Below are 57,671 nucleotides of genomic sequence, written 5' to 3'. Positions count from 1 at the left end.
GCGTCCAACTACCGCAGTGGCGATATTTTCCTGCACCTTAAAGATGAAAAGGGACGTATGCAGGGGGAGTGTGAGGTGGGCATGGCCACGGCGGCAGTCATGTTCCGCATTGAGCCGCACAAACCCCGCAAGCTGGAAGTCTCTATTCCCCTGGCTACCGATACACACGAAGATAAATCTGCCACACCTTGGCAGGATAGCCTGGAGGGGCACTGCGCCCTTCAGGTGCCGGATAAGGACTTCCAATTCCTCTACGATGCTGCGATCCGCACCTTGATCCTGCACTCTCCCAAGGATGTGTATCCAGGCCCCTATACCTACAAGCGCTTCTGGTTCCGCGATGCCACGTTTATGATTCAGTCGCTGTTATTTACCGGGCTGACGAATCGGGCAGAGCGGGCACTGGACCAGTTTCCCCAACGACAAAAACGCGACGGTTTCTTTCACTCCCAGGACGGGGAATGGGATTCCAATGGGGAAGCTCTGTGGATTTTTGACTGCTACTGCCAAATGACCAACAAACCCCTAAAACAGGCCTGGTGCGAACCCGTACTCAAGGGTGCGAAATGGATTATCGGCAAACGGCTGCCGCAGGATGGCAGCCGCTGCGCCGGTCTGCTTCCCGCTGGTTTCAGCGCTGAACACCTGGGTCCCAACGACTGCTATTACTGGGATGACTTTTGGGCTGTGGCCGGCCTGCAAGCAGCCGCTGCCATCTGCACCCGGGAGGGGATCGACGAAAGCGCCCATCGTTTTAACGCTGCAGCCAGTGCATTTCAGCACACCATCAATGAGAGCCTGGCCGGTGCTGAGCGCAGATTGGGCCGCCCGGCGATGCCCGCCTCCCCCAACCGGCGACTGGACGCGGGTGCCATAGGCTCCATAGTCGCCGGATATCCGCTGCAGCTCTACCCCCCAGACGATCCCCGCCTTACCGACCTGGCCGACTACCTGATCGACAACTGCTTTGTCAGCGGTGGTTTTTTTCAGGATATGATCCACTCGGGGATCAACGCCTACCTGACCCTGCATATTGCTCAGGTCCTGTTGCGGGCCGGGGACCGGCGCTGTCATGAGCTAATGAAGAATGTAGCGCGTCTCGCCTCTCCCACAGGCCAGTGGCCGGAGGCGATTCACCCCCTCTCTCTCGGCGGCTGTATGGGAGATGGGCAGCACGCCTGGGCCGCAGCCGAATGGGTTGCCATGCAGCGCAATTGTTTTGTACGGGAAGAGCGGGACACCCTGGTCTTAATCGCGGGTCTGCCGCCGGAATGGATTGGCGACACCACTTCCGGGAAACCCATCCGTTTCGGCCCCGCACCCACCCGATTTGGGGCCATCACCCTGGAAATCATTCCCGGTATCAACCCGACAATATCCTGGAAAGCTGACTGGTATGGCAAGCCGCCAGTCATTTGCGTCAATCCTCCCGGCTACAAACCCACACGGGTTGCGGAAGGCTTGCAACACGTGGAGTTGAGCGCCCAGTGAATATTGTCATGCTCACCAATACCTATTTGCCCCACGTCGGTGGCGTTGCACATTCGATCGCTGCCTTCAGCGCCGAGTACCGCAATCGCGGCCACAAGGTATTGGTGGTTGCGCCGGAATTTCCGAAAAAAATACCCGATGAACAACATGTCCTGCGGATTCACGCCATCCAGAATTTCAACGGCAGTGACTTTTCTGTCGCCCTGCCCTTTTCACTGGACCTGAGTGAGCGGCTGGATAAGTTCCAGCCGGATATCGTGCATGCCCACCACCCCTTTCTGCTCGGCATGACCGCCCTGCGGGTGGCCCGGGAGCGGGAGCTGCCACTGGTATTTACCCACCACACCTTATATGAGCACTACACACACTATGTCCCGGCCGACTCCCAGGTCCTCAAGCGCTTTGTGATCGAGCTGGCTACCCGCTACGCCAACTTAGCGAATCTGGTGCTGGCACCCAGCTTAAGTATCGCCAAGCTGTTGCGGCACCGGGGTGTGCAAACGCCCATTGCCGAAGTGCCTACCGGTGTGCAACTGGAACAGTACGCCAATGGGGACGGCAGCAAAGTACGCCGCCAACTAGGTATTCCCAAGTCTGCATTTGTGGTGGGGCATCTCGGCCGCCTGGGGCGGGAAAAAAACCTGCGTTTTCTGTGTAACGCCGTGGCTGAATTCCTGCAGGCGGAGAAAAACGCTCATTTCCTTTTCGCCGGCAGCGGCCCGCTGCAAGAAGAGTTGCAGCAGATTTTTGTGCAGCGGGGCCTCGCTGAACGTTTGCACATGCCCGGCACCGTGCTGGGCAATTGGCACCGGGATAGTTACAACGCCATGGACACTTTTGTCTTTGCCTCCACCACGGAGACCCAGGGGCTCGTTCTTTCCGAAGCCATGGCCGCAGGCATCCCGGTAATCGCCCTAAACGCCACTGGTGCGCGGGAGGTGGTTCGCGATAGAGTCAATGGCCGCTTGGTCACAGAGGAGAAAACCCGCAGTTTTGTCCAGGCAATCCACTGGCTGCACCAGCTTCCCCAGGAGAGCCGCCACGCTCTGATACGCCAAGCCCGCAGTACCGCACAAGATTTCTCCATGAAAAGCTGTGCCCAGCGCGCCCTGGACCTCTATCAACCCCTGCTCAAGTCCGGTTGGCCCATGGATGACTCCCTGTATGCCCAATGGATGCGGTTGGGCAAGTTGATCGGTGCTCAGTGGGAGATTCTAGAGGGGCTGACCGGGGCCGCAGGCGCAGCCCTCAGCCAAACTCCGGAGCAGTAAGCGCACAAATGTTAAGCCGAATCGGTCTCTCCATCAGGCGCTGGCGCCGCCGTTTTAGCCGCAGTGAATGGATAGCGCACCTACTCGGCCTGCCCAGCAGCAGGCGGCAACCCCACGCTCCCGGGCTGATTCTTATTCAGATAGATGGTCTCGCCTATCCCGAGTTACGCAAGGCTTTGGCAGTGGGCCGCATGCCCTTTTTGAAACGGCTTATGCGCAGGGAACACTACCGTTTGCAACACCTGTATCCGGGCGTGCCCTCAACAACGCCCGCCGTGCAGGCCGAGCTCTTTTACGGCGTGCGCCAGGCCGTACCCGCGTTTGGTTTTCTGGTCCACGAAACCCAAAAGCTCGGGCGTATGTACGACCCCGAAGTGGCCGCACTGGTGGAAAGCAGAATCAACACCCAACAGCGGGACCCGCTGTTGCGCGGCGGCAGCTGTTACCTGAGTCTGTTCCGCGCGGGTACACAGACCGGTGAAGCCCATTTCTGTCCGGCGGACCAGGGCTGGGGGCCGGCATTGCGCAGTTCCAACCCGCTAACGGTGTGCATGCTGATATTAACCAATATCTGGAGTCTGTTTCGCACCGGCGCGCTGATTCTGCTCGAATTGTTACTCTCACTGGTGGACTTCGTACGCGGCATCATCCAGGGCCAGGACTTGCTGAGAGAGCTGATGTTTATCCCCACGCGGGTGGGCATCACGATCCTCACACGGGAACTCTGTACTATGGGTGTGAAGGTCGATATTGCCCGCGGCCTGCCCATTATCTACGTCAACCTGCTGGGCTACGACGAGCAGTCCCACCGTCGCGGCCCGCGCTCGGCCTTCGCCCATTGGGTGCTGAAAGGGATCGACGATGCCGTGGCGCGCATCTGGCGCGCTGCGCACGCAGCAGACCGACGTCATTACGATGTATGGATCTTTTCGGATCACGGCCAAGAGCAGACACAACCCTATGCAGAGCGTTACGGCCGCAGCCTCGGGGACGCCCTGTCGGAGGCCCTCTCGGGCCTGTGTGAAACACTGGAAATCCCGCCGGGGCATGGCTCATGCGGCGTTCAACTGGAACGAAAGCGCCTGTTTGGCAGCGAATGGATGGATAAAGCCTGGGAGCCGGAAGACGCCACCCGAAAGGAGGGCAACCGGCCACTGGCCCTGACGGCCCTCGGACCACTGGCGATGCTCTACAATGTGGAACTCACCGGCGTCAGCAGGTCGCAAGTAGCCAGAACCATCGTTGAGCAGGCGCATGTGCCGCTGGTACTCTATCGGGTCGACCCCAAGTCCCGTTCATCCCCAGTGCACGGCTGGTGGAAACACGGCCCCGTACGCCTGCCGGAGGATGGCCGCAAATTGATGGGGGATCAGCATCCCTATCCCCATCAGGCCATCGCCGATATGGCCAGCCTATGCGGCCACCCGGATGCCGGGGATTTCATGATGTACGGCTGGTGTGCCGGGGAGCGACAACCACTCACCTTCGCGATGGAAAACGGCAGCCATGGCGGTGCGGGGCCCAATGAAACTCAGGCCTTTGCCCTGATGCCGGAGGATATCCAGCCACCGGACCCCAGGCTGGGATACTGGCGCCCGCAGGACCTGCGCTCAGCCGCCAGGGCCTACCTGCGCGGCGCCCGCCCTATGAAGGTGCACAAACACAGGCGGCCACAGGAAATCCTCAGAGTGATGACATACAACGTGCATAGCTGCCGCGGCGTGGACGGTACCCTCTCTCCCCAGCGCATCGCCAGGGTGATCGCCCGCTACAGGCCCGATATTGTCGCCCTGCAGGAACTGGATGTTATGCGCAAACGCAGCGGAGGACTGGACCAGGCAGAACGGTTGGCGCGATTGCTAGCCATGGAAATGCACTTCCAGCCGGCCATCAACCTTGAGGAAGAGCGTTACGGTGACGCCATCCTCACCCATTTGCCTGTCCGGCTCGTAAAGAGAGGAATATTACCGGGTCCACCCAAGGATAAAGGCCGCCTTTTCAACCTGGCTCCCAATGAGCCCCGCGGCGCTGTCTGGGTGGAGGTTGAGCACAATGGCAACCGGTTACAAATCATCAACACACACCTGGGACTTTCCCGTGCCGAGCGCCTGCGGCAGGTGGATGCACTCCTGGGACCCGAATGGTTGAATAACCCTCGCTGCATAGGGGAGCGGATTTTACTTGGTGATTTCAACGCCCTGCCCAATTCCGCCGAATGCAGACGTTTGGGGGGGTATTTGCGCGACGCACAGGAACAGGCCCCTCAGCACACCCCCACGGGGACGTTTCTCAAGGTGCGTATTGACCATTTATTCCTTAGTGCCGGCCTCACGGTGAAGGAGGTGTGTATTCCCCGCACCGCACTCACCCGCAGGGCCTCTGACCATCTTCCATTGATCGCCGATATCGAAGTGCCATTCAGGGCGGGCTGAAGCTGGCGCCCTTGAAAAACGGCGGCCAACCCCCAACAATAAGCGGAGAGGTTTCGACTAAATCCCTACAGATATAAGGGGCTTGTCGAGCGAGAACAAACTTTTAGCCACGCGTATTTATCCGCAAAACCAGTAGAATTCAGTACGGGGAAAGGCCAGGTTGAACCACCTGCAAGCCCCTAAATACCGGTTACTTCGCCCAGGTATCCCGTAGTTTCGAGGCGCAAATCAAACCGGTGGTGGAATTTCTAGTTGGGTGCCGGGTCAATATAAGGGATTTCCCGACTTGATGGTCCCCACTGCGGGCTATATGATTCCGATATCAATTCATAGCAGGAGCCGCTTAATGCAACCGCAAACTTATTCACATACCCGCGCACAGGACCGCTCGGAATCGACGAAGGTGTTGCGCAATACCTATGCCCTGTTGGCTATGACCGTCCTTTTCAGTGCCGCTACCGCCGGAATTGCCATGGCTTTGGGCATGGGCCGCGGCGTGGGCCTTATCTGTTCCCTGACGGCACTGGCCCTGATCTGGTTTGTACTACCGCGCACTGCTAACTCCAGCGCCGGTATTGGCGTTGTCTTTGCATTTACCGGTTTGTTGGGCGCTTCTATCGGCCCACTGCTCAACCATTATCTGGGTCTTGCTGGCGGTGGCCAGATTGTTATGCAGGCTCTGGGAACCACTGCAGTGATCTTCTTTGCCCTGTCCACCTATGTACTGACCACCCGCAAGGATTTCAGTTTTATGGGCGGCTTCCTGTTTGTTGGCCTGATTGCCGTACTGGTTTGCGCCCTGGGTATGCTAATCGCCGGTTTCTTCGGTCTTTACCTGCCCCTGGCCAGTGTTGCCCTGAGCGGTGTTATCGCCCTGTTATTCTCGGGTTTTATCCTGTATGACACCAGCCGCATTATTCACGGGGGTGAGACAAATTACCTGATGGCGACTACAGCCCTGTACCTGGATATCCTGAACCTGTTCACTGCCCTGCTCCATATCTTCGGATTTGCCTCTTCCGACGACTGACAGGCAGCTGTTGTTGCGCTATTTTCAATGCCCCGCAGCGCGGGGCATTTTACTGTTCGGCCCCCTATGAAATTTTCCCTGGCAGTCTACTCTGCGCCCTACAGCGCCCAATCCGCATCCAGCGCCCTGCGGTTTGCCAGGGTGCTGTTGGCACAGGGGCACGAAATTTACCGGGTATTCTTCTATTGTGACGGTGTGCAAAACGGCAACAGCCTCACAGCCCCTCCCCAAGACGAGACAGACCTGATCGCCCAATGGCAGGAACTGCAGCGCCGGTATCACCTGGACCTGGTGATTTGTATCGCCGCAGCACAGAGGCGCGGGGTACTCAGTGAACGGGAGGCGAAGCGCCTGGAAAAACCTGCTGCAAACCTGGCCGATGGGTTTGAACTGGCTGGTCTCGGCCAATTGGTGGATGCCGTGGCGCATTCCGAGCGCCTGGTAACCTTCGGAGGGTGATCATGAGCCACAGCACAATCGCCCTCTGCCGCACTCCCCCCTATGGCAGTGCCATTGCCCGAGAGGGACTCGAAGCAGTGCTGACATCTGCAGCTATGGAGCAGGAGATCGACCTGCTTTTTCTTGGGGACGGCATTTTCCAGTTGCTTGATCACCAGTCGCCGGAAGAGATCGGACAAAAGAGCCTGCGCCGCAACCTGCTCGCATTGCCTATGTTCGGGATTGAGCAGGTGCTTGTTTGCCATAAGAGTCTCAGAGATCGAACAATCACCCTCGATCAGGTGCAAATTCCCGGTGTTGAAGTGAAGACAATCCGGGAGCCAGGTACCCTTATCGCCGCCTACCACTGTGTCTTGAGCTTTTAGGATGACCTTGCATATTGTTAACCAATCTCCGTTCAGCTCAAATGCTCTACAGGATTGCCTGGAGAACTTTGCCCAAGGAGATGTTTTGCTCCTGATTGAGGATGGCGTTTACGCCCTGCAGGGTGAATTTTTCCGGGCCATCCCTGGCGCGCGGATTTACTGTCTGGAAGTGGATACAGCCGCGCGCGCCCAGGAAGCCACAGCGTCGGCAAAACCCAATGTAGAGGTGATTAACGATATCCGCTGGGTGCAGCTCTGCACGCAACACAATCCCATCGTCAGCTGGTTTCGTTGACACTGACTATGCGTAATCTAGATGTGGAAGGCCGTAAAATCCCTCTGGACAAGGAGGGCTACCTGCGCGAACTGTGCGACTGGAGCCCCTCGGTAGCCGTGCAACTGGCACAGGCAGAGGGTATCGAACTGACGGAGGCCCATTGGGAAGTGATTAAACTGCTGCAGGAATTCTATCACCGGTTTGAGCTATCCCCAGCGATGCGCCCTCTGGTTCACTATATTCGCCAGCACCTGGGCGCAGACAAGGGCCGCAGTATCTATCTGATGCAGTTGTTTCCGCCCAGCCCGGCCAAGATCGCCAGTAAAATCGCCGGCCTCCCCAAACCCACCAACTGTCTGTAGCCACCGCTACAAGTGTAAAATAATTCGCCGCTGCCCGTGTTTATGGCGGTGCTCCCAAAGGTAGATACCCTGCCAGGTACCCAACATCAAACGGCCGCCCTGAACAGGAATAGACAGGCTCGCCGCAGTCAGTGCCGATTTGATATGGGCCGGCATATCGTCTGGACCTTCCTGGGTGTGGGTGTAGAGACCACCGCGCTCGGGCACTAGCCGATTGAGCCAAGCCTCCAAATCCTCGCGTGCACTGGGGTCGGCATTTTCCTGAATCAACAGGCTCGCCGATGTGTGCTGAATAAACAGCGTACAGAGTCCTTCGTCCACCTCCTGCAGGGCAAGCCAGCCCGCAACCTGCCGGGTAAACTCGTACAGCCCCTGCCCGTGCACCCTGACTGCAATCTTACCTATTGCCATACGGATTCCTTTATAATGCGCACCCGCCCTGTAATTGTGACTACTGTATTTTAATATGGCTCTACACCGCGCGAACACCGATGACTATCAAGACCAGTTGTACAACAAGGCCCAACGCCTGAGGGAAGCATATCGGGAATTTACCACATTGGAACCGGAACTATTCCCATCCCCACCCAGCCACTACCGTTTGCGGGCTGAATTCAAGATCTGGCATCAGAACAACACAGCGTACTACGCCATGTATCGTCAGGGTGAACATAAAAAACCCTTCATTATAGATACCTTCACTATTGGCTCCAAGCTGATGAATCAGCTGATGCCTGTCGTCCTTAAAGTCATCAATGGCTGTGAAATACTGCGCAAACGCCTCTTCTCCGCCGAGTTTCTCACGACCATGAGCGGCGATGCACTGATCACCCTAATTTACCACAAGAAACTGGACGAGACATGGAAGCAAGAGGCCCGCGCTCTGCAGGACAGGCTCGGCTTTCCGATCCTTGGCCGCTCGCGCAAGCAAAAGGTAGTACTGGCGCGGGACTATGTAACGGAACAATTGGAGATTGACGGCGAGCAATACCAGTACAAACAGGTGGAAGGCAGCTTTACCCAACCCAATGGCGAAATCTGCCGCTCTATGATCCATTGGGCCAAACGGGTTTGTGGAAACGATACCAGCGATCTGCTGGAACTGTACTGCGGCAATGGCAATTTCACTATTCCATTAAGTAAAAATTTCGAAAACGTGTTAGCCACTGAAATATCCAAAGTCTCGGTGAAGTCTGCCTGGGAAAATATCCGTGCAAATGGTGTCACCAACCTAAACATCGTACGCCTGTCCAGCGAAGAATTAACCCAGGCCATTGACAAGGTACGCCCCTTCCGACGTCTTTCAGACATTGATCTGGATTCCTACAATTTTGGTACTGTGCTGGTGGATCCACCACGCGCGGGCCTGGACAAAAACACCTGCGCAATGGTGGCCCGCCTCCCACGGATTCTCTATATTTCCTGTAACCCGACAACTCAACTGGAAAACCTGAAACTGCTGAGCAAGACACACAGCATCGAACAGTTTGCTTTGTTCGATCAGTTCCCCTATACAGAGCATACTGAAACCGGACTGTTATTAACTCGTCAATAAAGAAGGGGTTCATGAGCGACCTTCTAGCCACTTGCATCCTTTGACCCCAAAAAACAGATATAAAAACCACACAGGGCCATTTCAGAGGTGCGATTGACTATCATCTCACATACAATACTGCCCCGACTCAGTCAGTTAACATTTCCTCATTTTAAAATATACATACAACCAGATTAACGGAAAATCTTATTGAGGATAAAGTTTAACGTGAAGGACTCAAATCGCCCCCGGTAGGGACGACATCGGCACTCAAGATTTACAAATATATCCAATGCCTGGGGTTTCAAATGCGTTGGCATATCTGGTTGATTTACGAATACCAGCCTGCTCCCCTCCGAGATCCGGTCAGAATTAAAATAAGTGGCAGGTCAGTCACCTTACAATCAACTCAATCAGACGTCGGAGTGAACCTCACTCGCAGCAGTAAGCAGAAATAGTTAATTCTAGAACCTCTTACAGCGCTGGCTCCAGATACTACCCCGAGGAAATTAATTAGAACGTTCTTTGGCCATTATTTGAACATCATAAGAAATCACTACTTGCAAAGCCCTCATTATCGCATTGCATTCTTAAAATTCACGCTTTAGCAACCGAACTATCCACCAGCGCATATTGGGACAGCACACCCAATTGAGTAGACTTGTTGCCAAGTTGGGAGAAGGAGACATCATTATGCGTTATTTACTTTCTTTGGTACTGCTATTCTCTCTTGCCGGTTTCAGCTATGCGCAAGAGCGCTTAACACAGCTTCCGTCTAACGCTGCCACAGTGCAGATTCTTGGTAAGACCTATTATCAAAGTGGTAACACTTTCTATCGCTTTGATGAAAATAGTAGATACTTCTATCAAGTACAGCCCCCGACTGTACTGCCCAGATACCAGCAACCAACAGACATGTCGGTCCGTGGTAGATGGCATCATCCCGAGATGGGTCTGACTCGAGATCAGGTAGAAGGTTGTCGTAATGCCGCTGCTGATAAATCTAATGCCAATCCATCTATAGGAGGCAAGATTTATATCAGGGAATACCATAGGTGCATCGGCAACCTGCGTTAATAGGAATACACTGCAAATACCAGAATCATAAACTCAAAGGACCTGTTGCCAACCAGTTCAACCCACTGGTTGGCGTCTTTTTGATGTACTTTTAAAGAGCTATCCAGGCAACAAGTGTGCAATTCATTAGACTGCTCAATGTTCAGCTACATTTTGAACCCCTGAAACGCCAGCGCGCCTATAATTTACTGCTTTCCGGGTCAGGTTAATAACTGATCCCTCTCAGGCATGCACCATCCTTTTCATACTCTGCATCTGTTTCTGTACCAGCTCCACCAGCTTGGGGTCGTTCAATTGCCCCTGGTGATCAAAAGCTCTGGAAGCGTCACTGAGCATGATCTCAGGTTCATTGAGAACCCAAGCATTTAAAAATACCATGACCTGGCGCAAATGGTATTGGCATCGACAGGTGCCCATGCGGCCAGGACTGGCACCCATAATGGCGACCGGTTTATTGTAGAATCCTTGGGGTTGATATCGGGATAGCCAGTCAATGGCATTTTTTAATACTCCGGGAATAGAGTAATTATACTCTGGCGTGACTATTAGTATGGCATCTGCGCCAATGAGCAGTTGATTCAGTCGATCAACACTGTCAGGAAATCCAACATTTTTTATTTCCTCGTTGTACAACGGTAAATCGCTGAGGTTACCCAGAGAGAATTCCAGTTCCCTGGGTGCCAGTTGAATGGCTTGATGCAGCAGCTTTTTATTAAAGGATTCTTGCCTAAGGCTGCCGCACAGGGCCAACACAGTAATGGAACTCATATTATCGTTCTCGATAGAGGTATTGTATTGAGTTTAGCTAGGTTATTGATTTCATTAGATGTTTTATATGACATTCTGGACGGGTATTCTGGTTTCCGTTGCCAAAATCTGGCCGGCTACTCCCGCTGTACTCTCTTATTTTTAGCAGGCTCTATAAGTAAAAGCTGTATGGCAGCCAGCATTTGCCGAAGCACACCGCCATCAAAGGAACTGATGCAGGTCATACGTTTGCCTGTGGTAAAAAGACAGCATCTTTCGCATCGCGTCAAATACAACAAGCCCAAGGACCATACCACTGTACTGGATACGAACAACGAGAGCGGGGCCATAGCCACAAATTGGCCCTTTTACGCTGAACTACAATGGGCGTGACTGTAATAAGCCGCAGGTGGTGTTCTCCAGCGACAGAATCTGCATTCAAGGGTACCCATATGACCATGAACCTGGCACAGAAACTTATCCAAACTCATCTCGTCAGTGGCAATCTGGAGCCCGGCAGCCCAATAACGATCCAGATCGACCAAACCCTGACCCAGGATGCCACCGGCACCCTCGTGATGCTGGAATTTGAAGCGCTGGGATTGTCGCGGGTAAAGACCGAGATCTCCGCTCAGTATGTGGATCACAACCTGCTGCAGACCGATTTCAAGAATGCCGACGACCATCTGTTCCTACAGAGCGCCTGCCGTAAATTCGGGCTTTGGTTTTCGCGCCCCGGTAATGGCGTCAGCCACCCGGTGCATATGTCCTGCTTCGATATTCCCGGCAAAACATTACTCGGCTCCGACAGCCACACCTGCGCGGCCGGCTCCATGGGTATGCTGGCCATAGGCGCAGGTGGCCTGCAAGTGGCCATGGCTATGGCCGGCACGGCCTTCCCGCTGAAGATGCCAAAAGTGCTTGGCGTTAAGCTCGAAGGCGAGCTGCCCTCCTGGGTGAGCGCCAAAGACATCATCCTGGAAATGTTACGCCGGCAGACAGTCAAGGGCTGCGTGAACAAAATCGTTGAATACTATGGCCCCGGCCTTGTGAAATTGACGGCGATGGACCGTCACGTAATCGCTAATATGGGTCAGGAGATGGGGGCTACTGCCAGTGTATTTCCTGCCGATGAGGCGGTAAAATCCTTTCTGAAACAACAGCAGCGGGAAACTGATTTCGTCGAAATGAAAGCCGACGAGGGTGCGAACTACGATGAAAATGACACCATTGATTTATCCAAACTCGAGCCACTGATTGCCTGCCCCTCCAGTCCGGACAAGGTGGTCGCTGTTCGCGATGTGGCAGGTCGCCCTATCTACCAAAGCTATATTGGTTCTTCCGCCAACCCGGGCCTGCGGGATTTCGCGATACCTGCACACATGGTCACCGGTCGCCACATTGCCGATGATGTCTCTTTCGATATCAATCCAACCTCGCGCCAATTACTTGAGGAAATCAGCCGCACTGGGGATTTGACAAAACTGCTCGAAGCCGGCGCGCGGTTACACCAAACCGGCTGCGGCGGTTGTATTGGTATGGGACAAGCGCCAGCCAGTGGTCGCATCAGCTTGCGCACAGTACCACGGAATTTCCCCGGTCGTTCCGGCACTGCGGAGGACCAAGTCTATCTATGCAGCCCCGAAGTCGCCACCGCCAGCGCACTGAAAGGCGAGATTACCGATCCCCGCGACCTGGATATGGACTACCCGACTTTTCAGGAGCCGGAACAGCTGCCGGATATTCGTCCGCAACTGCAGCCTCCACCAGAAATCCCCGTAGCCGTTGAGCTGATCAAGGGTCCAAATATTAAACCTCTACCGGACTTTGATCAGTTACCGGGCAGTTTAACGGGCCCTCTGCTACTCAAAGCCGGCGACAATGTTTCCACCGATGAAATACTCCCCGCCGGCGCGGAGATACTGCCGCTGCGCTCCAATATCCCCGCTATCAGTCGCTATACCTTTTCCAGAATCGATGAAAACTTTTATCAACGCGCGAAGAACCTGAACGGGGATTGCTATGTGGTCGGCGGGGAAAACTACGGACAAGGCTCCAGTCGCGAACATGCTGCCATATCTTCGCGCTACTTGGGTGTTCGCTGCATAATCGCAAAAAGCATGGCGAGGATCCACCGACGCAATCTCGTAAACTTTGGCGTGCTGCCTTTGCTTTTTGATAATCCAGGTGATTACGATCGTCTCAAGCAGGATATTGTATTGGAAATTGACCAGCCAATCGACCAGCTAAAATCGGGCAAGCCGATAGAATTAAAAGTACCTTTACCTGGTGACAGTATTTATCTGCGGCACGATCTATCAGAAGATGAGATCCAAATATTGGAAGCTGGCGGTCTGATTAATGCGGTGCGAGAGCAGCGCTCAGAAATGCCCGACCAGACTGCGTGAGTATTCACTGGATAAATGCCATTAAACCATGTACAGCATCGCTCGCAAAACCGCCAAGCTGTGTAAGGTGCCCCCTACGGAAGACTTCTCAATGACGTTAGTGTACTTTGCTATCCAAGCCTACTCACAAATGAACAACCCGAGGATGTTCAAGCCGATGGCACTTTTCACACTCTTAATTTGTTCTCGAATCATCTGCTCATCCAGGCCAGTAGTGCAAACATAATAGCCCCTGACCCAGAAATATTGGCTCTGTCAATCTCTCTTGCTATGGACCCCTAAATGAACCTCCCGGTTCATGGGAGGCCATAGTTTTACACTGCACGACTGAACGGCAGAGCCTTGTCAAGTTTCACCGCCAAGGGCAGTGGTTTATCCGTATACTCATTATTCGTAGATATATTCCCCTTCTTATCCTTGGATGACGCGTGATTGGGCCTGCAAACCGACATTGTCGGAATACTATGAAGCAGGCCCTATTCACCATTTCTATCTCCTAGAACATGCAAAAACAGGCTTAGAAGGATAAGCGAGTACCCAAATAGAAGCGGCGAGGCGCGACCCATTCAACCTCCTGACCGAAGTCATATTCGCCGTCGCCTGATACCAGATCCTGCTCGCGGATACCGGCCTGGTCGTTTAGCACATTGAAAATATCCAAAAAAAACTCCGCCTCGTATCCTGCAATCTGAAAGCTGTATTTCATCCGGGCATCCAGGGTTCCATAGGAACTGGCAACTTGGCTGCCAACCGCATCGGAATCTACCCAATTCTCGATAATACCGCCACTTTCATAGGCATCTTCTACCTGCACAGGCAGGTGTCGACCGGAAATACTGAAGGTCTTGCTATACACCAATCCGGAATTCCAGCTGTATACCAATCCCAGTTCAATGCCGTTGTCAAAGAAATACGAGCCTGCAACCTTGAACAGGTGTTCGATATTGCCTGGCTGGTCGCTATATACTCCCGGTGCACGGGGATCCAGCCAGATCACGTCCCCCTGAAAGTCTGCGTCCCCATCGGAGTTGGAATTGCCTGAAGCCAGGTTATAAGTGTAGGAAGCCAGCATCTGCCAGGTATCACTGCGACGCTTACGGAAAGTGAATTCCACTCCGTCGTACTCGCGTTTACCGCCTTTCAGTGTGGCAATCGTATAGTTCGGAATATCCCCAAGTCCATCCAAACCGAAGTAGGACAGCGGCAGCGCGTACTGGCCCGACTGATCCGGGTCGGTGTACAGCGCCAAATCGTAGTCTTCCAGCAGGTCCTCGGTAACCCTGTTGGTATAGGTGACCTCGGCGCTCATATCATCGCCCAGGGACATCGAGTACCCGAGCATAAACTCGTCTGTGTACGGCGTTTTTGTCGTGGATGCAATGTTTGCATCGCCTGGGCCACGAGTACGAAAGGTCAACCAACGATCACCAATATAAACTTGTTCGTCCCTCACAAGGCCGGTAACCGTGCCTGCAAACGAAGTCATATCGGTACGAATAGGGTCGTAGTAGCGACCGTAGAAACCCCATAACTTGCGATCCCCATCACCATTGATGTCATAGGTCACACCGAGGCGCGGAGCGAACTCCCAGTCAAAAGTAAAAATGCTGGAACCATCACTGGCGAAATGCTCCCATTGCTCGGCACGCACCCCGGCATTGACGGTCCACTTACCGTAGCTCCATTTGTCCTGGACATAAAAAGCGTTACCTTGGGTTTTTACCGTGAAAGGTTCGTTAGATGTCTCTATAATCCGATAAGCATTGATCGTACCATCTGGATTACCGGCAGCACTGGAGAAACTCAGCGCTTTTAGCTCGCCTTCAGTGATCACATCGTCATTATCCGCGTCTAACAAATCGTAGTAAAAGTTGCTATCCGCACTGGCATTTATCGCGTTGATAATAAACCCGGCATCACCGCCTGAGAACGGAATTTCACCGCGCCAAGCTTCATCAAGCATATCTCCAAAAGTGGCACCGCTATTGATATTAGCGACGGAATTATACTGAGCACCTTCACCGCCGGTATATTGCAGATGGCGAGTGCGTTCATTTTCCGTATAGGAATAGCCCGTCGTGATGTCATGACTACCCCAATTGGTATCCAGAAAGTACGCGAAAGTGGCAGCCCATGTATCTTTATTGCGAAACTGGAGACTATCCGATCCACGCCCACCTAAGTTCAAATCTGACAGGGACGGGTTGCTGACATCGGCCAGGTAAGCGACATCATTCCGCGTGGACTTTTCTGCGGCGAAGGTACTGATTTCGGCCTCGTGCTTTGCAGCCTCCAGGATCAGGACCATATTGTCCCAGGAGTGAGAATACTCGAGCTTGTAGTTGTCGCCGCCCTGACGTTGCGTTCTATCGCGGTTATTCAACACACTGGAGTCCCGCGAACCGCTGATATCAACAGGGTCGTTAAAGAAAGTGGCGATGAGTTTGTCATTTTCTGTCATCTGCCAGGATAGCTTGGCGAAACCCAGGTCGTCCGATCTTTCCACTTTGCGCAGAAATTCACCACCTGCTGAGAAGACATCGTCCTCACGCTCCTTGATCTGGTAGGAGCTGAAGAACCAGAGCTTGTCCTGAATGATCGGGCCACCCAAGGTAAAGGCGCTGTCAAAGGTAGAGAACTTATTGCCTTCCAGATGTCGGTTGTCGGCAACCAGACCATCGTCCTGCATATAGTAGTTTACGGAGCCATGAAAATCGTTACCCCCGGACTTGGTAATAACGCGGGAAACCAGCCCGCTACCACCTTCATATTCGGCCGGCAGACCGCCGGTGAGAACGTGCTGCTCCTGAATAATCTCAGAGTTCACCGAACCACCAAAAGTGCCGGTTACATTATCGGTTACATTGACGTTGTCGATGTAATATAAATTGTCGGACGAAAAGCCTGAGGTCCGTCCTCTGGCATCCGGAACATCACTGTAGTTTACTCCAGACTTGGAGGATGGGTTGCCGCCGGCGGAGGGCTTTGTGCCCGGCGCCAGCTGCAGGTAAGCTTGATAGTTTCGCCCAGTTGGCAGCGATTCGGTCAGATCTAGGGTGATGTCCTGACCGACAACAGTAGAGGTGGTATCAACCAGCCGCACCCGCTGGCCAGTTACAATCACCTCCTCGATAACATCATCGGAAGCCTTCAGTTCGAAACTCAGCGCATAGCTTTGGCCGGATACTACCAACACGTTCTCGCTCTTTACGGGCTGATAACCGGCTCCGCTAACTTCAACTTCGTATTTTGCCGAGGGATCCAACCCCACCAGCCTGATTTCACCGTTTGTGTTAGTCACCCCTTGCTTTGTGGTCAAGCTCTCAGGGGTATGGACGCCAACCTCAGCCCCAGCGACAGGATTCCCCGCGTCATCCGTAACTGTGATGCGCAGAGAGCCGGTATCTGCCAATGCACTGCCACAATAGACTGTGAAGCTGATCGCTGCCCCAAGCAGACTCTTGGTAAATTTTCTATTCATTATAATTACTCTATCTTTCCTTAGGTTTGAATAATTACTGCTTTTGTTTTGCTAAAATAGAGAGCAATGAGAAGGCTCAATAGAGTTGATTAATGAGTGCTTGTAAAGCAGGTCCATAATGAAAATCCATGGCCTTCTCAATAAAGCGGCCCCTCCTTTACAGCTCCCCCAGGATACCATTTAGCGCAGGACATAGCCCAAAAAAAACGTTGTGCGGAAAAAACAGTAAAGGCAGGTATGGGGGCTCTGATCGCTTTATCCTTGGCAATCATGTCAGCATCTGGCTCACCTTGATTGCCTATTCTGGTTTATTTGATTATTTTTCAGAATTTGCAGAATCGGCAATCAAGTTTTTACAGATCTATTCGTAACGTATCGATTAATATAAGCCCGCCCAACAGGCTTGGATTAAGCTGGCCGCTGCCTGTCGATGTAGATGAGCACATCCGAGGCACCTGCAATTTCCCACTCACCCCCTCACAAAACACAGCAATGCTTTGCCAAGGCGAATTACCCCAGCGTTCACTAGGCACGCAAACACATGGCCTCGACGGCCATGGCCGTTTTAATCGGCACAGGCACGGATTCCGGATAGTTTGAAGCAGGTGGACAAGGTGGGCCACGGTTCGGCAGGACTGGGGCGCCAGTGGATATTTACGCCCTATGGGGCCACCAACTGGTCCAGAGCACTTGAGGCACTATTCAGCGTTGCCGCCTGGTAGTCGCATTTGAGATCGGTCAAAATGGCTTTCTGATTTTTTGAGGTCGCGGACTGAAGCGAATTGGTTATAACGCACAGCCGGTGATACGCGCCCCCCTGATCAGACAACTAAAACCCCAACAACGTGTTCTTACCCTCGATTTTCAAACCAAAATAGTGTAAACGGCCTTGCTGGAACAACTGTCATTCCCTTGATCTGGTAGTGGATAGTACCAAGCCAAAAGTCAGGGTAAACCGCCTCCAGATGCAGTAGGGATCAAAAACCCTCCATTAAGTGCCTTATGAACTTAAGGAGTCGACTCCTCTTTGCAATTGGCCTACCTCTCCAACACAGGTTTTTATAAACCTCTTCCCCGCAGGCATATTCACAAAATCAAGCTATTTTGCCCTTTTTCAACGCTTGGGGCCCGACCATCAGAGCATCCATGCCACAGAGGATCAGTTCACAGGGATATCGGAGGCACTCAATAGCACTTGTGTGAAAGCCTGCAGTCCCATCAAGTCCGCTTCAGTAAAGCGGGCAACCCTGGGACTGTCGATATCCAGCACACCCAGACAGCGTCCACTGACAGTGTAAAGCGGGATAACCACCTCGGAAGCGGAAACCGCATCGCAGGCGATATGGCCGGGAAACTGGTGTACATCATCAACCAGCTGGGGTTCTCCGCTAGAAACCGCTGTGCCGCAGACACCGGCGCCAACAGGAATACGAGTGCAGGCTGGCCTGCCCTGGAAGGGCCCCAGGCGCAACTCATCGCCGTGGAGGATGTAAAAGCCGGCCCAATTGATATTTTCCAGCGCCATAAACAGCAGCGCGCTGGCATTGGCGGTATTGGCCAGCCAGTCCCGCTCTGCCGAGAGCAGGCCTTCCAGTTGACTATTCAATGATGCGTAGAATTTGTTTAACGGCATTGCCGGGTCGCCCCCTCACAATCAGTGGCTACAAACAGTGTCCGCTACAAGCAACAGACCCACGAGATACCTGGCGCGGAGCGCACCAGAAGACAGGTATTTTGCGGCCTTTCAAGCTGAAATCAATAGATGGCGGACAATTACTGGTAGGGGTCCAGTACTTCCTGCTCCTCAGATTCTCCCTGGTATTGGTCTGCATCTACAGTGGGGTGTGACCAGTCACGGCCATCCTCCCTGCTGCCATCATTGGACCGGATCGCCGGCGGCGCCGTGGTAACATCAGAGGTAATCAAACCACTGGATGTACCTTCAAGCCCTGTTCCAACGACCGGTTGGGGTGCCCCAGAGCCGGGTACCTCCCGGCGGATCCGGCTGGCCATGGTGCTCAGGTTGGGCCGGCGACGCTCGGCAAGCTTCACAGCCTTCAGCTCGCTGTTAAGCCGATTGACCTCTGCCTGCAGATCGCCCATCTGTGCCTGCAATTGGGTAATCTGGGTCAGCACACCTTTCACCTTGCGACTTTCCTGCTCGTACAGAACAGCGGCGCCGCCAAAGGCCAAAACAAAAATAACCAAAATGGAAAATTGACGCATAAAATGTCCAGAAACGTTCCTTCTTATTTTTAAGAGGCATTTTTACCGTAAATTTACTGCATCTTCCGAGATATTGCGCATAAAAACAGATTGGAAAACTGACCAAAGGCTTTGATATAGCCATTTTTTAAGGGCTGGAATAATTTTATCGGATAGCGGCCCAGGCTATTTCCAAAAGATAAATCACAACAATCCAGCCGGCAACTCGCCAAATTCTGCAGTCTCTTGATCCACATGGCACTGGTATGTTGTCATAGCCGGTATCAGGGTACCATCTGCATATTCACAGCCGATTTTTTGGATCGGTTTTTGTCGCTCCTTATCCGCCTGTAGAGGGGCATGTCCTCTCCCCGCGCAGAGGGTATCCAGTAACAAGTCATAACCCGGACGCCAGCACCGCAATTCAGGAAAGCTCTTTTTCAATGCGGCGCCAATACGCATCCCTTCATAATCCAGGTCTCCCCAGAAGAAAACGGGTAGCGAAAGCGAGCTATTCCTATACCACCAATGGAGAAATTGTTGCCGAACATCTTCACTGGCTGTATTAAACGTACTAAATCGAGCGATCTCATGATTGCGAATACGCTCGGCCCCACCCCGATAACCCTCGCTATAAACCAGTGCGGTATGCATGGGCTGCTGTTCCGCCAGGCTAATAAAAGTATCCTGGTTTTCGATAAAAATGACCTGCTCATTTTGCGCGGGCAGGTAAATGTGGAGCAACAACTGTCGCTCCTGGATTTTCCGGCTCAGTCCTGGATACAAGTTGCGCACTAGGGACTGGCGGCTGTGCAATTCAAGGTGTTTGGAGTCCCCCTTAAAACAGCGCGCGGCCAATTGTCGCCAAGAAATTTTCTCGGCAAATACCAGCTCTTTTCTTACGGAGGCCCAGCAAGAAACCATCTCTTCAACAGATTCAAACCCCGACTGCAGCTCCAATCCATCCAAGGGGAAAGCGGCGGGATTTTCAAAGCAGTCAGCGTAAGGTTCAAGCAGCGTAGTCCAGACAGCTTTACGCAAATTGGGGGGTGGGCGATTGAGCCACAGGCGCAACTGTTCCTCACAGGCATCCCGAAAGATCAGCTGGGCACCCTGCCACTCCGCAACACCCGGGCGCCGTTTGGGGTTCGGCTTTACTGCAAAGCACTGATATTTACTGGCGAAGTGTTGGAGCTCATCCCACAACGCCTGTTCATCTTGGTTCGGGTCCCTGAGTGGCTCCAACACCGCTTGCCAGCGCTTACTGCCGGCGCGCAGATCCAGCCTGAAACTGATGCGCGCTTCCGTACCCCGTTCCAGCTGGCTATCCCGCCGATCCAAAATAAAATGCAGGATTCCGATCAACAGTGGGTTCTCTTCCACCCAATAGGGCAATGCCTTTTCCATCAGTTGCCTCCCTGCCAGTGGTGGGGTTCCCCCCAAGCTAAACACTCCCTGTCATGTCACTCTACTTCCACCAAGCCCATAAAATCCAGCGATGCCTGTTGGCGAATAGTGCGGCGGTGATTGGCCCAGAGCTCGGCGATACGCTCCTGGTTACACACCTTGCGATCCACATATACCCGGGTATTCAGTTGGCCGATAGGTTTGGCGCTGGGGCACTTACTGAATACAAACTGGTTCGAAATCAGGTCCATAAATGGCCCGGATTTGCTGCTGGGCATAATAAACAGCAGCTGCAATCCCAGTGTTTCGGTGAGGTAACGGATCACTTCCTTGGAGCGGGATTCATCCATCTTGGAGAAAGCCTCGTCCACCAGCACCATCTGCAAATGGCTGCCGCTTTCACCAAAGCGGAAGGCGGAAGTGACCGCAGCGGAACGGATAATATAAGCCGGGGTTTCCAACTGGCCGCCGGAGCCGGTACCGTACTGGCTGAGAGCGATAGGCAATTTGTCTTCCAGTTCCTTGTAAATCTCGTAGCTGCGGTAATTGCGGTAGTCGCTGATGCGGTCCAGCTCGCGCCGTGCCACCTGCTCATCCTCACTCAATAACATATCTAGCAGGCGATCGCGCACTTTGCGGTGCTTGGGCGCCAGATCCGTATCGAACAGGCTCTGCTCTTCGCCCAGATTCGGCAGTTCGATCACCGCTTTAAAGAAGTTCCAGTATTCCTTGAATTCCGCCACCCACTGGTAATCGAAACGAAAGCGCTCGCGGTCGGCGCCGAAGCGGTGATGCTCCAGCTCTTTGTTGAGGTCATCCAGCACACGCTTGCCGTCATTGATGGACTGGTAAATAGCGTGGCACAAGTGAGTTACAAACGTGGTATTGAAGGATTTTTTTAATCCCAATAATTGATCGTGACGCTCCACCAACAGGTTGTTTTTGAGACGGTTGCGCAGTGTCTCTACCTGATCACCAAGCCCGCTGATCAACTTGAACAACCCGTCTCTGTGGCCGCCAGTGAGGTCCGGTTCAAACATCAGGGTATCCACACTGGCACAAGTGGCATTGTACTCCATCACCGCGCGATCCAGCTGGCGGCGGTATTTTTCCAGTATTCCCTGCCAATTTTCGATATCCACAGAGAAATCAAAATTGTCCGCGGCGTGTTGCACCTGCTTGTCTGCAGTGATCAAGACCTGCTCGGCATCGAAGGTGGGATCAATAGCAGTAATACGCCTTACCATCCCCTCGCTTTCACTGGCGGCATCGTCCAGGGATTCCAGCTCGCCGGAGAGTGCGTATAACAGCTTTTCATTGCCCTTTAATTTGGTCTCCAGCGAGCCGGTGTTCCGCTGCAGATCAGACAACAGCTTCTGTTGGGCTTTCAGCTGGGTCTTGAGTTCATCCACCTGCTGTTCAAACTGCTCAAAGTCCTTCAAGTCCAGGTTTTCCAGGGCACGCTCAGCGTTGCGCCACTCCCGCTGGGCGGACAGCGCGGAATCCACAATCGAGAGTAACTGGATATTCGCCAGCCCGCGCACTGCAGTGATAACCCGGCAGTAGAGCTGGTGGCGCTCATTAACCTGTGCAGCTTCCTCAAGCAGCTGCTCCATAGTGCGCTGCTGGGCTGCCAATGCGCGGGCACGGGCGCCCTGGCCGAATACCAGTTCGGCATCGTCCATATCACAGCGCCACATGCTGTAGTTGCCACTCGCCATACCATCGACGGTCAGGCCCCGGCGAGTGCCGCGCAATTCGTGCTCATCCTCCACCTGGACCACGGCGCCGTAGGACGCGCGCAAATAGTGTTCGGCGGTTTTATGGGTAAATTCCATCAGCTCGATAACGGAATTGGCCGGGCTATCCAGGCGTTCGGCATCCCGGCGGGCTTTATCCCCCTGGATAACGCGGGCGCGGTTATTGCGCCCCGGCAGGCTGCGTACGATACGCATCGCTCGTGCTTCATGTTCCGGCTCAACAATAATCGAGAAGCGCGCGCCACCCAGGTAGCCCTCAATCGCCATCTGCCAGCGCTCATCCAGCACCTCCACATAGTCACAAAGGACGCGGGGCTCCGCTTCAGGGCACTGTTCGCGAATGGCAGCCAGAGCCCCTTCCACTGCCTGGGGGTAACGGACGCGGTTGGCCAGCAAGTGTTGAATGCGGCTTTCCTGGGTGCGCAACTGCTTTTGCAGTTGCTGTACTTTTTGCTCCCAGCGGGCGGCCTGCTGGGCAATCTGTTCTTTGGGGGAGGGCTCATCCCCGGTTGCACTTTTGTTACTGCTTTCCAGCAGTTCACAGAGACGATTCTGTAAAGCTTCACTGCTGGAAGCGCGTTCGCGCAAGGGTTCCAGTGCGGCCAGATTGATCCAGTCTTTGCCCAATAGCTTGTGCAGATCCGGCAGGTCTTCTTCGCAGGTCACCCGCTTGATCGCCCGCACCAGCGCCTTGTCGGAGAAGGCGTTGATTTCCAACTCGGCGGAAGTGCTGTTCAGCAGATTTAACAACTCTTCTGCAGCTTCTCGGTTCTCACGCCAGCGGACCTCTTCGGCGGACAGCGGTGTGTGCTGCTGGGACAGGAGGGTCAGAGCATTGTTAATGCGCTGCTCCAATTCGTCCTTGTTGCGCAGCGCATCGATTCCCAAGCGCTGGGCCTGCAGCTCTACCAGTTGGCCATTGAGCTGTTCGACACGCTCGGAAACGATACGCACTTCGCGCTCATTGTTTTCCAGGTCACCGCGTAATTTCTGCTGATCATTCTTACCGCTCAGGTAACTCTTCTGTACCCGTTGCTGGCGGTGGCGGGCACATAAATATTCCTGCACGCGCAATTGCAGCCACTGCTCCCGATAGAGTTCCACCGACTGGGCAATGGCCTCTAGGGAACTGACCCGCCCCACAATCTGGCGAGCTTCCTGCTCCATGCTGTGAATAGTTTTCATCAGCTCGGAAACCGAGCGGATGGCATCGCCCAAATCGCGTTTTTCCAGTACTTCCTGGGCGACAAAGTCGTTGATGCTTTTGACCGGCTTGTACGCCATAAAGTTGGCAAAGGTACGCGCGGCGTGCATGGCCTCGCGATCGGGTACCGCATCGCGGCGGCCACGCAAGGCGCCGTATAGACGGCGCAGGTAGACCTTTTTCTTGTCGTACTGCTCAACTTTTTCGAACTGCTTGCCCAGTACCTGATTGAATTTATCCAAAGGCAGCAGGTGCTTGCCGTCGGTGTAATCCCGGACAAAGTCCCCCATGACCAATTGCCCGTCGGGGAATACAAAAAAGCGTAAATCACTCTGGCGTGCCTGGGCGGGCTGGCTGCTGTTATCCAGGTGCGCGCGAATACCCATCACCGCAGTAAATGGCTCTGCATCTTCTTCACCATTGGTGGGATGGAAAACACCGGCGATATAACCATCGGTAGGCTCGAGGCGGGCGTAACTGCCGTCATCACAGCCAAGCACATAGGACGCCAGGGTGCGCACCTGCTTGCCGCCGCGTCCGCGCTGGGTCGTTTCGTCTTGCCCGGGGTTAAAAGTAAACAGGGTGTCGTGGGCAGCGGTCATCAGGGTCTGGATCGCGTCTGCCACGGTGGTTTTACCGGAACCGTTGCCGCCGGAAAACAGGTTGATTGGGCCGAATTCATATTCCAATTGCGGAATATTGCCCCAGTTGATCAGGATCAGTTTTTTCAGAAACATAGTCTTATCGCAGGCGGGAACCCGACTTTCCTCTCCAAGGCCCCTCGGTGCGACTAGCGCAGCCCCAGGCGGTCGAATATTATCGATGATTGATAGCCGGTACTTCCGGCCATTTTTTTCTCTCTAAGACGAAGCTTCTGTCTCAAACAGGCTGTGATCCTCGTTGTCTGGAGTGATACGCGCAGAGGATTTCTCTTGCTCAGATTCGCCTCCTTCACGGCCATCGGGGCAAGCAACCTCTGGAGCCTCACTCTCCACCAGCTGACGCAATACCGATTCACTAACAAAGTGGGCGATCGTCGGGCGCACCCGCAACCAGACTTCCGCGCTGGTCTCCGCCTCTTCACTGCTGAACTGCACCAGGCGCAGCTGACGCAATTTCTTCAAAAGATTTTTGCGTTCGGCGTGTTTATCCGGCAGGGACATTTTCAGCAGGTTGCGCATCCCCAGTTCCAGGGCCTCCAATGAGAGCGCGGCGCAGCCGTTCTCATCCACCTGCCCTTCCCGCAGTGCCTTGTCATACTCCACCCGCAGGGCGAGAATCGAGGCCACTTCCTGCTGGCTGAGGCGTGCGCGGAAGCCGCCGTGGTGAGGCTCTTCCTGATCCGGCAGGCCGGGCACTTCGGCACCGGGCGGATAGACACGGATATACTGGAAACGGCTGTCGTGTTGCAAACGCAGTCCCAGCGGCGCCAACCACTCGCGCACCAGCTGCTCGCAGCGCTGGAAACGATCGTAAAGCGTGGTCTCAATCACGCTTTCATCCCGACAAATCACGCCGTAATCCAACAGGCGCACCAACAGTTCGGAAAACTCACTGCGGTTCAGATGACACTGTGCCAGAGCCTCTTCCAAAGCCTGTTCAATCACAATTTTTTAGCTCCAGGATATATTCGTCAAATTCGGTGAAATAATCATTGCTGGCAATTTCGCCGGTAAATTTCACCTGCAAGTCGGCGGCACCACTCTGGCTCACCGCTGCCGCTTCGATCACATGGCTCATGGCGAGTAAATCCCGCGCATCCCGGAGTGGCAGGTTGCGGCTGTTGATCTGGCGGCCTTTGCCCAGGGCATTGTGTAAATATTCCCGCAGGTGGCTGTTGTTGAAGTTAAACGCCTGGTCGAGGAGCTGTTGCAGCTTGATCTCGCGGCGGTCCTCCTCACCGATTGGGGATTCTTCTTCGACCCGGGTATTCACTGGGTGGCGGCGGCTGCGCTGCCATAATTGGGTTTGCCTAGGGTCGAACAGGCGCAGCTGGAAGCCGCCCAACGCTTCACCCAGCTGTTCGAGGATTTGGGTTTTCTGCTGGCTGTCGCCGATGCGCTGGCACAGATCGGCAAACTCGCCCTCGGTCTGGCTGTGCAGGTAACTGAGCTGGCGAATAATAATATCCGCACGCTTGGTAAAGCCCTGCAGGGCGCGGCGCAATGCGGGCAACTTCACCTCACAGGCGCGGCGCATACGGTCCTCAATGGTATCGAGCATCAGCCACAGCAGGGACTGTCCCTGTTGTACCAGTTCCGGCAGCAGTTGACGCAGGCGCTTCTCCCACTCCGCTTTCTGCACCTCCTCTTTGCGGCGGATACGCTCAATTACCCGGTTGATGGCGTCGCGGTGCTTTTCCACGCTGTCCGCAGACAGGCGAATGGCCAGGTCGGGCTGAAAGCGACTCTCCATAAAGGAGAAAAACTGGTCGGTAGCCTGTTGTACCAGCAGCTGGGCCTCCACCTCGCGCACCATTTCCCGCTTGCGCTCTTCCAGCTCCGCAATCATATCGGTGAAATCCGCCACGATACGCTCGGAATACTCCCAGGCATCGATCAGGTCGTGGATTTCACCCCGGCTGGCAAAGGCCTCCAGGGCATTTAAAGTATTGCGGGTGTTGCGGTGGCGGGTGCGCACGCGAGTGCCGTTCACTTCCACCAATGGCTGAGTAAACAGGCGGCCCCGACGACTAAAAGGATAAGTGGCGGTGAGCGTAGCGCTGTCCACTTGCTTTTCCAGCCAACCGAACTCCACCAGGCTATTCAGTACCCAGACGGCCTGATCGCGCAGGTTGCGGAAACGGCCTTCCGGGTCCTGTACACCCTCTTCGCTGTCGAGTTGCGGCGCGCGGGTCAGGGCTTCGGCAAAAATTTCAAGAATTTGCTCGCGCAGCAAGGACTCACCGTAGTCAGCCTTGGCGGTGTACAAACGCTCATACAAAAGACGCAGGCACTCCACCACCTGCTCGCGGTATTTACCGGTCAGCGGGCGAAAGAAGTGCTGGTGGGAATCGGTGAAGAACAACGACACACTGCCTGCTTATTCTTCTTCCGGCTTTTGGTTCAAGACGCAGTACTTGGTGTAGTCACCCGCATCATTCATGCTCCATTGACCCTTGGGTACACTGTCCATTTTTTTACACCAGGCATCGGAGCCACGCTTTGGCGCACAGGCGCTGAGAGTTACCACGGCAACAAGAGAAGTGATCAGGACAAATACGTTTTTCATAGCTTGTTTCTACAAATGAAATTCGGGTTCTGCACCCCACCTCCAACCAATTTTTTACAACAAGGTTAGAGTGGGGCTTTAATTGTTCCTATTGAGTATGGGGCGCCCTACTCACGGCGCCACTTGGTACCTTCACGGCTATCCTCGAGTACCACCCCCCTGGATTTTAACGCCTCTCGAATCTCATCAGCGCGGGCAAAGTCACGGTTTTTCTTGCTCTGTACGCGCTCGTCAATCAGGGCTTCAATTTCCTCAGCGGAAATGGATTCCTCGCCTCCGCGTGCCTGTTGAAACCAGGCTTCCGGGTCCTGCTGCAGAATACCCAGCATATCGCCGGCAGCCAGTAATAAACCTTTCAGGTGCGCTTTATCGGCAACTTCGGCCTTGTTCAGATCCCGGGCAATCTGGTGCAATTCGCTGATGGCGATAGGCGTATTCAGGTCGTCTTCCAACGCCTTGAGGAAGGCGCTGTCGCTCAGGTCGGCTGTTTCCGTCACCACTGTTTCAATCTCACGCAAGGCACCGTAAAGCGTATCGAGGGTGCGCCAAGCCTGGTCGAGCAGGTCCGCACTGAAGTTCAGTTCGGAGCGATAGTGAGCGGACAGCAGCGCGAAACGCAGCACTTCACCGGGGTACAGCGCCAGCAGATCCTTGACCATACGGAAGTTGCCCAGGGATTTGGACATCTTCTCGCCGTCGATATTGACGTAGCCGTTGTGCATCCAGTAGCGCACAAAATCCACACCATTGGCGCAGCAGCTCTGGGCGCGTTCGTTTTCATGGTGCGGGAAGGTCAAGTCGCGACCGCCGCCATGAATATCGATGGTATCCCCCAGGTGCTTCTTGATCATTGCCGAGCACTCCAGGTGCCAACCGGGGCGGCCGCGGCCCCAGGGGCTGTCCCAGCCGGGCTCTTCTTCTGTGGAAGGTTTCCACAACACGAAGTCACCCGCGTATTTCTTGTAGGGTGCCACTTCCACCCGCGCACCGGCGAGCAAGTCGTCTAGAGAGCGCTTGGACAGCTGGCCGTAGTCAGGCATGGACTTCACTGCAAACAGTACGTGGCCCTCTGCGGCGTAAGCGTGCCCCTTTTCCAGCAGGCTTTCGATCATGGCGATCATTTCCGGCAGGTGCTGGGTGGCGTAGGGGACAATATCCGGCTCAAGGTTATTGAGCGCAGCCATATCCTCGTAGTAGGCCTGGGCATAGCGCGCCGACAACACACCGATTTCCTCGCCGTTTTCCCGCGCGGCCTTCATGATTTTGTCTTCAATATCGGTGATATTGCGCGCGTAAATCACATCGCTGAAATTTCTTTTCAGCACCCGGTAAAGGGTGTCGAACACCACTACAGGGCGGGCGTTGCCGATATGCACGCGGTTGTACACGGTCGGGCCACACACATACATGCGCACCTGATCTTCCACCTGTGGCACAAAGGGTTCTTTCTTCCCGGAAAAGGTGTTGTAGACCTGTAGAGACATCTCTTCTCTCAAATTCTATTAGCTGCCTGAAGTGGAGCCTGTCTGTAGCTCACTTTCCCAAACCACCCTGTGGGCGGTTACTTATTTTGTTCTTTGGCCCAGCTATCGCGCAGACCGATGGTGCGGTTAAACACCGGGGTTTCCACACTGCCGTATTTACTGTCACGGCAAAAATACCCGTTGCGCTCAAACTGGTAACCCTGCTCCGGCTCCGCATTGGCGAGACCAACTTCCGCCTTACAGCCCTTGAGGATCTGCAGGTTGTCCGGGTTTACACAATCGAGGAAGTTCTTACCACCGGCATCCGGAGCCGGGTCGTTGAACAGGCGGTCGTACAGGCGCACCTCGCAGTCCACATTCTTTTCCGCAGACACCCAATGGATCACGCCTTTCGGCTTAACGCCATCGGCCGGGTCTTTGCCCAGGCTGTCGAGATCTACCGAGCAAATCACCTCGACAATCTCACCGGCATCGTTCTTGACCACTGCTTCCGCAAAAATAACATACGCGTTGCGCAGGCGAACTTTCTTGCCCAGTACCAGACGTTTGTATTTCTTATTGGCCTCTTCGCGGAAATCCTCTTTCTCGATATAGAGAGTGCGGGTAAAGGGAAGTTCACGGGCAGGCAAGTCATCGCGTACCGGGTGGCCGGGCGCCGCCAGCATTTCTTGCTGCCTTTCGGGGTAATTCTTCAGAGTGACCTTCAAGGGCGCCAACACACACATGGCGCGCGGCGCATTTTTATCCAGGTCATCCCGGATGCTGTATTCCAGCATACCCACATCCACCACGGAGTCGGAGCGGGTTACACCGATCATCTCGCAGAAATTGCGGATCGCAGTGGGCGTAAATCCACGGCGGCGCAGTCCGGACAGGGTCGGCATACGGGGGTCATCCCAGCCATCCACATGCCCTTCGTCCACCAGTTGCTTCAGCTTGCGTTTGGACACCACGGTGTAGTTGAGGTGCAAGCGCGCAAACTCGTACTGGCGCGGGCGCGAAGGCACCGGCAGGTTCTCAATCAGCCAGTCATACAAGGGCCTGTGATCTTCAAACTCCAAAGTACAAATGGAGTGGCTGATCCCTTCGATGGCATCGCACTGGCCATGAGCAAAATCGTAGCTCGGATAAATGCACCACTTATCACCGGTCTGGTGATGAGCCATTTTCTTGATACGGTAAATAATCGGGTCGCGCAGATTGATATTGGGCGCAGCCATATCGATTTTGGCGCGCAGACTACACTGGCCCTCTGCCATTTCGCCATTGCGCATCCTTTCAAACAGCACGAGATTTTCCTCCACGGAGCGGTCGTGGTAGGGGCTGTTCTTACCCGGCTCTTTTAGCGTGCCGCGATATTGGCGGGCCTCCTCGGCAGACAGGTCGCAGACGTAAGCCTTACCCTCTTTAATCAGGTACAGGGCCCATTCATACAGTTGATCAAAATTATCCGAGGAGTATCTGGCCTCGCCGTTCCACTCAAAACCCAGCCAGGAGAGATCGCGCTTGATGGCGTCGACAAACTCTTCCTCTTCCCTGGCCGGGTTGGTGTCGTCAAAGCGTAAATTACAGGTGCCGCCAAATTCCCTCGCGAGACCAAAGTTCAGGCAGACGGATTTGGCATGGCCAATGTGCAGGTAGCCGTTCGGTTCTGGCGGAAAGCGGGTTGCCACCTGGGTTACTCTGCCCTCTGCCAGGTCTTCGCGGATAAGGATCTGTAAAAAGTGAGCAGGCTTGCGCTCGGATATCATAGGTTTCCCGTTACAGCTGTGCGAATGTCAGCGGCGGATTATAGCCTAGTTGTGGCACAGAATATCGGATTTGAAAGGGCGAGTACCGATGAACCGCACCGATAGCGCACACTTTTTAAGCAACTAATACAGATATCCCGGCTCGACGTTTTACAGCCCCAGACTACAGGGTATCATGCCGCCCCAAACCAACCGTTATAGGACATTTTATGATCACCCTGCACACCACTCATGGGGACATCACCATCGAACTGGATTTTGACAAAGCCCCAAAGACGGCGGCCAATTTCCTGCAGTACTGCCGTGACGATTTTTATACGGGAACCATTTTCCACCGGGTGATCGACAACTTTATGATCCAGGGCGGCGGCATGACCCCCGATATGGAGCAGAAGAAAACCCGCGAAACCATCGAAAACGAAGCCCACAACGGCCTGAAGAACGACGCGGGTACCCTGGCCATGGCGCGCACCATGGACCCCCATTCCGCCAGCTCCCAGTTTTTTATCAACGTCAAGGACAACGACTTCCTGAACTTCCGCAGCAAAGACGCCCAGGGCTGGGGCTATTGTGTTTTCGGTAAAGTTGCCGATGGCATGGACGTGGTCAACAAAATCAAGAGTGTGAAAACCGGCAGCAAGGACTTCCATCAGGATGTACCTCTGGAAACCATCGAAATCACCGGTGTCAGCCTCTCCGATGACTATACCGACAAGTAATTCTACGGGTTGCCAGGGACTCTAAGGCGGAAAACATTGTCCACTTATTTGATTTCTGATCTGCATCTTGATGAGGGCCGGCCCAAGATCACTAGGGCCTTCTTTGATTTTCTGCGCGGTCCAGCCGCCGGCGCCGAGGCCCTGTATATCCTCGGCGACTTCTTCGAGGCCTGGATCGGCGATGACGACGATGCCCCCTTGGTCGATGAGGTTGTGCGGGAACTCAGCCGCTACAGTAGCAACGGTGTTGAAGTGTATCTGATGCACGGCAACCGCGACTTCCTCCTCGGCGTCGATTTCGCCCAGCGCGCCGGTGCAATACTACTGCAAGATCCCACGACCCTCTCCCTCGCCGGTCACCGGGCCCTATTGATGCACGGCGACAGCCTGTGCACCCGTGACGAGGAATATATGACGTTTCGCCGCCAGGCTCGCGACCCCAACTGGCAACAGGCGCTGCTGGCCAGGTCGCTGGAAGAGCGCCGCACCATCGCGGCACAAATCCGCGCGGTTTCGAAGACCATGAACAGCCGCAAGGCGGTGGACATCATGGACGTCACCCCTGAAGAAGTGGAAAGAGTGATGCGCAAGTACCGTGTGGACATACTGATCCACGGCCACACTCACAGGCCCGGACGCCATGTCCACATCCTTGGCAGCAAAGCGGTAGAGCGCATTGTGTTGGGGGATTGGGATAAGTCTGGCTGGTGCCTGAAGGCGGGCAAAGATGCCCTTGCGTTAGTGCACTGGCCTATCGCCTGAACCAACACCGCAACCCGCGCAAAAAGTACCGGGTCTCATGCACGGATCTCACCTGCCGAAGGGAAAGATCGGCTAAAAACGACGGTGATGTTCGAGGCAATAACGGATTTGCTTGATTTTTCCCATTGGACCATTGCATGATCGGCGCATACCTCGGGGGAGAGGAGTGCGACCCAGGTGATCAATAATCTGAACAAGCGTGTATTGATACTCGGCGGCTACGGCAAGTTTGGCGCGCGCATTGCGCAGATGCTGAGCTCGGAGCCAGACTTACAACTGATTATCTCCGGTCGTAACAAAGCGCTTGCCGATCGGTACGCGAAAAAACTGAGGGGCTTCACCGAGGGGCTGCGTCTGGAAAGGGACGCCATCAATCTCGCTGCACAGCTCAAAGCGCTGCATCTGGACCTGCTGATCCACTGCGCCGGCCCCTTTCAAAATGACACCGACAACCGGGTTGCCAAAGCCTGTATCGAATCCCGCACACCTTATATTGATATTTCCAATGCGCGCCGTTCTGTCTGTGATTTTCACCGTCTATCTCCTGCCGCCAAGACTGCGGGCATTGCCATGGTGTCCGGGGCCAGCACCCTGCCGGCATTGAGTTCCGCAGCTCTTGCCGAGATACAGAGGGAATTGCCGGTTATCCACTCGGTGGAGATTGCCGTCGCACCGGCCCGCCGCACAAACTGCGACCTGGCCGCAGCAGGAACGGGTTTTGAATCCCTGGAACACAGCTTTCCACAGCTGCAAAAAGACCGCTGGCACGAGTCCTTTACCGGCAGGCACCTGCGCCCTGTGACCCTGGCGCACCCTGTGGGCAAACGCTGGCTCAGCGACTTTGATGCGCCTGACCTCGAACTCTGTCCCCGGCACTTCCCGCAACTACACAGTGCGCGTTTCGCTGCCGGCCTGGAACCGCGCACTGTGCAGGTCTGCCTGTCTGCCTGTGCCTACCTGGCCCGCAAGCAGCTGCCGTTACCTACTACTCGATTAGCGACACTCGGGTGCAAACTCGGCGCGCACTGGCCAGGCGGCAGCCCCCACAGCGGTATGATCGTGCGTGCCGAGGGGAAAAACAGGCAGGGCGAAACCGCCACCTGGCAGTGGCAGGTTCTCGGTTTAAACGGTGATGGTGCCTGGATATCCGCGGCACCGGTGGTAGCTCTGGCCCGCAAGTTTTTACACGGAAATGCGCCAGAAGTCGGTGCACGGGCCTGCTGGCAACTCCTGGACCTGGACGACATCCTGATGGAGCTGAACAACCGTTCCGTGGTGACTGCGCTGGAGACCTTGCCCCAGGAACGCATGCCGGGGCTTTCCCGCTAGGGGAAAGTTCAGCCTGCGATCCAATCGGTGTTCTCTGCCCTGTGTCATTCCCAGCCTTGAAATACCGCCACAAGTGCGCGATGCCGCCCGCAAGTGCTTGCCAGTGCCACAATCCCCCGACAACCTATCCGGCTACCAGGTTAACAGCCGCAAATACCCGCGTGATCGCGGCAAAGTCCCGGCGAATGATCTAGGTTCAGTATCAGAACTCCCGGTAACGCCAACAACACGGCACTCAACCTCCTATGATGATATCCAATGTTTGGCAGGCCTTTTCCTGCAGGAACGGACTCAAACGTGCCATTATTCCACTGAGTGCCCTGGTCCTGACACCCATTTTCCTGATACTCACGGTGACAGTAAGCGGTTGGTGGCTGATTGCCCTGGGGGGAAGCCTGACACTGTTGATCCTGGGCATTTACGATGTATTCCAGCGCCAGTGGACACTGACCCGCAATTATCCGGTAGCCGCCCGTATCCGCTGGATGTTCCTGAATCTCCGCCCCTATTTTCGCGCCTATATCGTTGAAGGCGATGAGGAGGGCCTGCCGTTCAGCTACGAGGCCCGTCGCCTGGTCAATGCCCGCGCCGATGGCTTCTCCGATATGCATCCCTTTGGGACTGAACTGGATGTCCAGGCGCCGGAAACCATGTGGTTGACACACTCTATTACCCCGGCTGACACAGTGGACGTGCGGGCGCGTATCAAGGTTGGCACAGAGCAGTGTTCGCAACCCTACAATGTCTCGCTGCTCAATGTCTCGGCGATGAGTTTTGGCGCACTCTCCGCCGCCGCCGTTGAGGCCCTCAACAAAGGGGCCGCGATCGGGGGTTTTTACCAGGATACCGGCGAAGGGGGCATCAGCCCCTACCACCGCAAGCATGGCGGGGATCTGGTATGGGAGCTGGGCTCCGGCTACTTTGGCACCCGCAACCATGACGGTAGCTTTAATCCGGACCTCTTCCGCGACGCCTGTGACGACCAGGTGAAGATGACGGAAATCAAGCTCAGCCAGGGTGCCAAACCCGGGCATGGCGGTGTATTGCCAGGGGCAAAAGTCACACAGGAAATCGCCTCCACGCGAAAAGTAACACCCGGGGAGGATTGCGTGTCCCCGCGTGCACACTCCATGTTTTCCACACCCATAGAACTGCTCCAGTTCGCCGACCAGATGCGTTCACTCTCCGGTGGCAAACCGGTTGGCATTAAATTGTGTGTGGGCCATATCTATGAAGTCATGGCGATTATGAAAGCCATGCGCGAGACGGGAATTTTGCTCGATTTTATTGTGGTCGATGGGTCCGAGGGTGGCACAGGCGCCGCGCCACTGGAACTGTCCAACCATGTGGGCATGCCTCTTCTGGAGGGCCTGGTCGTAGTGCGCAACGCCCTGGTAGGGGCCGGCCTGCGCGATAAGGTCCGCCTCGCTGCCAGCGGTAAACTTTACTCTGCCTCCGGCCTGGCGGCGTGCCTTGCCGTCGGCGCCGACTGGTGCAATGCAGCACGACCATTCATGTTTTCGATTGGCTGTATACAGTCCCAACGCTGCCACACCGACACCTGCCCCACCGGCGTCACCACCCAGGACCCCCGCCGCCAGCGCGGACTGGTGGTGGAAGTCCAGAGTAAGCGCGCGGCGGCATTTCAGGCCAAAACACTGGAGGCCCTCGGCAATATTGTCGCCGCCGCCGGCTTGAGTAATCCGCGCGACCTGAAACCCTACCATCTGTATCACAACCTCAGCAGCGGTGACTCAAAGCCCATTCACCATATCTGGCATTTTATCGATGAGAAATCCCTGATCGAGGCGCCCGAAGAAACGCCCTATGGACACTGGTGGCTGGCCGCACAGGCGGACTCATTCCGCCCCACCGTCAGGCTCGACATGGGATTGAAACAGTCGATCCGGCGCAGTCCGTACTGAGCACAATTTCTCTCCAATCGCCTCTACTGTGGAGAACACTATGTTGACGGTTTCAGAAATTATCGCCGACACCCTGGTAAAAGCCGGCGCGAAGCGCTGCTACGGTATTGTCGGCGATACCATCAACCACTTCACCTCGGCTGTGCGTCACTCCAAACTCGAGTGGATTCATGTCCGTCACGAAGAGGTGGGCGCCTTCGCCGCCGGGGGCGAATCCTACCTGAGCGGCGAATTGAGTGCCTGTGCGGGCACAACCGGCCCCGGCAGCCTGCACTTTATCAACGGCATTTTTGAGAGCCACAGGAACGGTGCGCCGGTGGTATTGATCGCTTCGAACATTGACCGCTCAGAACAGGGACTCGGGTACCCGCAGGAAGTCGATCAGAAAAAACTCTACGAGCAGTGTTCGGTGTTCTGCGAGCCCATCGCCCATCCGGACCAGGCCCGCCGAATCATGAGCCAGGCCGCTCAGGCTGCGCTCAATCATCGCGGTGTGGCGGTCGTGGTGGTCAATGGCGACATGTTTAAAATAAAATCAAAGGACGCGATTCCCTGGTCGGTCCACAGGCCCCAGTGGTTGACTCGTCCGCAGGATACAGCGCTGGAGGCCCTGGCGGACAAACTCAACCAAGCGAAGAATATCACCATTTACGGCGGCATCGGCTGCCGCTTTGCGCACGATGCCGTGGTTGAACTCGGCCAACAATTGGCTGCACCCATAGTTCACACCAGCCGGGCCAAGGAATTCCTGGACTACGACAATCCCTGTAATGTGGGTATGAACGGGCTTATAGGCAACCCGGCCGGATACCGCGCCGTGATGACCTGCGATCTGCTGCTGTGCCTCGGCTCCGACTTCGCCTACACACAGTTTTACCCGGAAAAAGCCACCATTATCCAGGTGGATATCGAGGCCTCCCATCTCGGCCGCCGCACCGCCGTGGACATGGGGCTGGTAGGCGATATCAACACAACCGTAGCAGCCCTGCTACCGCACCTGAAACCCCGCAGCGACAAGAAATTTCTGGACAACCTGCGCGCGCGCTACAGCAGTGACCTCAAACAGCTGGAGAAACGCGGCAACGAGCCGGACCCCAACCTGATCCACCCCCAGTTTGTCGCCCAGACCCTGGACAAACTGGCTGACGAAGATGCGGCCTTCACCGCAGACGGGGGTTCACCGATGGTGTGGATGTTGCGCCACCTGCGCGCCAACGGCAAACGCTCCTTTCTCACCAGCCTGTCTCACGGCACTATGGCCAATGCTTACCCGCAGGCACTGGGTATGGCCAAGGCAAACCCCGGTCGCCAGGTGGTCGCCCTGTGCGGCGACGGCGGCCTGACCATGCTGATGGGGGATCTGCTCACACTGGTGCAGGAAAAAATTCCTGTGAAGCTGCTGGTATTCAACAACCATTCTCTCGGCTTCGTGGAAATGGAACAGCGTATCGAGGGGATGCTGGACAACTACACCGAGTTAAAAAATCCGGACTTTAGCCGCCTGGCGGAAGTCTGTGGTTTTTGGGGGGAGAAGGTTGAAAAAGCCGACGATCTGCTTGAGGCCATGCAGCGTTGGCTGGCGGCAGAAGGCCCCGCCCTGCTGGATGTCACCGTGAACCGGATGGAATTGGTTATGCCCCCATCAATCAAAGCACAGCAGGTATCATCCACGGCACTCTTTGGACTCAAAGCCATACTCAGCGGACGCGCGGACGAGGTGGTCGACTTGCTGAAGGACAACTTCCTGCGCTAACCCCGCTAAAGAACAGGCATCAATTACGTACCTGTGTGCATCGTTTCTCCCCCCTGCCGGTAACGACAGCAGTGAGTGCGCCAGCCCCATGGAAATGCTCGCACTACTGGGTGGGATTGCTTGTTTCCCGACGATCTGTGTCAATCGGCGGCACACTCCCTTCAGCACTTGTACCCAGTACTCCTGTTTTATTCGCTGAGTCCTCTTTTCGAACCAGGTGATTCAAACTGTCTTCGTATGCCCGCCGCTGCTGCTTCCAGGAAAACGTCTCAAATTCCACCCTTGGCAAGGGGCTGTGCTCCCTGACCTGAGCGGCCAGAGATGCCAGCTTGACAACCGCATCGGCAACACCGGTATAGCGCAAGGGTTCGGGGTAGTACTCCGGGTAACACTGTTCATCCGGAACCAATGGCGTGCACCCGGCTATTGCAGCTTCCATCACTGCCAGCCCCTGAAACTCATGGTAAGCAGTGGAGAGAAATACGTGGCTGTTTCTGAGCGTATCGCGGTAGGTCTCCGCGTCCTGTACATAACCCACCGCCAACAGGTGTTGGGCAAAGTCCCGCTGGATGCGCTTAAAGGCCTCGGGGCAGCCGCGGAAGGATTGGCCCATCAGGTTGAGCAGAAAATCCACCCCTTTCGCTTTCAGGCCCTGCAGAATACACAGCAGGCGATCGGGGCCTTTGTCGTATTCCCAGCGTGCGGCCCAACTGATCACCAGGACTCCTGCTGAAACTGCCCCCTGATAACCCTGTGCCCAGCGATGTTTCCAGGCCACACTGGAGTCCCGGGGAGCATCGCGGGTAGCGATAAACAAGGAATCCTCCAGGGGCACCGGCAATACCCGGGATTTGCGTTCCATTTCTTCGCAGACGCCCGCCGGCACACAATCGGGGAAGCGCTTTAACAGCCTGGCGGCACCGTCGATCAGGGTGCGGCGATTAAATTCGGAATTAAAAAGCAACAGGTTGCCAGCCAGCGCCGTATAGATATTCAGCAGTTGCGGCTCAATGGAACGGAAGGTGTCGGCGCTCGCCGGGTAGGCAAACTGGTTCTCATGAAAGTAGACAACAACAGGCACCCCCGCTATTTCCGGTACCAGCCCGCGCAGAGCGCTGAGGTCTATCATTGAGGTAGCAATAATCAAATCCCAGCCCTGTCGCAACGTCCGCGCTGCTTCCCCTCTGGCCCAGGTAAGGCTGTTGCCACGGATGCGCCAGCTGAAGTAACGGGGCGGAAGGGCCAGCACGGCCCATTGCCATTTGGGAAAAGCGTCAATCAGGCCCTTGCGCCAGCGCTTATGACTATGTGCATCGTAGGCAGAGAGCAAGAGCGTTTTCATCGGGAGTCAGAAACAACCGTAGTGTGTATACCCCGGCTCGGTCATACAAACACCCGGCCCGGGAAAGGATTGCAGGACAAAAAGATCATTCGAAGGGGCGTATCTTCATCAGCCGTGCAAAAAGACTGGAAGTATCCCAGCGGGAGCCGCCGATGGCCTGTACCTCACTGTAAAACTGATCCACCAGCGCGGTCAGTGGCAATAGGGCACCGTTGTGCCGGGCCTCATCCAGGACAATTGCCAGATCCTTGCGCATCCAGTCGACGGCAAATCCATGCTGGTATTCTCCCGCCAGCATGGTGTTCGAACGGTTTTCCATCTGCCAGCTCTGCGCCGCTCCCTTTGAAATCACACTGACAACTTCCTCCGCGTCGAGCCCCGCCGCCTTGGCAAAGTGCAGGCCTTCGGCAAGGCCCTGGACGACGCCGGCGATACAAATCTGATTGACCATCTTGCACAGCTGTCCACTGCCTACCGGGCCCATCAACCTGACCGTACCTGCATAGCAATTGATCAAAGGGAATGCGCGCTGATAATCGGCTTCTTGACCGCCCACCATCACCGTCAAAACCCCCTTTTGCGCACCTGCCTGGCCACCGGATACCGGGGCATCGAGATAGCCAATCTCCCGATCGCGCGCGGAAGCGGCGAGTGCCCGGGTGATATCTGCAGATACGGTGGTGTGATCCACCAGCAGTGTCCCCTGTTCCATAGCGCCAAGGGCACCCTGCTCTGCGCACACCACTTCAGACAAATCACGGTCATTTCCCACGCAGGTAAAAACCACCTCTGCACCGCGCGCGGCTTCGGCCGGGGTTGCAAAACCCCGACCGGTGTATTCCCGCAGCCACTGGTCTGCGCGGCTGGTCGAACGATTGTATACCCGCACACAATGACCCGCGTCCGAAAGATAGCCGGCCATGGGATATCCCATTACGCCGAGACCAATAAACGCTACCGTTGCCATAAAACTACCTCCAGATCATCCAAAACAGGAATGCTCCCAGCACCAGGCGATAAATTGCGAAAGGTGCCATTCCTATGCGGCTGATCAACTGTAGGAAGAAATGGATACACACATAAGCACTGATTCCCGAGAGCACCGTACCGAGCAGTATGTCACCCCAGGGCACAGTATCCAATGTGAGCAAATCCATGACCAGCCAGAGACCACTCAGTGTAATGACCGGAATCGACATCAGAAAGGAAAAACGCGCAGCCGCTTCCCGCTTCATGCCCAACATTAACCCGGCGGTCATAGTGATACCGGAGCGGGAGGTGCCGGGAATCAGTGCAACCGCCTGGGCCAAGCCGATCAACAGGGCTTTTTTCCAATTGAGCTGTGCGAGCGAATCCCTTCTGGCTCCGCGCACATCCGCCCACCAGAGCAGTAACCCAAAACCGATCATTGTCGTAGCGATCACCGTTGCCGAACGCAGGTTTGTTGCAATGAAGTCCTCGAATACCAGGGCTGCCAAACCAGCCGGAATGGTCGCGAGTACTAGCAACCAGGCGAGCCGCCCTTCAGCGGTAAAACGCCCATCGGTGAATCCACCCAGCCCATCTTTGATCAGCAGGCGGATGTCTTTGCGAAAATAGAAAACCACCGCAATCAGTGAACCGAAATGCACAGCCACATCAAAAGCCAGCCCCTGATCCCGCCAACCGAGCAGCTCCGCCGGTAGAATCAAATGGGCTGAGCTTGAGATTGGAAGAAATTCAGTCAACCCCTGCATCAGGGCCAACACAACGATCTGAAATATTTCCATGGGCTACCGGGATCGAATTTTTTGTCGCTTTTGCCAAGTGATTTGGTTACGCAGATACCTGGGTTCCAGTGCATCGGCGGTTATTGCCGCGCCCGCCTGCCACAAGGGCATCGCCAACTGTAGGATATCCTCCGCGCGAATCGGGACATTCTGATCAATACTTGCAATGGGAACCGCGCGCAGGCGATCGTAGTGCCAACCTGGGCCGGCCCCATACAGTGGAGCGGAAAGTGTTGCCTCCTGCAGAGACAACACAACCTGCTCAGGGCTCTTTACCGCCTCGGGCAACAGGCTGTCATTGGGCGACTGTGCTGTGAAAACACCCCAGTAAACCTGCCCCATACGGGCATCCAACATCGACACAATTGGGGCATCCCCCCACTCTGGGTGTGTGCGCCTGGCACCAAGTGCGAGGGCGGACAGGCTGGATACAGGCACTACAGGTAAATCGGCGGAAAATGCCAGACCCTGGGCGCAACTGATGGCTATACGCAGCCCGGTGAATGAACCGGGACCGCGGCTGACTGCGACGGCATCAAGATCGGAAAGCGCAATGCCCGCATCGACCAGTACCTCATCCACCATTGGCAACAGTCGTTGGGTGTGGCCGCGTTCCGCTTGCACGAAACGCGCGGCTATCTGGCCATTGCTATAGCAGGCTACAGAACAGGCGCCGGAGGTGGTATCCAAGGCGAGAATCTTCACAGCTGTCTCAAAGCGGGAAATTGCGAGCCGGGCATTGTGGCACGGCCATAACAGGGAGTCATGTAATTTATTATCCCCGCAGCCAGAGAATTTCTCGGCCCCATAACGGCACGGGGTGATGCCAGCATGGGCTCTGAACCACATGAGATACCCACACTTCCACTGGTCTTTCAAAAGAGGCGATCGGTTGGGCTCAGGAGGCCCTTGTTAATTGCCAGGGAATCACTGCCCGCCACCTTAAACAGAAAACCCCGGCCGCAGCCGGGGTTCACGAAAAGCCGATCAAGTCTCACCGCTCAACAGAGCGGTTGAGCGGAACTGAATCAGGCTGCCTTCTTGCGCGGACGGCCACGGCGAGCCGCCGTTTTCTTGGTTGCTCGGGTGGCCTTAGCCGCGGTCTTTTTGGGGCGACCCACTCGTTTCGCCGCAGTGGCCCTGGTGGCTTTCTTGGGCCGACCAGCTCGTTTTGCCGGCTTCGCCGCTGTGGTGGCTTTCTTTGGACGGCCTACTTTCTTTGCCTTGACCGTTTTCTTGGCAGTGGTCTTTTTCTTCGCAGTGGGCTTTTTGGCTTCCGCCTTGAGCTTGGCTGCCGCTCTCTTCTCTAACGCTTTGGTTTTTACTGCCGCTTTCTTCGCGGCTGTTTTCACTTTAGCTTCGGCTTTTTTCTCGGCTGCCTTGATTTTTCTGGCATGTACCTTGGCGCGGGTTTTCATCCAGCGGCTTTCAAACGCCTTCAAGGCCGCCGCCAGATCCTTATTCGCCTTGGCAGAGAGACTATCGGACAAAGCCGCAACCTTCTCTTTAGCAGCCACTTCTGCAGCGCGTACCGCGTCCATGGCATTGGCTTTGGCGAGATCTATCTTGACCACAGCCAGCTTGACGCGCATAGCTTTCGCTTTGCTATTGGCGTTGGCCAGCGAGGCCTTCACTGTTGCCGATTTACTTTTTTTGGCACGGGCTTTGGCCTTTGCCACGCGAGCCAGCTGTGCCTCCAATGACTTGTTCGCTGCGACCAGCGCCTTCTGCGCTTTTGCGACTATTGGCGACGCCGTGGTCGAACTAGTCGCCCGCGTACTCTTTTTCGCTACTCTTGCCATCCCTTGTCTCCTCACTGAAAAAAGAAGTACTTCCGAAAGTGTGCCGGCAGCATTGCCTTTTTGCTATCGAATAAAAACTACAATGGGCTGTTTTTATTACTTACGCATAGCGCCGCACCGCCTATTTCGATACAACCATATCAAACTTAATAAAAATATCCGGTATTGCAAGTCAAAAAGCAAATAAATAAGTGCTTTTCGGGGAAAAAGTATATTTTCTTATCAAATTTCACCACAGCAGCTCTATTTGGAGCAGTGATGGATATTATTTTGGCCCCGGCAAGCGGTTCTCAACCACTGAAGCTAGCGCCTCAATATGATCCCTGCGCAGGTTCAACGCGGGAATATATCGGTATTCACTTCCCCCTGCGTCGAGAAAAATAGCGCGATTCTCTACCGAAATTTCTTCCAGGGTTTCCAGGCAATCCGCCGAGAACGCGGGACAGATCACGTCCACGGAAGCCACGCCGCGTGTCCCCCATGCCATAAGTGTTTTATCTGTATAGGGCTGCAACCATTCCGCTTTGCCAAAACGGGACTGGAAGCTGACCTGCCAGCGGTCTCCTGCAATTTGTAACTGCTCCGCCAACAAGCGCGCGGTCTCAAGGCAGTGCCGATAATAGGGATCGCCTTTCTCAGTATTGATCTTGGGAATACCGTGAAATGACAGCAGGAGTTTTTCAGCCGGCCCGCTCTTCTGCCAATGCTCGCGCACGGAATTGGCGAGGGCGTTGATATAGAGGGGATTTTGATAATAATCCCTGATCAGCGAAATATCTGGCATATCGCGGCTCTTAAGAAAAATCTGCGCCACTTGATCGTAAATAGCCGCTGTGGTCGTGGCTGAATATTGTGGATACAATGGGAAAACAATAAAGGATTCAATCCCTTTTTTGCACAATGACTCCACCACCTGGTGTAACCGTGGACCGCCGTAGGTCATAGCGCACTCAACCACAAGATTCCGCCCGTTACTGCGAAAATACTCCTGTAATAACTCGGCCTGTGTGCGTGTATAGTAGAGAAGCGGGGAACCTTCAACCCGAGCGCCATCCACACCACAGTTCCAGATACCCCTATAGGCGGGTGCGATTCGCTTGGGACGAAATGGCAAAACCAGGCAGTTCAATATTGTGAGCCAGAGTGGGCGGGGGATTTCAACAACACGGGGATCAGAGAGGAACTCCCGCAGAAATCGTCTCACTGCAGCAGCAGTCGGCTGTGCGGGCGTGCCCAGATTCATCAAGATTACTGCCGTGGACATAATTGGACCCGTCTGAACGGTAAATTTGTCAGGAAAACCCGCCAAAACTCTTAATGACTAAAGACATAATTACAAGGTATAGAAGTGCTGATAATCTGCCAAAGGCGCAGTGGAGAAATATAAAAAAGCCCCCGTGCGGGAGCTTTTTAGACAAAGCGTCACCGACAAATCAGCACAGTGCCTCGAGTAGCTTCCCGCGGATTTCCTGCATACTGCCAACCCCCGCGATTTTCGTGTATTTGGGGGCTGTTTCGGGGGAGCGCGCCACCAGCTCACGGTAGAAGCCGACCAAGGGAGCTGTTTGCTCATGATAGACTGCGAGGCGCTTGCGCACAGTCTCTTCGCTATCATCACTGCGCTGAATCAGTGCCTCACCAGTCACATCATCTGCGCCCTCATGCCGAGGCGGATTGTAAACAATATGATACACGCGGCCAGAGCCCTCGTGTATGCGCCGACCGGAAATGCGCTTGACGATTTCCTCATCGTCAAGTGCGATTTCTACAACGTGGTCGATAGGGATATCCGCATCCAGCAGGGCCTGGGCTTGGGGAATAGTACGCGGAAAACCATCGAACAGAAAACCGCCCTCACAGTCGGTCTCTGCGATGCGCGCTTTCACCAGGGCAATGATCAGATCGTCAGAGACCAGTTTGCCGGCCGCCATGATATCTTTCGCCTGTAGGCCGAGGGGTGTGGCAGCCTTCTCCGCTGCACGAAGCATATCGCCGGTGGAGATTTGCGGAATGTCGAACTTCTCTACGATAAATTGCGCCTGAGTGCCTTTGCCGGCTCCCGGTGGCCCCAAGAGAATAATTCGCATGTTCTGTAGCCTCCAAAACTGGCGACGCCCCAATAGCCGCCGCGCCAAAAGAGCGCTACCTTACACGCAGACCCAAAATTGAGCAAGATTGCTGCTTATACCATCCCATTCCCGTAAAATCACACAGCTCCGGTCAAGCGCGGGGCCCGGTGGCTTTCGATCAAACCCCCAACCCATTGAGGTTTTGCGTCAGGGATTGCGGGGTTCGGGCGCCTGCTCCGCTTTCGCCCGCTTCCAAAGCCGGTCGAGTTCCCGCAGGCTAGCATCCGCAAACCGACGCCCCTGGGTCTGTAGCGCTGCCTCCACAGCACCAAAGCGTCGCTCGAATTTGCGATTGCTGCGACGCAGTATCGCCTCCGGATCTAACTTCAGGTGACGCGCGGCATTCACACAGGAAAATACCAGATCACCCAGCTCTTCCTCCACGTGCCGTCGATCACCTAGCGCCACAGCTTCGCGCAGTTCGGCAATCTCCTCCTCGATTTTATCGAGCACACCCTGGATATCCGGCCAATCGAAACCGACTTGCGCAGCGCGTTTCTGTAATTTGGCCGCACGTGTCATCGCTGGCAGTCCCACCGCCACCCCGGCCAGGACTCCGGCTTCACCTTTGACATTGCGCTCGGCGGCCTTGATCGCCTCCCAGTTTCGCTTCACCTGCACCGCATCCACATCGCCAGCGTCGGCCTCACAGTCAAGGGTGCCATCGGGAAATACATGGGGGTGCCTGCGCACAAGTTTGCGCACCAGGGTATCGACAATGTGTGCAAAATCGAAACAGCCCTGCTCCCGGCCCAGTTGGGCATAAAAGATGACCTGAAACAGCAGATCGCCCAGCTCCTCGCGCAAATGCTCGTAGTCCGCGGCTTCGATGGCCTCGGCTACTTCATAGGCCTCTTCAATCGTACAGGGCGCTATGCTGGCAAATGTCTGTTTCAAATCCCAGGGGCAGCCGCTCCTGGGATTGCGCAGCCGGGACATCAGGTATAGCAGGTCTTCCAGCGAGTATTCGTCTTGCACTTGCCCCCCTCCTCAGTGCAGCATGCGCCGCTTTGCCGAAGCGACATTGGGCAGGCGGTTGATGCGGTGTAGCACGCGGCTCAATTCTTCAAAGTTGTGGATCTCTGCAGTGAGCACCATTTCCACGGTGTGTCTGTGCTTATTGGATCTGGTTTGCATGGTAGTGACATTGACCTTATAGCTATCCAGCATCACTGTGACATCGCGCAGCAGGCCATGGCGGTCGTAAGCCTCGATCACAATTTCCACCGCATAGAGTTCCTGCGGCTTCTCTGCCCAACTCACCTGTAACACCCGATCGGATTCCTCCGCCTGCATACGCAGCATATTGGCACAGTCTTTGCGATGAATAGAGACCCCCCGGCCGAGCGTGATATAACCCATAATGTCGTCACCCGGCAAGGGGTTGCAGCAGCGTGCAATATGGGTGAGCAGGTTGCCGACGCCATCGATATAGACGTCCGCCTTGCCCTCCCCCCTGGCAACCGGTGCCGTTAGCGAAGGCACCTGGTCCACATTTACCACCTTGACCATGCGCTGGGCGGCATTCAAAACCTGGCCAACACCAATATCTCCGGCACCCACAGCCGCATAGAGATCCTCCAGTGAAGACATATTCATCTTGGCCGCAAGTTTCTCAAAATCGAACTCTGCCAGCGCCAATTGCTTGAACTCGCTATCGAGAATGCCGCGTCCATCGGCAATATTCTGGTCCCGTGCCTGCTGCTTGAACCAGTGGATAATTTTGGCGCGCGCCCGCGAAGTTGTGATATAGCCCATGCCCGAAGACAGCCAGTCGCGGCTAGGGGCCTCCCGTTTGCTGGTGAGAATTTCCACTTGGTTGGCAGTACGCAATGCGTGATTGAGAGGCACTATACGCCCATCCACCTTGGCACCGCGGCAGCGATGACCGATTTCAGTGTGAATCTTGTAGGCGAAATCCAAAGGCGTGGCGCCGCTGGGTAAATCCACGACATGCCCATCCGGGGTAAATACGTAAATACGCGTATCAACATCACTGGTTCGCAAGTCATCCCGCAGCGGATTCCCACCCACTTCCTCGTGCCAGTCGAGGACCTGGCGCAGCCAGGAAATTTTCTGCTCATAGCTGTCCTGGCCGCCACTTTTCTTCAGATCGGTGCCCTTGTAACGCCAGTGTGCACAGACCCCATACTCGGCCTCCTCGTGCATGGCGAAGGTGCGGATCTGCACCTCCAGTACCTTGCGCTCGGGCCCGATCACCGCAGTGTGCAAAGAGCGATAGCCATTTTCCTTGGGGGAGGCGATGTAATCATCAAACTCGTTGGGTATGTTGCGCCATAAATTATGCACTATCCCCAACACCGCATAACAGTCCCGTACCGTAGGCACCAGTATCCGTACTGCACGAATATCGTATACCTGTGAGAAACCTATATTCTTGTGGCGCATCTTGCGCCAGATACTGTAAATATGCTTTGCCCGGCCGTAAACATCCCCCTCAATATCCGCACGCGCCAGCTCGCCACGGAGCAGGTCCAAGACCGCATCGATATATTTTTGCCGCGCCAGGCGCTTCTCATCCAACAGGTGGGCAATCTGTTGGTAATCTTCCGGTTCCAGATAGCGAAACGAAAGATCCTCCAGCTCCCACTTGATATGACCAATACCCAAACGGTGCGCAAGGGGGGCGTAAATATCGGCCACTTCCCTGGCCACGCGTGTGCGCTTAGCCTGCTCGGCATTCTTTGCCGCGCGAATCGCGCAGGTGCGCTCCGCAAGCTTGATTAATGCCACCCGCACATCATCCACCAGCGCCACCAACATGCGGCGGATATTCTCCGAATGCTCCTCTACAGCACCGCCTCTGCCCTCATCACCGGTACCCGCACTGCGGCTGCGGATCGCAGCCATACGCAAGACTCCGCGAATCAGCTTGGTCACTACCGGGCCAAATGCCTCTTCCGCCTGCCCGAGTTGCAGGCGTTTTTCCCGCACCGCTCGATACAGTACAGCGGCGACCAGTGCCTCGGAATCAATTTGCAGGTCGGCCAGTATCTCGGCCATTTCCAGCCCGGTGGCAAAACTACTGGCACCTTCCGCCCAGATGTTTTCCGCCACTATGGCCCGCTGCTCCGCCTCGGCACTCATCTCAGCAGCACGGCGCAGCGTCACAACCTGCGCGCCATCCAGCCCGGCCAGTTTCTGCATATGGCGCAGCCAGGACTCCAAATCGAGTTCGCACTCAACACCGTAGGAATGATGTTTTCTGACTTGAACCATGCCTTATCGGACCGTAACAGGGATTTTTAACGCAATTGGACTCATTTACCGGCCCAAAACGGGGCTTCTATCATAGGTTTGAAGCCGTCAAAGTCCAAGATCTTCTTTATATTTTTCAGGAAGCTGCGCGCAAATCAGAATATCCCTGTAGCGGTGCCGCCGGGGTGCGAAGGTATGCAGCAGCAGCGGAGCCCGCGGGCCCGGGCTATTTGGCTGCCCTGTTCCGGTCTCACAAAAACAGCCCCGGCTGATCCAAGGGCCTCAGGACATTTCCCTGCCGTTCGCATACCCTTCCGGATAGATTCAAGTATAGGTTTTGTGGGGGTACGGGAGGCCAAGCAGATCCCAGCAGGAGGGCCAGGTGTCACACCATACCTCTGTAGCATAAGAAAAATACCGGGATGCCCAGAGGCCGCAAACCGAAATACCAGAGCATGTCTAGTGCAATGAATCTCAACTACAGCGCAGTTGAAACTCAAAGGCGGTACCGTGATTTTCCCTGCTATGCACACTGATATCGACCTGGTGCAGTGCCAGCAGCCTTTTGGTGATTGCAAGCCCGAGCCCGCCCTGCCCGCCGCTGTCGGACACGCTGTTGGCAGCCCTGTAATGAGCCTCAAATATATGTGGCAGATCATCGGCGGGTATTCCGCTGCCGCTGTCCTTTACACTGACCAGTACTTGTTCACCGCGGGGCTGCAATTGCACAATGACCTCGTCACCAGCCTCGCAATGACGCAAGGCGTTTTCCATCAGGTTGGAGAAAACCCGTTCGAGTTTTTCAATATCACCGTGTACGACAATGGTTGAGTCTTGCGGGGTCACCTCCATTCGTACACAGTGCTGGCGGGCTTTTAGAGCAAATTTCTGCAGTACGTCCTGTACCAATTCCGCAAGCACGATTGCCTCGAAGTTCATCGGTACATCGGCACTCTCCAGACAGGCCAGTTCAAACAACTGCTCCACCAGCCGATTCACCTTTTTGCTATTGCGATAAGCCGTCTCCACATAGTACCGGCTATCGTCCGGGTGCAGTTCTTCGCGTTTGATCAGCCAGGTTTCCAGATATCCCCGCAAGGACGAAAGCGGTGTGCGCAGGTCGTGAGAGATGTGGGCCAACAGTTCGCGGCGCATTTCATCGACGGTTTTTATACGCAAGTACTGCTCCCGCAACGATGCAGACAGTGCATTGAAGGCACTGCCCAGGCGGTGAACCACATCGTTGGCATTGGCATCCCAGGGAGTTGGCGGCAGCTCCTGTTGCAGGCCAGCGGCACGAAAGCGCTGCATATCCCCAGTGAGTTGCCGCAGTGGGCGGGTGAGCAGGCCAAATACCCACAAAGAAGCGATCAAGCTAAGTATCAGGCCACCGAGGAAAACCACCACTACCCAACGCAGGATCTGGTTCTGCCACACCCCCTGCGCCACATCATCGAATATCTCACTGCCAATAATCACGTACATATAGCCTTTAAGCTGGCCATCCCGCTTCACTGGGGCCGCGGAAAAGACCTTGCGCCGCTCGCGGTCGCGGGGGTCCGCACCGTATATTGTGCGCTGAATTTCAGTGGGGCTGTCGAGAAAAGTGTGAATAGGCCCGACTTCAATATGCCGGCGCTTGATCTGGGCCGGATCGGCAGAATAGGCGAGCACTTCGCCCTGTGGGTCCAGCAGGTAGAATTCGAAGTTCGGGCCCAATACCATCAGGTTGTGAAACAGGTGATAAAGGCCCTCTTTATCCGGCTGGCCGTCGATTAATAATGGATGTTGATCGACCAGGTGGCGAGCCAGATCGCGGTGCAGGTTCTGCGCCACTTCATTTTGATGTGCGCTGACCACATAGCGCATCAACAGCAGAAACAGCACGCCCACAACCACAAAACTGCATAACAGCAGCAGTGCCAGGCGCCGAAAGAAAGCATCACGCAGAAATTGCATCATTGAACTTATAACCCACACCCCATACCGTCAGCACATACTCCGGTTGCGAAGGGTTACACTCCAGTTTGCTGCGCAGGCGATTGATATGGGAATTCACCGTGTGCTCGTAACCGCTGTGCTGGTAGCCCCAGACCGCGTCCAGAATCTGCGCTCGGCGAAATACCCTGCCCGGGTGGCTGGCAAGGTAGCAAAGCAGGTCGAACTCCCGCGCCGTCAGTTCCAGTGGGCGCAAATCCAGCGTTGCGAGCCGTTTAGTGCAGTCGATGTGCAGGCGACCACAGGTGATCACACAATCCTCGCGGTCTTTCGCCTGGGCGTTCAGTGCGGTACGACGCAACAGGGCCTTGACGCGTGCCTGCAGCTCCCGTACACCAAAGGGCTTGGGAAGGTAGTCATCGGCGCCCATTTCAAGCCCCAGCACCCGATCCAGTTCGGAGTTGCGCGCGGTAAGCATCAGAATTGGGAGGGCATTGCCGGCGTCCCGCAGGCGGCGGCAGATCTCCAGCCCATCCAGACCCGGCAGCATCACATCGAGCACCAACAGGTTGAATTTCTGGTTGAGGGCCCGCATCAGCCCCTGCTCCCCATTGTCACAGGAGGTGACCGAGTATCCCAGTGCCTCCAGATTCATGCGCAACAGGCGCAATATGTCGTGATCATCCTCTATTATCAAAATACGCATGTTCATAGCGGCCCACCGGGTCACAGTCGTCTTCCTGCCGCAGCCCCTCCTGTAAAGGGGATACGGCAGGTCCCGGACTGTTTGTCGCACCAACGCCGCAATTATTACTCGGTGCGAGTGATACTTAACAGCATGGCCGGCTGGTCAAAACGATGTGACTGGTCGAGAACCGACTCGGCGTATCCATCTGCCCGGCTGACAATGCCGGGATGACGTGCGACAAAGTTCATATCCTCCCGCTCAGCGTTAAAACCTTCGCCACCATCGGCGGGGCCGGGAATAGTGCCGGCCAATTCGCTGTTAAACTCGGTACCCGCATCGTATATCGGCGCCAACCGCTGCAGTGACTCACCCACCGCCAGAGTGGAAACATCGACTCGAGTGACCCCACTGAATGCATCATTGGTATTGACCAGCATGGTGGCGACCGTCAACAGTACGCCTTCCTCTTCGGCAAAGCTCAGAGAGAGGCTTTCTGTACCGCCGGGACCCAGCGGTGCTTCTGCACTTACAGAGGCGAAGCTGCCAGCATCCTCGAACGCCATAACAAATTCGCTGTTGTCACCGCCTTCAGCAAGCAGCTCAAGGCCGTTGCTGGAGGGTTGGCCGACAGTCCAACCGCGCAAAGTACCATCGTGGGCCACCACCGCCACCGGTGACAGGGGCTGGCCGTGGGTCAGGTTGGTAACCGTTACTTCAAACCCAACCGTGACGGGTTCAGGCTCAGGTGCAGGTGCAGGTGCAGGTGCAGGGTTGTCCGGTACATCGGCACGGTTGTTGTTATCGCTATCGCAGCCGGTCAGTAGGGCTGAAATGGTCAGTGATACTAGCAGAGCGCCCAATTTCAATCTTTTCATGGTGAATCCTCCCCTTGCCACCCTATTGGACAGTCACTACGACCTTAGCCACAGGGTTCAGCCAGCGGTGAACACGCGCGTCCAGATCACTGACACCGGCATCCGGATCGGTATCGCCGATATTGCCGCGGTGAATGTGTATTCGCTGGTTGACCTCTTCGATCGCAACACCGGTGCCACCGGCTTCACCGTTGCCACCGGGATTGGCGGGTATTCCCGCGACAAATGGCGCACCGCTACCTGCAACCACTCGCTCGTCGTTGGCTTCGGTACCGGCATCATAAGCGTTGAGGTACAGGGTATAGCTGCCGGGTTCCGTGGGGATTTCCCAGGCATCGAGCCCGACAAAGCCGTCATTGGTGGGCAGCAGCATGGCGGTTAGGGACAGAAATCCGTTGTTGCCGGTATCAAATGCCTCTATGTTGACACTGGTGCCAGGCCCCAACAGACCGGCGGCCGGGTTTTCCACATTGGTCGCCCCCACAGATTCAGCCGAGGCGACCAACCCACTGATATCTCCGCCCTCGGCCATCATTTGAAGTTCAAGAGTGGCGGCGGAGCCGATGTCAAACAGGTGAAATTCGCCCACATGGGCGGAAACCAGCAGCGGTGTAAAATAAATGCTGTGGGTAAGATTGGTGACTTCCACTGAAACCGTTTGTGCCTGAACGCCTGTCGCGGCAGCAGCCAACGTCAACGCGCCTAGAAATGGTTTTATTTTCATAGCTATCCCCAAAGTCTGTGGTTATACAAGTAAAAGACCGAAGAACCTTTTTCAGGCTAAAGGGGAAATATCCACTGGCGATCACCAAATCATCACGTTTCTATCACAAGGACTCTACTTGCCCCGCGACAAAGCCATGACCGACTTTCTGTACCGGAGCCTATCGGCATCGGGGCAAAGGCTTTCCTGTATTGTTAGCCCGTCACCACAACAGATTGCCGGAAGAACAGCAATCGGGCGGGAAGATACCGCGTCCCCGCGGCACAATCCTAGAGTTGATTGAGTGGCACCTTCAGATAGACAGTGCCATTGGATTCCGCCGGGGGGAGTTGCCCTGCGCGGATATTGACCTGTACCGAGGGGATAATCAGCTTTGGCATAGCCAGGTTCGCATCGCGCCTCTTGCGAATCTCGACAAACTCCGCCTCACTAATACCTTCGCGCAAATGGATATTGTCACGACGCTGGATACCCACTGTTGTTTCACACTGGTGGTCACGCTTGCCTTGGGGCGGGTAATCGTGGCACACAAACAGGCGGATTTCTTCCCCCAACCCCAGGATTTTTCGTGCAGAGTGGTACAGCTGGGAGGCATCACCACCGGGAAAATCACAGCGGGCACTCCCCACATCCGGCATAAACAGGGTATCGCCGACAAAAAGGGCATCACCGATCAACCACACCATATCCGCAGGCGTGTGCCCGGGGCTGTAAATCACCCGCGCTTCCAGCTCCCCTACTTGGAAAATATCACCATCTTTAAACAAGTGATCAAACTGGCTGCCATCGACCAAAAATCCCCGCTCCAGGTTAAACACTTCGCGAAAAATCTCTTGCACCTGGCGTATCTGCTCCCCGATGGCAATGCGCCCACCCAGTTGACCCTTGAGAAAGGGCGCCCCTGACAGATGGTCCGCGTGTGCATGGGTCTCCAACATCCACTCCAACGTAAGCCGCTTGCGCCGGATAAACGACACTATCTCCTCTGCACCCCAGCTACTGGTGCGTCCGGAAGCAGCGTCAAAGTTGAGTACGGCATCCACAACCGCAGCCGAACCCCCCTCCCGGTCGTACACCACATAGCTCCAGGTGTCCGTATCCCTGTCAAGAAACGGCTGCACCTGAGTGACCTGCTTTCTCTGTGGCATCACATAACCCCTACAATACATTGGCCCAGCAATATACAATCTGATAATATATAAAATAATATATTGTATTTGTGAAACCTGTCAGTAGCCGATCCCTATGCCCGATACCGGCAAACCCGATCTCAGAAAAATGCGCGAATCCGCTGGCCAGGCTACCGCCATGCTGCGCTCCCTGGCCAATCGGGATCGCCTGCTCCTGCTGTGCCAGCTCAGCCAGGAAGAACTCAACGTCAGCGAGCTTGAAAAGCAATTGGACATTCATCAACCCAGCCTCTCCCAGCAGCTGGGCGTATTGCGCCGCGAGGGCCTGGTGGCCACCCGGCGCGCGGGCAAACACATCTACTACCGGGTTGCAGCCCCCCGGGCTCTGTCCCTGCTGCAAACCCTCTACCACCTCTACTGTGCGGAATCCTCCAATGACGATTGAATTGGCGGCCTCAATACCCGTCACCGCCTTTTCCGGCAACATCCGGATCAGCTCTCCATGGTCTCTGAGGCAGCCATGTTGGTATTCAAACTGGCGGGCTTTGTCATCGTTTGCATTCTGCGCTATTCAGCGACCAGCTGAAAAGATCGAAATGATGAAACCCCCGCTTTACTGCGCTACTCACCGCTAAATACAGTTTCAATTAAGTCTCAAAACGAACATTCTGCGTTCGGTTTACCCAAGCAAGCCCGGTGCCCTCTCAATGGCGCCCGCCTGGCTTGCCGCTGCAGCGCACTACAATTAGGGGCCGCCAACGCCCAATGGATACAATATGCGGGTGCACCATCTGATTTCGCCCTGGCTTAAGCATTACCGGCCCGAATGGCTGGCAGGTGATGCCATTGCCGCGCTCATTGCCAGCATGATGCTTATACCCCAGGCGCTGGCCTATGCAGCCCTGGCAGGACTGCCACCGTATCTGGGGCTCTATGCGGGCCTATTGCCACTGGCCGGTTACGCCCTGTTTGGTTCAAGCTCAGTACTGTCAGTGGGCCCGGTGGCGGTGCTGGCCCTGATGACCGCCTCGGCCCTCAGCCCTATCGCCACACCGGGTAGTGCCGAATACATTAACGGTGCCATCCTCCTCGCCCTGCTGAGTGGTTTGATACTCCTTTTGATGGGGTTCCTCGGCCTCGGCAGTCTGTCCAATCTGTTGAGCCTGCCGGTTGTGGACGGCTTTATCTCCGGTGCAGCTATCCTGATTATTGTCGGTCAAATCGCTCCTTTGCTGGGAATAGAGAACAGTGGTGATACGGCCCTGGAAATACTGCTGAGCACCCTCAGCAACACTTCCGAAACGGACCCGCAAACCGCCATCCTCGGCTTCGCCGCCCTGCTGAGCCTGATCGGTGCACGCCTGGGCCTTCCCTTCGTATTGATAAAAATGGGGGTCGGCCCGCCCAGGGCAAAACTGCTGTCTCGCCTGGCTCCGATGCTGATTGTCCTGTTGGCAATTTTGTTCACCGCCCTATTCCATTGGGAAAAGGAGATACTCGTGGTCGGCGATATTCCGGCCGGCCTGCCAGAGCTGAAGATGCCAACTTTCAGCCTGAGCCTGCTGCACCAGTTGATGCTGCCGGCACTGATTATTGCCCTGCTCGGATTTGTGGAAAGTCTCTCCATCGCCCATGCTATCGCTTTGCGCCGGGGGGAAAAACTCAATGCCAGCGCCGAACTCCGGGGCCTGGGTGCGGCCAACCTGCTCAGCGCATTCTCAGGCGGCTTCGCAGTCACAGGCAGTTTCGCACGCACAGCCGTGAATGATGAGGCTGGAGCCAGATCTCCATTGAGTGGGGTGATCGCTGCCGTGCTGATTGCCCTGGTCCTGTTGTACGCGGCCCGGATATTCACGGAATTGCCGGTATGCGTGCTCGCCGCAACCATTATCGTAGCGGCCGCCAACCTGATAAACCTGCGTGCCATGGCCCTGCACTGGCACTACGACCGCACCGACGGCCTCGCCATGGCCGGCACCCTGCTGGGTGTTTTGCTGTTCGGTGTCGAAACCGGTATTGGGCTGGGCATTGGATTGTCCTTCGCGACCCTTATCTGGCGCACCAGCAGACCCCACATTGCTGTGGTCGGACGCGTACCGGGCAGCGAGCATTTTCGCAATGTTCTGCGGCACACAGTAAAAACCCAACCGGGTATCCTGTTTCTGCGCATTGATGAAAACCTGTTCTTCAGCAATATCAGCGCCGTTGAAGAACGCCTGCTGGTCGAGATCAAGCGCCACCGGAACCCCCACGACCTGGTACTTATTCTCTCTTCGGTAAATCGGATTGACAGCACTGCGATAGAGCGGTTACAGCAAATTAACCGGGACCTGAGGGAACACGACATACGCCTGCATCTGGCCGAAGTAAAGGGACCGGTGCTGGACCGCATGGGGCGCTCCAAACTGCTGCAGGAGCTGAGTGGACGGGTCTTTATGTCTTCCTATATTGCCGAGTTGGCTTTGCGCCGCCATCAGATCAAAGGTGACGACAGCAAATCCACGGAATCGCTGCCCCCTGCCAAACCCACCTGAGACCGGCGTAGCCCAAAACGGCGTCAAATACCCCCTTAAAGGAAACAAACCCGAAGAAAATCACCGAAAACTGCAAATCATCCGCTATCCGGAGCCTATTACTGCCACCTCACCATCTGCCCTCTTGTACGCAAGCCGGGGGTTACAGCAAACCTGAACACGGACAGGCACTAGAATAGTAAACTAAACACAAACCCACTGTTGAGCACTACCCGAATTCACTCTGCCAAAGCTTTCAGTTCAACCCAGGGGAAAAATTTCCAATATCCACCCATCCCGCTTCACCACACAGAGAGGCCGCTATGGAAGAGGCGCACAAAGTCGACGTCAAGCAGGCCCTGCGGGTATTCGACCGGGTCACCAGGGAGGGCCGCAAAGAGCGCGATGGCTGGCATTACCAAGGGCTGACAGTGAGCACCGATTTTGACGGCTATACGGCCTTTATCCATTCAAGCAAAGTGAAGCTCACGATCTTTTTTCATAACAAGTTCTCGGTGGATTATAAGAGCGGTAAAGACTTACAGGAATTTTTGAACCTTATTGACCGCCTGGATAAGGATTAAAGCCCTCAATAATTGAACTACTTCGGGACACCGCTGTGGAAGCGGAAAATGCTGTCACTGTGCTCTACCAGTTCCCGCTCCACTTGCAGCAACACCTGGACCCGTGGCGCCGCGCCCTCACCGGCAGTCTTCTCGGCTAGGTACAGATAGTCACGAAAGTGACGGGCCTCAGACCTCAAAAGAGAGAGATAGAACCCCTGTAGTTCTTCATCCAGAAAGGGCGCGATTCGGGCAAAACGTTCACAGGAGCGCGCTTCAATAATCGCGCCACAAATCAGGGTATCCACCAGTCGCCCCGGCTCAGTCGTACGCACCTCGGCGCGCAGGCTCGCCGCGTAACGAGACGCACTGAGATGGGAATAGGCGATGCCACGCTTCTCCATAATCGCCAGCACTTGCTCAAAGTGGCGTAATTCCTCGCGTGCCAGACGCGACATTTTGTTGAGCAGCTCGAAGTCATTGAGGTAACGAAACATCAGGTTCAGCGCTGTACCCGCCGCCTTCTTTTCACAGTTTGCATGGTCCACCAGCATCAATTCTGGCTCGGCGAGCGCTGCGTGAATCCAGGCCTCCGGAGTCGGGCACAGCAGAAACCCGTGAATGGCGGAAAGATCGGGGGTTTGACTATTCATAGGGGGTACTTCAATAGGAGAAAATCACTTGGCGCGGGATTATAGCGACCCTGGATAAAAAGGGCAGCTATACCAGCTGTTGGTACAGCAGCTTCTGTTAACCGGATTGATTTGAGAAGAACGGCATCCCCCTCCTTTGCCAGGCGGAAGAAGCCCGATACAGAGGTATGCGCCTGCCGGAGCGGATGCCCAAAGCTCCAATTGTCACAGCCTGCGCCAGAAAAAGGCGTATCGCTTCTACCAGACCCTAGTGGCATTGGCCGCTTTCATGGGTAAAGCGGTTGTCCCGGCGGCTCGGGAAATTCTTGACTGCCACTTTGCGAACTGACCAGGGCAACGGGTTGCACAAGTGTTCTGTGACCCCGATTACCGGGTAGTGCAACCCATATTTGCCCAGTTATACCTGTGCCGGCGCCCGCGACAGGACGACGAGTGCAGGCTCAGCACAAGAATGTCATCTTCAATATTGCTTGACTAACCAGCCAAAGCCCCACCCTGAACAAAGGGGTATACACTATTATTTCAAACCATTGCTCAAGTAGATCGCTACAGCGCGGCTCGGCAGCGACACACCCATACATTTAACAAAGTGTCGCACAGCATTGAGGCCGCTCGAAAAGGCAGGAGACCGTATTGACTATGGGCTTATCAAACCGATCCCAGACCGCCGACTGGCCAGAACTCCCCTTTAAAAACTGGTCGGATACAGCGGCGACACTCCATATGTGGACCCAAATAGTCGGAAAGATTCGACTCGCGCAAACCCCGTGGACAAACCATTCCTGGCATGTCCCCTTCTACGTAACAGCGCGCGGCCTCGGTACGTCGCTGATTCCCTATGATGGCAGGGCATTTGAAATCACCTTCGACCTGCTTGACCACCAACTTGTGATCCAGACAACCAATGGCGGCCAACAATCCCTAGCGCTGGAGTCGCGCTCTGTTTCCAGTTTTTATCAAGATATTCTCAAGGCACTCGCGACACTTGGCCTCGACATCCAGATCTTTACCACACCCAGCGAAGTAGCCGATGCAATTCCATTCGAAAAAGATAATAAGCACCATCATTATGATCGCGAATTTGCCACACGATTCTGGCGCGCTCTGGTGCAAATGGATCGCGTGTTCAAGGAATTTCGCTCCCGTTTTATTGGAAAATGCAGCCCTGTGCACTTTTTCTGGGGCAGCTTCGACCTGGCCGTGACACGCTTTTCGGGCAGAGAGGCGCCACCTCATCCGGGAGGCGTGCCACACCTTCCGGATTGGGTCGCCCGCGAGGCCTACTCTCACGAGGTGAGCAGTGCAGGATTCTGGCCAGGTGGCGGCAAGTTCGAGACCCCATCGTTTTACTCCTATGCCTATCCGGCACCGGATGGATTCTCTAAAGCGCAAGTGTCACCCGCAGAAGCCTACTACTCGGACAAGTTGGGCGAATTCATTCTCTCCTACGACGATGTGCGAACATCAGAATCGCCTGACGACAGGCTGCTAGAGTTCCTCCAAACTACCTATGAGGCGGCTGCCAATATCTCGGGCTGGGACCGCACAGCCCTGGAGCGTGAGCTTGTGCCAAGTCCTTGACATTACTGGTGTGTTGACCTGGATTGATTCAGCTAAGAGTGCACAAACTTCACCTAAGCGGCTTAAACGCCTTGTGTATCAGTATGGCGGTGCCCCGAAATCCGTATTATTAATGAAACAGTAGTGCTGCCCGTCAGCGACAGACTGATCTTGCCCACCAGCAACGGACACGCCATTAAGTAGCTTGCTGTGCCTCAAACGCTTCTGGGCTGAGGTAGCCGTTGGCGCTGTGAAGGCGGGTTCGATTGTAATCCACTTCTATGTATTCAAACACCGTTTCA

The 57,671-nt window shown here is 55.2% G+C and carries 49 protein-coding genes (1 of these 49 running past the window's edge); 21 read left to right on the top strand and 28 right to left on the bottom strand.

Features of this window, described 5'->3' with window-relative positions; all coding sequences use genetic code 11:
* From Q1A48_RS11590 to Q1A48_RS11555, 8 genes are all read left to right on the top strand, one after another.
* Positions 1-1,491, top strand: the 3' portion of a protein-coding gene (locus Q1A48_RS11590) for a hypothetical protein (protein WP_299944889.1). It extends 750 nt beyond the left edge of the window; the window shows 1,491 of its 2,241 coding nt (coding positions 751-2,241); its start codon lies beyond the left edge, outside the window; the stop codon is at positions 1,489-1,491.
* Positions 1,488-2,762 (top strand): glycosyltransferase, encoded by a 1,275-nt coding sequence (locus Q1A48_RS11585; protein ID WP_299944887.1) that lies wholly within the window; start codon positions 1,488-1,490, stop codon positions 2,760-2,762. The genes Q1A48_RS11590 and Q1A48_RS11585 overlap by 4 nt, the downstream gene beginning before the upstream one ends.
* An 8-nt stretch (positions 2,763-2,770) precedes the next feature.
* Complete coding sequence (locus Q1A48_RS11580) at positions 2,771-5,194, top strand: endonuclease/exonuclease/phosphatase family protein (RefSeq protein ID WP_299944886.1); 2,424 nt, start codon at positions 2,771-2,773, stop codon at positions 5,192-5,194.
* 346 nt (positions 5,195-5,540) lie between these two features.
* Positions 5,541-6,224, top strand: a complete 684-nt coding sequence (locus tag Q1A48_RS11575; protein WP_299944884.1) for a Bax inhibitor-1/YccA family protein — start codon at positions 5,541-5,543, stop codon at positions 6,222-6,224.
* Between the two features lie 66 nt (positions 6,225-6,290).
* The gene (gene tusD / locus Q1A48_RS11570) at positions 6,291-6,683 is read left to right on the top strand and encodes a sulfurtransferase complex subunit TusD (protein ID WP_299944882.1); all 393 of its coding nucleotides are present in this window, start codon (positions 6,291-6,293) and stop codon (positions 6,681-6,683) included.
* 2 nt (positions 6,684-6,685) lie between these two features.
* Positions 6,686-7,048: a sulfurtransferase complex subunit TusC gene (gene tusC, locus Q1A48_RS11565; RefSeq protein ID WP_299944880.1), complete on the top strand. Its 363-nt coding sequence runs from the start codon at positions 6,686-6,688 to the stop codon at positions 7,046-7,048.
* 1 nt (position 7,049) lies between these two features.
* Entirely contained in the window at positions 7,050-7,343 is a 294-nt protein-coding gene (gene tusB, locus Q1A48_RS11560) for a sulfurtransferase complex subunit TusB (RefSeq protein WP_299944878.1), read from the top strand.
* Positions 7,344-7,351: 8 nt separating this feature from the next.
* Positions 7,352-7,687 carry a TusE/DsrC/DsvC family sulfur relay protein gene (locus Q1A48_RS11555; RefSeq protein ID WP_299944876.1) on the top strand — a complete coding sequence of 112 codons (336 nt, stop codon included), beginning with the start codon at positions 7,352-7,354 and terminating at the stop codon, positions 7,685-7,687.
* Positions 7,688-7,693: 6 nt separating this feature from the next.
* Here the strand turns inward: Q1A48_RS11555 and Q1A48_RS11550 are convergent, their stop codons facing one another.
* Positions 7,694-8,098 (bottom strand): secondary thiamine-phosphate synthase enzyme YjbQ, encoded by a 405-nt coding sequence (locus Q1A48_RS11550; RefSeq protein WP_299944875.1) that lies wholly within the window; start codon positions 8,096-8,098, stop codon positions 7,694-7,696.
* A gap of 55 nt (positions 8,099-8,153) precedes the next feature.
* Between Q1A48_RS11550 and trmA the strand changes: the two genes are divergently transcribed.
* Together trmA and Q1A48_RS11540 are read left to right on the top strand one after the other, a co-directional pair.
* Complete coding sequence (gene trmA / locus Q1A48_RS11545) at positions 8,154-9,242, top strand: tRNA (uridine(54)-C5)-methyltransferase TrmA (protein WP_299944873.1); 1,089 nt, start codon at positions 8,154-8,156, stop codon at positions 9,240-9,242.
* Positions 9,243-9,914: 672 nt separating this feature from the next.
* On the top strand, positions 9,915-10,298 hold the full coding sequence (locus tag Q1A48_RS11540) for a hypothetical protein (protein ID WP_299944871.1): 384 nt from the start codon (positions 9,915-9,917) through the stop codon (positions 10,296-10,298).
* Between the two features lie 222 nt (positions 10,299-10,520).
* Here the strand turns inward: Q1A48_RS11540 and Q1A48_RS11535 are convergent, their stop codons facing one another.
* The gene (locus Q1A48_RS11535) at positions 10,521-11,066 is read right to left on the bottom strand and encodes an NAD(P)H-dependent oxidoreductase (RefSeq protein ID WP_299944869.1); all 546 of its coding nucleotides are present in this window, start codon (positions 11,064-11,066) and stop codon (positions 10,521-10,523) included.
* Between the two features lie 431 nt (positions 11,067-11,497).
* Between Q1A48_RS11535 and Q1A48_RS11530 the strand changes: the two genes are divergently transcribed.
* Positions 11,498-13,453, top strand: a complete 1,956-nt coding sequence (locus Q1A48_RS11530; RefSeq protein WP_299944867.1) for an aconitate hydratase — start codon at positions 11,498-11,500, stop codon at positions 13,451-13,453.
* A 517-nt stretch (positions 13,454-13,970) separates the two neighbouring features.
* On the opposite strand, the gene Q1A48_RS11525 is transcribed toward Q1A48_RS11530, so the two are convergent.
* Positions 13,971-16,934: a carboxypeptidase regulatory-like domain-containing protein gene (locus Q1A48_RS11525; protein WP_299944865.1), complete on the bottom strand. Its 2,964-nt coding sequence runs from the start codon at positions 16,932-16,934 to the stop codon at positions 13,971-13,973.
* A gap of 596 nt (positions 16,935-17,530) precedes the next feature.
* Between Q1A48_RS11525 and Q1A48_RS11520 the strand changes: the two genes are divergently transcribed.
* On the top strand, positions 17,531-17,656 hold the full coding sequence (locus Q1A48_RS11520) for a hypothetical protein (protein WP_299944863.1): 126 nt from the start codon (positions 17,531-17,533) through the stop codon (positions 17,654-17,656).
* 437 nt (positions 17,657-18,093) lie between these two features.
* Here the strand turns inward: Q1A48_RS11520 and Q1A48_RS11515 are convergent, their stop codons facing one another.
* From Q1A48_RS11515 to Q1A48_RS11475, 9 genes are all read right to left on the bottom strand, one after another.
* A complete protein-coding gene (locus Q1A48_RS11515) occupies positions 18,094-18,567 on the bottom strand; it encodes a GAF domain-containing protein (protein WP_299944861.1) in 474 nt (157 codons plus the stop codon).
* Between the two features lie 140 nt (positions 18,568-18,707).
* On the bottom strand, positions 18,708-19,160 hold the full coding sequence (locus tag Q1A48_RS11510) for a hypothetical protein (protein ID WP_299944859.1): 453 nt from the start codon (positions 19,158-19,160) through the stop codon (positions 18,708-18,710).
* A 183-nt stretch (positions 19,161-19,343) separates the two neighbouring features.
* On the bottom strand, positions 19,344-20,546 hold the full coding sequence (locus Q1A48_RS11505) for a Wadjet anti-phage system protein JetD domain-containing protein (protein ID WP_299944857.1): 1,203 nt from the start codon (positions 20,544-20,546) through the stop codon (positions 19,344-19,346).
* Between the two features lie 56 nt (positions 20,547-20,602).
* Complete coding sequence (locus Q1A48_RS11500; protein WP_299944855.1) at positions 20,603-24,247, bottom strand: SbcC/MukB-like Walker B domain-containing protein; 3,645 nt, start codon at positions 24,245-24,247, stop codon at positions 20,603-20,605.
* Between the two features lie 123 nt (positions 24,248-24,370).
* Positions 24,371-25,117 carry a DUF4194 domain-containing protein gene (locus Q1A48_RS11495; RefSeq protein ID WP_299944854.1) on the bottom strand — a complete coding sequence of 249 codons (747 nt, stop codon included), beginning with the start codon at positions 25,115-25,117 and terminating at the stop codon, positions 24,371-24,373.
* Positions 25,110-26,537, bottom strand: a complete 1,428-nt coding sequence (locus Q1A48_RS11490; RefSeq protein WP_299944896.1) for a Wadjet anti-phage system protein JetA family protein — start codon at positions 26,535-26,537, stop codon at positions 25,110-25,112. The genes Q1A48_RS11495 and Q1A48_RS11490 overlap by 8 nt, the downstream gene beginning before the upstream one ends.
* A 15-nt stretch (positions 26,538-26,552) precedes the next feature.
* Positions 26,553-26,741 (bottom strand): DUF3012 domain-containing protein, encoded by a 189-nt coding sequence (locus tag Q1A48_RS11485; RefSeq protein ID WP_299944852.1) that lies wholly within the window; start codon positions 26,739-26,741, stop codon positions 26,553-26,555.
* 107 nt (positions 26,742-26,848) lie between these two features.
* Positions 26,849-28,225 carry a cysteine--tRNA ligase gene (gene cysS / locus Q1A48_RS11480; RefSeq protein ID WP_299944850.1) on the bottom strand — a complete coding sequence of 459 codons (1,377 nt, stop codon included), beginning with the start codon at positions 28,223-28,225 and terminating at the stop codon, positions 26,849-26,851.
* Positions 28,226-28,302: 77 nt separating this feature from the next.
* Positions 28,303-29,976, bottom strand: a complete 1,674-nt coding sequence (locus Q1A48_RS11475) for a glutamine--tRNA ligase/YqeY domain fusion protein (protein WP_299944848.1) — start codon at positions 29,974-29,976, stop codon at positions 28,303-28,305.
* A 209-nt stretch (positions 29,977-30,185) separates the two neighbouring features.
* On the opposite strand from Q1A48_RS11475, the gene Q1A48_RS11470 reads away from it, so the two are divergent.
* The 5 genes from Q1A48_RS11470 to Q1A48_RS11450 all read left to right on the top strand — a co-directional run bounded on the left by Q1A48_RS11470 (position 30,186) and on the right by Q1A48_RS11450 (position 36,464).
* On the top strand, positions 30,186-30,695 hold the full coding sequence (locus tag Q1A48_RS11470; protein WP_299944845.1) for a peptidylprolyl isomerase: 510 nt from the start codon (positions 30,186-30,188) through the stop codon (positions 30,693-30,695).
* 36 nt (positions 30,696-30,731) lie between these two features.
* Positions 30,732-31,457, top strand: a complete 726-nt coding sequence (locus Q1A48_RS11465; protein ID WP_299944844.1) for a UDP-2,3-diacylglucosamine diphosphatase — start codon at positions 30,732-30,734, stop codon at positions 31,455-31,457.
* A gap of 177 nt (positions 31,458-31,634) precedes the next feature.
* Positions 31,635-32,786, top strand: a complete 1,152-nt coding sequence (locus Q1A48_RS11460; RefSeq protein WP_299944842.1) for a saccharopine dehydrogenase NADP-binding domain-containing protein — start codon at positions 31,635-31,637, stop codon at positions 32,784-32,786.
* Between the two features lie 245 nt (positions 32,787-33,031).
* Positions 33,032-34,711: an FMN-binding glutamate synthase family protein gene (locus Q1A48_RS11455; RefSeq protein ID WP_299944840.1), complete on the top strand. Its 1,680-nt coding sequence runs from the start codon at positions 33,032-33,034 to the stop codon at positions 34,709-34,711.
* 40 nt (positions 34,712-34,751) lie between these two features.
* Complete coding sequence (locus Q1A48_RS11450; protein WP_299944838.1) at positions 34,752-36,464, top strand: thiamine pyrophosphate-dependent enzyme; 1,713 nt, start codon at positions 34,752-34,754, stop codon at positions 36,462-36,464.
* A 103-nt stretch (positions 36,465-36,567) separates the two neighbouring features.
* On the opposite strand, the gene Q1A48_RS11445 is transcribed toward Q1A48_RS11450, so the two are convergent.
* From Q1A48_RS11445 to Q1A48_RS11380, 14 genes are all read right to left on the bottom strand, one after another.
* Positions 36,568-37,806, bottom strand: coding sequence for a DUF3524 domain-containing protein (locus Q1A48_RS11445; RefSeq protein ID WP_299944836.1), 1,239 nt, complete (start codon positions 37,804-37,806; stop codon positions 36,568-36,570).
* Between the two features lie 85 nt (positions 37,807-37,891).
* Positions 37,892-38,773, bottom strand: coding sequence for an NAD(P)-dependent oxidoreductase (locus Q1A48_RS11440; protein ID WP_299944834.1), 882 nt, complete (start codon positions 38,771-38,773; stop codon positions 37,892-37,894).
* A gap of 4 nt (positions 38,774-38,777) precedes the next feature.
* Positions 38,778-39,575 (bottom strand): undecaprenyl-diphosphate phosphatase, encoded by a 798-nt coding sequence (locus Q1A48_RS11435; RefSeq protein WP_299944833.1) that lies wholly within the window; start codon positions 39,573-39,575, stop codon positions 38,778-38,780.
* 3 nt (positions 39,576-39,578) lie between these two features.
* Entirely contained in the window at positions 39,579-40,280 is a 702-nt protein-coding gene (tsaB, locus tag Q1A48_RS11430) for a tRNA (adenosine(37)-N6)-threonylcarbamoyltransferase complex dimerization subunit type 1 TsaB (RefSeq protein ID WP_299944831.1), read from the bottom strand.
* 323 nt (positions 40,281-40,603) lie between these two features.
* Positions 40,604-41,377 (bottom strand): hypothetical protein, encoded by a 774-nt coding sequence (locus tag Q1A48_RS11425; RefSeq protein ID WP_299944829.1) that lies wholly within the window; start codon positions 41,375-41,377, stop codon positions 40,604-40,606.
* A gap of 265 nt (positions 41,378-41,642) precedes the next feature.
* Entirely contained in the window at positions 41,643-42,641 is a 999-nt protein-coding gene (gene hemH / locus Q1A48_RS11420; protein WP_299944827.1) for a ferrochelatase, read from the bottom strand.
* Between the two features lie 169 nt (positions 42,642-42,810).
* The gene (adk, locus tag Q1A48_RS11415) at positions 42,811-43,464 is read right to left on the bottom strand and encodes an adenylate kinase (protein ID WP_299944824.1); all 654 of its coding nucleotides are present in this window, start codon (positions 43,462-43,464) and stop codon (positions 42,811-42,813) included.
* A gap of 189 nt (positions 43,465-43,653) precedes the next feature.
* The gene (gene mazG / locus Q1A48_RS11410) at positions 43,654-44,484 is read right to left on the bottom strand and encodes a nucleoside triphosphate pyrophosphohydrolase (RefSeq protein WP_299944822.1); all 831 of its coding nucleotides are present in this window, start codon (positions 44,482-44,484) and stop codon (positions 43,654-43,656) included.
* A 12-nt stretch (positions 44,485-44,496) separates the two neighbouring features.
* The gene (gene relA, locus Q1A48_RS11405) at positions 44,497-46,746 is read right to left on the bottom strand and encodes a GTP diphosphokinase (RefSeq protein ID WP_299944821.1); all 2,250 of its coding nucleotides are present in this window, start codon (positions 46,744-46,746) and stop codon (positions 44,497-44,499) included.
* Between the two features lie 453 nt (positions 46,747-47,199).
* Complete coding sequence (locus tag Q1A48_RS11400; protein WP_299944819.1) at positions 47,200-48,687, bottom strand: HAMP domain-containing sensor histidine kinase; 1,488 nt, start codon at positions 48,685-48,687, stop codon at positions 47,200-47,202.
* Positions 48,668-49,375: a response regulator transcription factor gene (locus tag Q1A48_RS11395; RefSeq protein WP_299944817.1), complete on the bottom strand. Its 708-nt coding sequence runs from the start codon at positions 49,373-49,375 to the stop codon at positions 48,668-48,670. Before Q1A48_RS11395 ends, Q1A48_RS11400 begins: the two co-directional genes overlap by 20 nt.
* Before the next feature lie 98 nt (positions 49,376-49,473).
* Positions 49,474-50,226, bottom strand: a complete 753-nt coding sequence (locus tag Q1A48_RS11390) for a spondin domain-containing protein (protein WP_299944815.1) — start codon at positions 50,224-50,226, stop codon at positions 49,474-49,476.
* A 22-nt stretch (positions 50,227-50,248) separates the two neighbouring features.
* Complete coding sequence (locus Q1A48_RS11385; protein WP_299944813.1) at positions 50,249-50,950, bottom strand: spondin domain-containing protein; 702 nt, start codon at positions 50,948-50,950, stop codon at positions 50,249-50,251.
* A 269-nt stretch (positions 50,951-51,219) separates the two neighbouring features.
* Positions 51,220-52,098, bottom strand: coding sequence for an MBL fold metallo-hydrolase (locus Q1A48_RS11380; protein ID WP_299944811.1), 879 nt, complete (start codon positions 52,096-52,098; stop codon positions 51,220-51,222).
* Between the two features lie 97 nt (positions 52,099-52,195).
* On the opposite strand from Q1A48_RS11380, the gene Q1A48_RS11375 reads away from it, so the two are divergent.
* The 3 genes from Q1A48_RS11375 to Q1A48_RS11365 all read left to right on the top strand — a co-directional run bounded on the left by Q1A48_RS11375 (position 52,196) and on the right by Q1A48_RS11365 (position 55,177).
* Positions 52,196-52,525 (top strand): metalloregulator ArsR/SmtB family transcription factor, encoded by a 330-nt coding sequence (locus tag Q1A48_RS11375; protein ID WP_299944810.1) that lies wholly within the window; start codon positions 52,196-52,198, stop codon positions 52,523-52,525.
* Positions 52,526-52,856: 331 nt separating this feature from the next.
* Positions 52,857-54,614 (top strand): sulfate permease, encoded by a 1,758-nt coding sequence (gene sulP / locus Q1A48_RS11370; protein ID WP_299944808.1) that lies wholly within the window; start codon positions 52,857-52,859, stop codon positions 54,612-54,614.
* Between the two features lie 302 nt (positions 54,615-54,916).
* Positions 54,917-55,177, top strand: a complete 261-nt coding sequence (locus Q1A48_RS11365; RefSeq protein ID WP_299944806.1) for a DUF3081 family protein — start codon at positions 54,917-54,919, stop codon at positions 55,175-55,177.
* 17 nt (positions 55,178-55,194) lie between these two features.
* Here Q1A48_RS11365 and miaE read toward each other — a convergent pair whose 3' ends face one another.
* The gene (gene miaE / locus Q1A48_RS11360; RefSeq protein WP_299944804.1) at positions 55,195-55,809 is read right to left on the bottom strand and encodes a tRNA isopentenyl-2-thiomethyl-A-37 hydroxylase MiaE; all 615 of its coding nucleotides are present in this window, start codon (positions 55,807-55,809) and stop codon (positions 55,195-55,197) included.
* Positions 55,810-56,448: 639 nt separating this feature from the next.
* Between miaE and Q1A48_RS11355 the strand changes: the two genes are divergently transcribed.
* Positions 56,449-57,390, top strand: coding sequence for a DUF5996 family protein (locus tag Q1A48_RS11355; protein ID WP_299944802.1), 942 nt, complete (start codon positions 56,449-56,451; stop codon positions 57,388-57,390).
* A gap of 175 nt (positions 57,391-57,565) precedes the next feature.
* Here the strand turns inward: Q1A48_RS11355 and Q1A48_RS11350 are convergent.
* Positions 57,566-57,671: IS3 family transposase (locus Q1A48_RS11350; protein WP_299944895.1), on the bottom strand; the 106-nt coding region annotated here is incomplete at its 5' end.

It is taken from the genome of uncultured Microbulbifer sp., from assembly GCF_947489355.1.
Classification (GTDB): domain Bacteria; phylum Pseudomonadota; class Gammaproteobacteria; order Pseudomonadales; family Cellvibrionaceae; genus Microbulbifer.
The sequence above is the reverse complement of the archived record's forward strand: the minus strand, read 5'-3'. Positions and strand labels throughout refer to the sequence as shown.

Excerpts from the sequence above, each read along its gene's own strand:
- Q1A48_RS11385 (WP_299944813.1), bottom strand. The coding sequence starts at position 50,950 with ATGAAAATAAAACCATTTCTAGGCGCGTTGACGTTGGCTGCTGCCGCG.
- Q1A48_RS11470 (WP_299944845.1), top strand. The coding sequence starts at position 30,186 with ATGATCACCCTGCACACCACTCATGGGGACATCACCATCGAACTGGAT.
- Q1A48_RS11555 (WP_299944876.1), top strand. The coding sequence starts at position 7,352 with ATGCGTAATCTAGATGTGGAAGGCCGTAAAATCCCTCTGGACAAGGAG.
- miaE (WP_299944804.1), bottom strand. The coding sequence starts at position 55,809 with ATGAATAGTCAAACCCCCGATCTTTCCGCCATTCACGGGTTTCTGCTG.
- Q1A48_RS11365 (WP_299944806.1), top strand. The coding sequence starts at position 54,917 with ATGGAAGAGGCGCACAAAGTCGACGTCAAGCAGGCCCTGCGGGTATTC.
- relA (WP_299944821.1), bottom strand. The coding sequence starts at position 46,746 with ATGGTTCAAGTCAGAAAACATCATTCCTACGGTGTTGAGTGCGAACTC.
- Q1A48_RS11580 (WP_299944886.1), top strand. The coding sequence starts at position 2,771 with ATGTTAAGCCGAATCGGTCTCTCCATCAGGCGCTGGCGCCGCCGTTTT.
- Q1A48_RS11445 (WP_299944836.1), bottom strand. The coding sequence starts at position 37,806 with ATGAAAACGCTCTTGCTCTCTGCCTACGATGCACATAGTCATAAGCGC.
- Q1A48_RS11525 (WP_299944865.1), bottom strand. The coding sequence starts at position 16,934 with ATGAATAGAAAATTTACCAAGAGTCTGCTTGGGGCAGCGATCAGCTTC.
- Q1A48_RS11510 (WP_299944859.1), bottom strand. The coding sequence starts at position 19,160 with ATGCGTCAATTTTCCATTTTGGTTATTTTTGTTTTGGCCTTTGGCGGC.
- Q1A48_RS11485 (WP_299944852.1), bottom strand. The coding sequence starts at position 26,741 with ATGAAAAACGTATTTGTCCTGATCACTTCTCTTGTTGCCGTGGTAACT.
- Q1A48_RS11540 (WP_299944871.1), top strand. The coding sequence starts at position 9,915 with ATGCGTTATTTACTTTCTTTGGTACTGCTATTCTCTCTTGCCGGTTTC.
- trmA (WP_299944873.1), top strand. The coding sequence starts at position 8,154 with ATGGCTCTACACCGCGCGAACACCGATGACTATCAAGACCAGTTGTAC.
- Q1A48_RS11435 (WP_299944833.1), bottom strand. The coding sequence starts at position 39,575 with ATGGAAATATTTCAGATCGTTGTGTTGGCCCTGATGCAGGGGTTGACT.
- Q1A48_RS11505 (WP_299944857.1), bottom strand. The coding sequence starts at position 20,546 with ATGGAAAAGGCATTGCCCTATTGGGTGGAAGAGAACCCACTGTTGATC.
- Q1A48_RS11575 (WP_299944884.1), top strand. The coding sequence starts at position 5,541 with ATGCAACCGCAAACTTATTCACATACCCGCGCACAGGACCGCTCGGAA.
- Q1A48_RS11400 (WP_299944819.1), bottom strand. The coding sequence starts at position 48,687 with ATGATGCAATTTCTGCGTGATGCTTTCTTTCGGCGCCTGGCACTGCTG.
- Q1A48_RS11515 (WP_299944861.1), bottom strand. The coding sequence starts at position 18,567 with ATGCCGTTAAACAAATTCTACGCATCATTGAATAGTCAACTGGAAGGC.
- Q1A48_RS11535 (WP_299944869.1), bottom strand. The coding sequence starts at position 11,066 with ATGAGTTCCATTACTGTGTTGGCCCTGTGCGGCAGCCTTAGGCAAGAA.
- adk (WP_299944824.1), bottom strand. The coding sequence starts at position 43,464 with ATGCGAATTATTCTCTTGGGGCCACCGGGAGCCGGCAAAGGCACTCAG.
- Q1A48_RS11395 (WP_299944817.1), bottom strand. The coding sequence starts at position 49,375 with ATGAACATGCGTATTTTGATAATAGAGGATGATCACGACATATTGCGC.
- Q1A48_RS11355 (WP_299944802.1), top strand. The coding sequence starts at position 56,449 with ATGGGCTTATCAAACCGATCCCAGACCGCCGACTGGCCAGAACTCCCC.
- Q1A48_RS11390 (WP_299944815.1), bottom strand. The coding sequence starts at position 50,226 with ATGAAAAGATTGAAATTGGGCGCTCTGCTAGTATCACTGACCATTTCA.
- Q1A48_RS11500 (WP_299944855.1), bottom strand. The coding sequence starts at position 24,247 with ATGTTTCTGAAAAAACTGATCCTGATCAACTGGGGCAATATTCCGCAA.
- cysS (WP_299944850.1), bottom strand. The coding sequence starts at position 28,225 with ATGTCTCTACAGGTCTACAACACCTTTTCCGGGAAGAAAGAACCCTTT.
- tusB (WP_299944878.1), top strand. The coding sequence starts at position 7,050 with ATGACCTTGCATATTGTTAACCAATCTCCGTTCAGCTCAAATGCTCTA.
- tusD (WP_299944882.1), top strand. The coding sequence starts at position 6,291 with ATGAAATTTTCCCTGGCAGTCTACTCTGCGCCCTACAGCGCCCAATCC.
- Q1A48_RS11530 (WP_299944867.1), top strand. The coding sequence starts at position 11,498 with ATGACCATGAACCTGGCACAGAAACTTATCCAAACTCATCTCGTCAGT.
- Q1A48_RS11425 (WP_299944829.1), bottom strand. The coding sequence starts at position 41,377 with ATGGCAAGAGTAGCGAAAAAGAGTACGCGGGCGACTAGTTCGACCACG.
- Q1A48_RS11380 (WP_299944811.1), bottom strand. The coding sequence starts at position 52,098 with ATGCCACAGAGAAAGCAGGTCACTCAGGTGCAGCCGTTTCTTGACAGG.
- hemH (WP_299944827.1), bottom strand. The coding sequence starts at position 42,641 with ATGTCCACGGCAGTAATCTTGATGAATCTGGGCACGCCCGCACAGCCG.
- Q1A48_RS11450 (WP_299944838.1), top strand. The coding sequence starts at position 34,752 with ATGTTGACGGTTTCAGAAATTATCGCCGACACCCTGGTAAAAGCCGGC.
- Q1A48_RS11440 (WP_299944834.1), bottom strand. The coding sequence starts at position 38,773 with ATGGCAACGGTAGCGTTTATTGGTCTCGGCGTAATGGGATATCCCATG.
- Q1A48_RS11455 (WP_299944840.1), top strand. The coding sequence starts at position 33,032 with ATGATGATATCCAATGTTTGGCAGGCCTTTTCCTGCAGGAACGGACTC.
- Q1A48_RS11375 (WP_299944810.1), top strand. The coding sequence starts at position 52,196 with ATGCCCGATACCGGCAAACCCGATCTCAGAAAAATGCGCGAATCCGCT.
- sulP (WP_299944808.1), top strand. The coding sequence starts at position 52,857 with ATGCGGGTGCACCATCTGATTTCGCCCTGGCTTAAGCATTACCGGCCC.
- Q1A48_RS11550 (WP_299944875.1), bottom strand. The coding sequence starts at position 8,098 with ATGGCAATAGGTAAGATTGCAGTCAGGGTGCACGGGCAGGGGCTGTAC.
- Q1A48_RS11475 (WP_299944848.1), bottom strand. The coding sequence starts at position 29,976 with ATGATATCCGAGCGCAAGCCTGCTCACTTTTTACAGATCCTTATCCGC.
- tusC (WP_299944880.1), top strand. The coding sequence starts at position 6,686 with ATGAGCCACAGCACAATCGCCCTCTGCCGCACTCCCCCCTATGGCAGT.